Genomic DNA, 56833 nt, shown 5'->3' on the forward strand with positions numbered 1-56833 from the left:
TCGCGAAGGAGGTCGCTGGCCTGCCGATCGCGGTCGAACGGATCGCCGGCCGCGACGGGCTCGGCGACATGGTGATGCTGCGGGCGGGGCTCGACAACGGCCAGCCGGCCGTCGCGGTGATGTCGCATCTCGATACGGTGCATCCGGTCGGGACGAGCAGCAAGGACCTGCCGGTTCGCATCGAGGGCGACAGACTCTACGGGCCGGGCGTCTACGACATGAAGGGTGGGGCCTGGCTCGCCCTGCAAGCCTTCAAGGACGTGGCGAGGGCCGGTTCCGCGAAGCGGCCGATGATGTTCCTGTTCACGCCGGACGAGGAGATAGGCTCTCCGACGAGCCGGGGGCTGATCGAGGAGATCGGCCGGGGATCGACTGCCGTGCTGGTCACGGAGCCAGCGCGGCAGGGCGGTAGGATCGTGACGGCGCGCAAGGGCGTCGGCCGCTTCGAGGTCCGCTTGGAGGGCCGGCCGGCCCATTCCGGCTCGCGCCACGCCGACGGGCGCAGCGCCATCCGCGAGGCGGCGCACCAGATCCTCGCCATCGAGGCCATGACCGACTATGCGCGCGGCATCACCACCAGCGTCGCGCTGATCGGCGGCGGCACGGCGGCGAACGTCATTCCGCAGCATGCCTGGTTCAGCGTCGACTGCCGCGTCACGACGCTTGCCGACGGGGCGATGATGGAGCAACGCATCCTCGGCCTGAAGGCTCATGATCCGGAGGTGACGATCCGCATCACCGGCGGCATGAACCGCCCGCCTTACGAGAAATCCGCCGCCGTTGCGGAGCTGTTCGAGACGGCGCGCGGCGTCGCGGCCGGGATCGGGCTCGACCTGCAGGATTGCCCGATGACGGGCGGCGGTTCCGACGGCAACTTCACCGCCGCGCTCGGCGTGCCGACGCTCGACGGCCTCGGCATCGACGGCGACGGTGCTCACACGCTGCAGGAATACGCGCTGATCTCCTCGATCGCGCCGCGCCGCGCGCTGATGAAGGGCCTGCTGGAGACGATCTGAGGTCTGCCCGTCTGACGAAAGGCCCTTTGAGGAACCATCGGTGTCATCCCGGCACCGGCATGGATCCCGGGTCTGCGCTTCGCTCCGCCCGGGATGACGGGCGAAGCGAGGTCGCAGTCACCGGAAAACAAAAAGCCCCTCGCATCGCGAGGGGCTTTTCCGTTTCCGGTGACCGGAACTCTCAGGCCTCGGGCTCACCCATGCCGCCGGCCGCGAGGAATTTCTCCAGCCAGTGGATGTTGTAGTCGCCGTTGAGAATGTCCGGGTTGCGCACCAGCGTGCGGAACAGGGGCAGCGTCGTATCGATGCCGTCGACGACGAATTCGTCGAGCGAGCGGCGCAGCCGCATCAGGCATTCGTCGCGGTTGCGGCCATGCACGATGAGCTTGCCGACCAGCGAATCGTAATGCGGCGGGATCGTATAGCCTTGGTAAGCCGCCGAATCGACGCGCACGCCGAGGCCACCCGGCGTATGGAACGAGGCGAGCTTGCCGGGCGAGGGGCGGAAGGTTGCCGGGTGCTCGGCATTGACCCGGCATTCGATGGCATGGCCCTCGAGGACGATGTCCGACTGCTTGAGCGAGAGCGGTGCGCCGGCCGCGATCCGGATCTGCTCGTTGACGAGGTCGATCCCGGTGATCATCTCGGTCACGGGATGCTCGACCTGGATGCGGGTGTTCATCTCGATGAAGTAGAACTCGCCGTCCTCGTAGAGGAATTCGATCGTGCCGGCGCCGCGGTACTGGAGCTCGCGCATCGCCTTGGCGCAGATCTCGCCGATGCGGTCGCGCTCGCCGGCGTTGAGGGCGGGCGAGGGGCCTTCCTCCCAGACCTTCTGGTGCCGGCGCTGAAGCGAGCAGTCGCGCTCGCCGAGATGGATGGCGTGGCCGCGACCGTCGCCGAGCACCTGGATCTCGATATGGCGCGGCTTCTCGAGATATTTCTCGATATAGACGGCATCGTCGCCGAAATTCGCCTTCGCCTCGCTGCGGGCGGTCGAGAGCAGGACGGAGAGTTCGTCCTCGTTGCGCACGACCTTCATGCCCTTGCCGCCGCCGCCGGACGCCGCCTTGATGATCACGGGCAGGCCGATCTCGCGGATGATGCGCAGCGCCTCGGCATCGTCGGAGACGCCGCCCTCTGAGCCTGGCACGCAGGGGATGCCGAGGCGCTTGGCCGTGCGCTTGGCCTCGATCTTGTCGCCCATGCTGCGGATATGCTCCGCCTTCGGGCCGATGAAGGTGATGTTGTGACGATCCAGGATCTCGGCGAAGCGGGCGTTCTCGGACAGGAAGCCGTAGCCGGGATGGACGGCGTCGGCGCCGGTGATCTCGCAGGCGGCGATCAGCGCCGGGATGTTGAGATAGCTCTCGCGGGCCGGCGGCGGACCGATGCAGACGCTCTCGTCGGCGAGGCGCACATGCATGGCGTTCGCGTCGGCCGTGGAATGCACCGCGACGGTGGCGATGCCGAGCTCCTTCGCCGCGCGCAGCACGCGCAGCGCGATCTCTCCGCGATTGGCGATCAGGATCTTGTCGAACATCTTGATCTCGTCGTCGTTGCGCTTGGGCGTCACTCGATCACCAGCAACGGCTCACCGTATTCGACCGGCTGGCCGTCCTCGACCAGGATCGCGGTAACCTTGCCGGCGCGCGGCGCGACGATGTCGTTGAAGGTCTTCATCGCCTCGACGAGCAGGATGCGCTCGCCCTGCTTCACGATGCTGCCGACCTCGACGAAGGGCTTGGCCTCGGGCGAGGGGCGGCAATAGGCGGTGCCCACCATCGGGGAGGTGACGGCACCGGGATGGCCCGCGCCGGGCTTGACCTCGACGGCGGCGGGCGCCGCCGGGGCAGGGGCGGCCGGAGCGGGAGCGACCGGATACGGAGCTGCCGGTACATGCACCGTAGTCGCCAGGCTGCGGGCGACGCGCACGCGCAGATCGCCCTTCTCGACCTCGATCTCGGTGAGATCGGTCTGGTTCAATAGCTCGGCAAGCTCGCGGACGAGGTCTGGATCGATCGGGCTCTTGGTCGCCATGGCGGATATCACCGTCTTCTCGGATAATCGGTTGGGACGGCGGCGGCGCCGCCATCCCGCTCGTTTTGGTTCAAGCGGCGAGAGCCGCAGGCTTCATCCCGGAGGTCGCGCCGACCTTTCGATCTGCCGGGCCGGACATGGCAGGGGATGTCCCGCTGCTGGATCGAGCCGACAGAGCGAAGGAGGAGCCTTTCGGCGTGGGCGTGGCGACCATGAAGGATGCGGATTCCAGGGACCGCGCGAGGCGGCGGACGCCGTCCTCATAAACGCTGCGGGCCGGCAGGGGAAGCCTCAAGGCTCCCTTGCCGGCCCACGGAAGGCGGTCATCCAGGCGGCGGATCAGCCGGCGCAGTCGGTCTTGCCGCAACGACGGACCGAGTCGAGCTTCTGCTTGAGGGCATCCTGGCCGACGGCGCCAAAGACGATCTCGTCGCCGATCACGAAGGCAGGCGTGCCCGTCAGGCCCAAACGATCGCCCAGCGCGACGGTGTCCTCGATCGAGGCCTTGGTGGCGGCCGCGTCCATGTCCTTGCGGGCGCGATCGATATCGACGCCGAAGTCCTTGGCGATCTCGAGCGCCTTGGCGCCGTTCACGCGGCCCTTCACGCCCATCAGCTTGTTGTGGAAATCGAAGTATTTCGGCCCCTGAAGCTGGTTCTTGACCGCGATCGCCACGCGGCTCGCCTCGACCGAATCGGGGCCGAGGATCGGAAAGTCCTTGAGCACCACCTTGAGCTTCGGGTCGGCCTTGGACAGGGCGGTCACGTCCTGCATCGCCCTTTTGCAGAAGCTGCAATTGTAATCCATGAACTCGACGAGCGTGATGTCGCCTTCCGGATTGCCGATGACGATGGAGGTGGCGGGGTCGGTAAGTTTGGCCTTCTCTCCCGCGACCGCGTTGCGCTGGGCCTCGGCCTGCGCAACGGTATTGCGCCGCTCCAGCTCGACGAGCGCGTCCTGAATGATTTCCGGATTCTTGACGATGGTCTCGCGGATGAGATCGACGATCGCCTTGCGCTGCTCGGGCGTGAGCGGGGCCTGGCCCTGCGCCATGGCGGGCGCGGCGACCGTCGCGAGCCAGAGGCCGAGCGCGAGGCCGGCAGGGCGCAGGCAGGCGCGCGCCAGGCTGGTGAGGGTCGGGAAAGCCATCTCGTCGTCCTTTCGCTTGCGGCACCCGCAGGATGGGCGCCGGCACGGAAGCGTTTCAGCCCGTGCTTGTGGTTGCTCGGCGTGCCGGCGTCAAATCACAGCTTAGAGTGCCCAGCCTGACCCGGATGCTCCGATCGGCTCCCTTGCCGCAGGTTGCAGGCGGCGGCGGCCTCGGCTACGCCCGCGGCCAGATCGCCGCAAACGGACATGACGATGCCGCAACCCAGCTTTCCAGCTTCCGGCCTGCCCGCCCTTGCGGAACGAGCCCAGCGCGTCGCCCCATTCATCGTCATGGACGTGATGAACCAGGCGGCGGCCATCGAGCGCAAGGGCGGCTCGGTCGTGCATATGGAAGTCGGCCAGCCCTCCGCGCCGACGCCACGCTCGATCCGCACCGCCGTCTCGCATGCGCTGGAGGATGGCCGGATCGGGTACACCCAGGCGCTGGGCACGGATTCGCTGAGGGCTCGCATCGCCCGCCATTATCGCGAGGCTTATGGCGCGGACGTGGCGGCGGAGCGGGTCGTGGTGACGACGGGCTCCTCGGGCGGCTTCATCCTGGCCTTCCTCGCCTGCTTCCAGCCGGGCGCACGGATCGCGATCACGGCGCCGGGCTATCCGGCCTATCGCAACATCCTGATCGCGCTCGGGCTGGAACCGGTCGCGATCGAGGTCGGGCCAGAGACCCGTTTTGCGCTGACACCCGAACTGATCGAGCGCGCCCATCGCGAAAAGCCGCTCGCCGGCGTGCTGACGATGAGCCCCGCCAACCCGACCGGCGTGGTGATGACACCTGAGGCCATCGCGGAGGTCGCCGCCTGCTGCCGTCGGCTCGGGCTCTGGTACATTTCCGACGAGATCTATCACGGCCTGACCTATGAGGCGCCGGCGACCACGGCGCTCGCCGCCGATCCCGACGCGATCATCGTCAACTCCTTCTCCAAATATTACTGCATGACCGGCTGGCGAGTCGGCTGGCTGGTGGTACCGCCGCGTCTCGTCAGGACGATCGAGCGGCTGCAGCAGAATTTCTCGATCTCGGTGCCCTATCTCAGCCAGGTCGCCGGCGAGGCTGCCTTCGACGCGACGGAAGAATGTGAAGCCATCAAGGCCGGCTACGCCGCGAACCGCGCCTTCCTGCTGAAGGCCCTCCCGCAGATCGGGCTGGGGGATTTCCTGCCGGTCGACGGCGCCTTCTACATCTATCTCGACGTCGGCCGATATTCGAACGATTCCATGAGCTTCTGCCGCGACGCTCTCGAAAGGGCGGGGGTCGCGATCACGCCCGGGCTCGATTTCGACGAGGGGCGTGGGGCGCGCACCGTCAGGCTCTCCTTCGCGGGCTCTCTCACTGAATGCGAGGAGGCCGTTTCGCGCCTCGGAACCTGGCTCAAGACGCGCTGACGACGAGCTTTGAGCGCGAGCCCCTTGCCAGGCTCCGCCAAAGCTCAGCATTGTCAGTGGCGAGCGCGAAGCGGAGATCTGCCATGAATCGTGGCGCGGCCGGCCCGGCTGTCATGAGATGGGGCGTTTCTCTGGTCCTGGCCTGTCTGGCCATGCTCGTTGCCGGCCATGCCGCGCGCGCCCAGACGCCGGCCCAGCCCCCGGTCGTCCTGACATTGCGCGGCGACGAGACGCCCGAGACGATCGCCAATACGGTGAACGCGCTGTCGGCCGGCGGCCGGCAGGTCGAGATCAGGCTGGCCGGAACGGCTCCGCCGCCTGCGCCCGACGCGACCGACAAGAAGCCAAAATCGGCATCGAAGCCGGCCGCGCCCGCGAAGGCCACGCCGGTCGGAATGCCATCGACCGGGGACGACATGCTCTCCGGCCAGATCGACGCGCTGCTCGACCGGGTCGTCGACGGCATCGACTATGGCAACAGGGCGATACCGAGCATTGCCGGGCTGCCGGCGGATTGGCAGGCTGCCTGGCAGCGCAATGCCAATGGGCAAACCGGCTTGCCGGCCGGCTGGCGCATCCTGTCGATCGTGGCGCTCGCGCTGGCCGTGGCCTTCCTGGTGCGGGCCGCCTGTGCGGGCTGGTTCGCCCGCAAGCGCGTGCCGGCCGGGCCGGAATTCACGCCGCGCCTGATCGCCTCCGCCTACGGCCTCGCCGAGGACATGCTGACGATCCTGCTGGCGCTGCTGGTCGTGCGGATCGCCCGCAACGCCTGGCTGCCGGAGAGCGACATCGCCTCGATCAGCCTGACGACGGCGACCAACGGCGCTGCCATCGGAGCGATCTACATCGCCGTCGGCCGTTTCCTGCTGGCGCCCGGTGCGCCGGAGCGGCGCATCATGCCGCTGCCGCGGGCCGACCATCACTTCCGGCTGCTGGTCCTCTATGCGATCGCGACGCCGGTGATCGTCACCAGCATCCTGCTCACGCACCACGTCGCGCATGATCCCCTGCCGGCTGCCGGTCTCATCGCGCTGACCGGTTTCGCGGTGACGCTGTTCAAGCTCTGGTGGTTCTACGACATGCGCCATGACCTCGCGGCGCTGGTGCTGTCCGGGGCCTCGTCGCCGGGCGTGGTGCGGCGCATGGTGGCGGCCGGGGCTGCCTGGTTCTACATGGCGGCGAGCATCCTGCTCTGGCTCGTCGAGGCCGGGGCGGCGATGATGACGAATGGCGGGCGCTGGGCCGAGGCCGGTGCGCTGACGCAGACCGCCATCGTGATCCTGCCGATTCTCGTCGTGGGCATCTCCAGCCTGATGCATTGCCGGGCCATGCATCGCCAGACGACGCAGGGGGCGACGCCTCTGTCTCAGGCCGGCGGCGCGGCGCTGCGGGCCGCCGCGGTCGGTGTGATCTGGGCAGCCGGCCTCTTCGTGCTGGCGCGGCTCTGGGCCGCCTTGCTGCTCGGGATGAGCTCGGACCAGTTCGTGGTCTTTTCCCGCCAGGCGGCCGGCGTGGTCGTCTTCGCTTTCGCCGGCTGGGTGGCGCTGGTCTTCCTGCGCGCGTTCTTCGATGCCTATGCGCCGAAGCGCCTCGTCGTCGGTCCCGCCGATGAGGAGGCCGCCCATGACGATGCCGTTCCGACCCGTCTCGCCACGGTTCTGCCGGTCCTGCGCGGCGTCATTCTCGGCGCGGTGATCGGCCTGACCATCCTCGTCGTGCTCTCCCGCCTCGGCGTCGATATCGGCCCGCTGCTTGCCGGTTTCGGCATTCTCGGCCTCGCCTTTTCCTTCGGTTCGCAGACGCTCGTGCGCGACATCGTCTCGGGCATGTTCTTCATGATCGAGGACGCCTTCCGCGTCGGCGAATATGTCGATACCGGCCGGCTCAAGGGCACGGTGGAGAAGATCTCGCTGCGTTCGATCCAGTTGCGCCATCAGAGTGGCCAGATCCACACCGTGCCGTTCGGCCAGATTTCGTCGCTGACCAATGCGAGCCGCGACTGGGCGACGGTGAAGTTCAATGTCCGCCTCGACCATTCGGCCGATATCGAGCAGGCGCGCAAGGCGATCAAGAAGACCGGCCTCGCCTTGCTCGAGGATCCGGAATTCGGTCCGCATTTCATCGCCCCGCTCAAGATGCAGGGCGTCGCCGACATCACCGACAGCGCCATCGTGATCCGGCTGAAATTCACGGCCAAGCCGAACCAGGCCTCGGCGTTGCAGCGCGAGGCGCTGAAGCGGGTCTACCGGGTGCTGAACGAGGCCAGGATCCCCTTCGCCTCGAACGCGGTCACGGTGCGCGGCGGCGACCAGGGCACGCAGGCCGGGGCGGCCGCGGCGATCTCGACCGTGCCGCCGCCGACCCCGCTCGCGCCTGCGGCGGGCTGATGGCGCTCAAGCGTCAGAGCAACAGGAACAGCCCGAAGCCCGTCACCGCGAGCACGGCACCGAACAGGCGGGCGAGCCGGGCGGCGCCGATGACCGACAGGCGTTCCGCGCGGCGGCCAGCACGCGCAGCCGGCTCGGCCTCCGCCTCGCTGCGATACTGGTCGGCATAGAGGCCGGGCGTCATCTGCGGGCCCATCGGGCGATTGCCTTCGAGTTCGACCCTGACGGCGATGAACAGGACGAGCAGGCCGAGCACGCCGACGCCCAACCAGCCGACGGCGCGCCATGCGAGAATGGCGAGCGCGGCCAAGGCCGCCGCCGACAGGACGCTCAGGACGACATGCTCCGTGCTGCGCGGTGGCGGCATGCTTGCCCCTCGGATGGCTTGCGAGCCTGCCGATGATGCCCCGCTTCGCGGCTGCGGCCAATGGCTGGCGAGGTCGGATCATGAAAAAGGCCCGCTGCGGAGCAGCGGGCCTTTCGATCTTGCGATGTTCTCTCGGCTCAGGAACGGCCGGCGAGCTTGTTCCACCAACCACCGCGCTTCGGCCGTGTCGGATCCGGCTCGGTCAGGACGACCGCGACGGGCTCTTCGACGGGGCGCGGAGCGGGAGCCGGCTCGGGTTCCGGGGCAGGCGGCGCAGCGGCGGCGCTGGGCTCGGCCTCCGCAGCGGGCTCCACAGCAGCCTTGGCCGGCTTCTCGGCACGGGCAGGCGCCTCGGGCTCCACCGGCGCGGGCGCAGACCCGGCAGCACCTCCCTCGGTGATCGGAACGACCTTCTTCCGCGACCGGCTACGCTTCGGCTTTTCGGCTTCGACTGGCGCGGCTTCCGCGACGACGATATCGGCCGCGACCTCCTTGGCCGCCTCGGCCTCCTTCGTCGCCTTCGGCTTGCGGGCGCGGCTGCGCTTCGGCTTGGGCTCCTCGGCCGGAGACGCGGCTTCCTCGGCGGCTACCGCCTCGATTGCCGGAGCTTCGGTCGCGCTCTCGACGACGGTCTCGGCGCTTGCCGATTCCTCGCCCTCGTCATCATCGCCGCCTTCGCCGTCCTCGCTCGCGGTGCCTTCGCCCTGCATGTCCTGCTGGTCGCGCTCGCCACCCCGCCGACGACGCCGGCGCCGGCGGCGACGGCGGTTCTCTCGGCTCTCGGCCTCGCCTTCGCCGCGCTCCTCCTGCGCGTCGCCGGCGGCCGTCTCGCTGTCGCCGGTCTCGGCGTCGAGTGCGGCGGCCTCGGCGGCGGCGTCGAGTGCCTCGTCATCGACATCGGAGGCGACCGCCTCGGCCTTGAAGGGCGAAGGTACGACCCGGCCCTCATTACCGACGAACTCGCCGCGCTCCAGCTCGAAATAGCGGGTGCCGAGCAGGTTCACATCGGTCGAGATCGTGATCGCGATGGCGAAACGGTTTTCGAGATCGGCCAGATGCGCGCGCTTCTGGTTGAGGACGTAGAGCGCGACCTCCGGCCGGGTGCGGATGGTGAGGTTGTGCGAGGCGCTCTTGATCAGCGTCTCCTCCAGCGCGCGCAGAATCTGCAGCGCGACGGAGGGCGTCGAGCGGATCATGCCGGCGCCGGCGCAGTGCGGGCAGGGGATCGAGGAGCTCTCGAGCACGCCGGTGCGGATGCGCTGGCGCGACATCTCGAGCAGGCCGAAGGCCGAGATGCGCCCCAGCTGGATGCGGGCACGGTCGTCCTTGAGGCATTCCTTCAGCTTCTTCTCGACGGCCCGGTTGTTCCGGTTCTCCTCCATGTCGATGAAGTCGATCACGACGAGGCCGGCGAGGTCGCGCAGCCTGAGCTGGCGGGAGATTTCCTCGGCCGCTTCGAGATTGGTCTTGAGGGCGGTGTCCTCGATATTGTGCTCGCGGGTCGAACGGCCCGAGTTGATGTCGATCGCGACCAGCGCTTCGGTCTGGTTGATGACGAGGTAGCCGCCGGACTTCAGCGTCACCGTGTTCGAGAACATCGCGTCGAGCTGGCTCTCGACGCCGAAGGCGGCGAAGAGCGGGGTCTGGTCGCGATAGGGCTTCACGCTCTTGGCATGGCTCGGCATGAGCATGCGCATGAAGTCCTTGGCCTCGCGATAGGCCTCCTCGCCGGCGACGTGAACCTCGTCGATGTCCTTGTTGTAGAGGTCGCGGATCGAGCGCTTGACGAGGTTGCCCTCCTCATAGACCAGCGCCGGGGCGACGGAAGCCAGCGTCAGCTCGCGCACGCTCTCCCACATCCGCATCAGATATTCGTAGTCGCGCCGGATCTCGACCTTGGTGCGCGAGGCGCCGGCCGTGCGCAGGATCAGGCCCATGCCCTCCGGCACCTCCAGCTCCTGGGCGATCTCCTTGAGGCGCTTGCGGTCCTCGGCATTGGTGATCTTGCGCGAGATGCCGCCGCCCTTGCCGGTGTTCGGCATCAGCACCGAGTAGCGGCCGGCGAGCGAGAGATAGGTGGTCAGCGCCGCGCCCTTGTTGCCGCGCTCCTCCTTCACGACCTGGACCAGGATGATCTGGCGGCGCTTGATCACCTCCTGGATCTTGTACTGGCGGCGCGACTGGCGGTGCGGCCGCTCGGGCATGTCGTCGAGGGCGTCGCCGCCGCCGATCTGCTCGGGAGCCTCTTCGGCCTCGTCACCATGATCCTCGTCGTCGCCATCCTCGGGGTCGGAAGGCTTGCGAGCTTCCAACTGATTCTCGGACGAGGCGGCCTCGTCGGCCGATGCGACCGCTTCCGTCGTCTCGAAGGTCAGCGGCGCGGCGTTTTCGACGGCGTCCTCGGTCGCCGATTCGGCAATGGCCGGCGCGAAGGACTCGCCGAAAGCCGGCGCGCCCTCGTTGACCATGGCGGCCTGCTTGCCGTCGGTCTCGACATGTTCGCCAGCGCTCTCGCCAGCCGTCTCGATCTCGGCCGAGACGGTCTCGTCGGCAGCAGCCTTCTTGGCGCGGTGATCGCGGTCGCCACGGCGCCCGCGGTCGCGGCGGCCGCGCTTCTCGCGGCGCTCCTCGTCGCGCTCTTCGTCACGCTCGGCGCGCGCCTCGTCCTCGATGAGCGCCTGCCGGTCGGCGACAGGGATCTGGTAGTAGTCCGGGTGGATCTCGGAGAAGGCGAGGAAGCCGTGCCGGTTGCCGCCATATTCCACGAAGGCCGCCTGGAGCGACGGCTCCACGCGGGTCACCTTGGCGAGATAGATGTTGCCGCGGAGCGGCTTGCGGCTGGCGGATTCGAAATCAAACTCTTCGACGCGGGATCCGCGCACCACCACGACCCGGGTCTCTTCCGGGTGGGTGGCATCGATCAGCATTTTGTTGGCCATCAGAAATTTCCATGGGCGCGGCCGCTGGCAAGACCCGCGAGGCTGCGGACAAGAATCCGCTGCCGCGAGCCAGGGCGCCGCTGAAGGGCCGGCGCGAGCCGGCATGTTGCAGGAGGGAGAATTCGGTCGAGACAGGAAGGCGGCTGGGGAAGGCAGAGCGAACGAAACGCCCAGCGCAATCCCGCAGGTTTGAATGCTTCACCGATGATACGTGCGGCGTCGCTTGCCCCGTCATCTGCCCTGACCTGCGGCGCGCCCGTCTCTCGACAGGACGCTCCGCGTTTGCACGCTCGCGAGACAGGGCAGGGCGCTGAACTCGCGATCCCGGCCCGCCCTCTGCGGACGATCCATTACGGTCGACCTGCTGCCACCACCCGGATGGGCGGAGGCCCAACCTGCTCCGGACGCCGACGGATGGTTCGATCCGGATGTGTCCTATGGGCAGGTTGGCGGGCAACCATGTTCCATTACAGATAGGTCACAGTGATTTGCAAGTCACATCGCAACCGGATCGCGCGGAACGCATGGCGGCGCGGTTCATCGCGCGATGATGTCGTGGTAACGGCCTGTTAGGAATTCGGGTCGCTATGGTTAAGTCTTGGTGACGACAAGCGGGATTTTTGAGCTGTTTTCACGCATCCGCCAGGTCGAATCGGGCTTTTTCCGGGCTGTGGGGCGCTGGAGAGCGGTTTCGCGCGCGTGGTCCCGTGTCTGGCCGATGGTGGGGCTTTGCATCCTTCTTGGCGCCGTTCCGGCGTTCGGCGAGCCAGGCAGGTCGCAGAGCGAATTTCCCGTCGCGACTGATGCGCGGCTCGAGCAGCAAGGCGACATCGTCAAGCTGACCATGGCGCTTTCGACCGTCATCGACGTCGAGGCCTGGGTGCAGGCAGCGCCCGACCGCGTCATTGTCGAGATGCCATCGACGAATTTCCAGATTCAGCCCGGCGCCCGCAAGACCGCCGGCTTCATCGGCGCCTATCGCTACGGGCTGTTCACGGCCGACAAGGCCCGAATCATCATCGACCTTTCGCAGCCGGCGGCGATCGCGAAGGCCGAGGTTCGTGCCCTTCGGGGCGGGCTCGGCGAACTGGTGATCGAGCTCCGGAAGACTGGTCGCACCGAATTCCTGGCCGAGGCCGCCAAGGCGAGGAAGCCGAACGTCACGGCCGCGCTGCCGACGCCGGCGAAGCCCACGGGAGAGGCGCGCCGCACGATCGTCATCGATCCCGGTCATGGCGGCATCGACCCCGGTACGCTCGTCGCCTCGATTGCCGAGAAATCGGTGGTGCTGAATTTCGGCCTTGCGCTGAAGCAGCAGCTCGAAGCCTCCGGCCGCTATCGCGTGGTGATGACCCGTGACGACGACCGCTTCGTGTCGCTCGGCGACCGGGTGAAGATCGGGCAGGACGAAAAGGCGGACCTGTTCATCTCGATCCATGCCGATTCGCTGACGCAGGCCCAGGATGTCCGGGGTGCCACCGTCTATACGCGCTCCGAACGGGCGACCGACGCCGAGGCTGCCAGGCTCGCCGCCAAAGAGAACCAGGCCGATGCCGTGGCGGGGCTGGAAACCAGCGAGGAGGTGCAGGACGTCGCCGGCATCCTGATCGATCTGGCACGGCGCGAGACCCGCACCTTCTCGGGTGTCTTCGCCCGCAATCTGGTCGAAAAGATGGGGGCCTCGGTCCGGATGCACAAGATCCCGCTGCGCTCCGCGCGGTTCTGGGTGCTGAGCGCGCCGGACGTGCCTTCGGTGCTGATCGAGCTCGGCTACATGTCGAGCCCGAAGGATGCCGAGCTGTTGACTTCCGCCGAATGGCGCGGAAAAGCGGTTGGTGCCGTCGGTGCGGCGGTGGACGAGTACTTTGCCCGGGAGCGTGCCTCTGTCGGGCAGGCAGCCGAGAACCGGCACGCGCCTTAAGTTCGCGAGATGGTGTCAAGTTGACACGAATTGTGGTCGCGAAGCCACGGTTCCGCCATCACGGTCATGTTATAGCTTGCCGTTGCAAAGCGCCCCGTTTCGGCGCGTGCCGGGTGGCAGAGATGGGGTCCGGGACCTGAGATGCGGTTTATCCTGCGAATCTTCGGATGGTTGTTCGCTGCCGGCACGATCGCTTTCGTGATCGGCGCGGCCGTGCTCGGCGGCCTGATCTGGCATTATTCCAGGGATCTGCCGGATTACGCCCAGCTTCGGAACTACGAGCCGCCGGTGATGACCCGCGTCCATGCGGGCGACGGCAGCCTGATCGCCGAATATGCCCGCGAGCGCCGGCTCTACATCCCGATCCAGGCGGTGCCGAAGCTCGTCGTCGATGCCTATATCTCGGCCGAGGACAAGAATTTCTACAAGCATATGGGCGTCGATCCCGAGGGCCTCGCCCGCGCCGCGATCTATAACTTCCGCAACCGCGGCGCCAATCGCAGGCCGCAGGGCGCCTCGACCATCACCCAGCAGGTGGCGAAGAACTTCCTCGTCGGCTCGGAGCAGTCGCTCGAGCGCAAGATCCGCGAGGCGCTCGTCGCGCTGAAGCTCGAATCGACCTACTCGAAGGACAAGATCCTCGAGCTCTATCTCAACGAGATCTATCTCGGCGCGCCGGCGCCGGGGCTCGGCAGCTACGGCATCGCCGCGGCGGCGCTGAACTATTTCGGCAAGTCGGTGCATGAGCTGAACCTGCAGGAGGCCGCCTATCTCGCGGCGCTGCCGAAGGCGCCGAGCGATCTGCAGCCCTTCCGCAATACCGATCGGGCGATCGAACGCCGCAACTACGTGATCGACCGCATGGTCGAGAACGGTTACGTCAAGCGCGACGTCGCCGAAGCCGCCAAGAAGCAGCCGCTCGGCGTCAATCCGCGCCAGGTCTCGCCGAACAACATCGCCGCCGGCTATTTCGCCGAGGAAATCCGCCGCGAATTGCAGGATCGCTATGGCGAGAAGAAGCTGCTCGAAGGCGGCCTGTCGGTCCGTGCCACGGTCGATCCCAAGATCCAGCTGACGGCGCGCAAGGCGCTGGTCGACGGTCTCGTGCGGTTCGACGAGGCGCGCGGCTGGCGTGGCGCCATCCAGAAGCTCGATATCGCCGGGCAGGACTGGGGCAAGGCGCTCGGCGAATTGCCGGTGCTGGGCGATGTGGCGCCCTGGCGGCTCGCCGTGGTGCTCGACGCCAACGGCGACAGCGCCAGGCTCGGCCTGCATCCGTTGCGCGACAATGCCGGCAACCTCAACACCCGCCGCGAAACGGTCACGCTAGCTGCGGACGGGATCAAATGGACCCGCCGTGGCCGTGTCTCGCAGGTGGTTTCGGCCGGCGATGTCGTCTATGTCGAACCGATCGAGAACCGGCCGGGCTATGCCCGCCTGCGTCAGCTGCCGGAGGTCAATGGCGCCATTGTCGTGATGGACCCGTTCTCCGGCCGCGTGCTCGGCATGGTCGGCGGCTTCTCGCACGACCAGTCGGAGTTCAACCGCGCCACCCAGGCGATGCGCCAGCCGGGCTCGTCCTTCAAGCCCTTCGTCTATTCGACGGCGCTGGACAATGGCTACACCCCGTCCAGCATCATCCTCGACGCGCCGATCGAGATCGACCAGGGGCCGGGGTTGGGCATGTGGCGGCCCGAGAACTTCGACGGCAAGTCGGTGGGGCCGCGCACGCTGCGCTACGGCATCCAGTTCTCGAAGAACCTGATGACGGTGCGCCTGGCCAAGGATGTCGGCATGCCGCTGATCGCGGAATATGCCCGCCGCTTCGGCATCTATGACGATCTCCAGCCCGTGCTCTCGATGGCGCTCGGCGCCGGCGAGACGACGGTGATGCGGATGACGGCGGCCTATTCGATGCTGGTCAATGGCGGCAAGCGCATCCGGCCGACGCTGATCGACCGCATCCAGGACCGCACCGGCTCCACCATCTTCCGGCACGACCAGCGCGTCTGCGAGGGCTGCAATGCCGATAAATGGGCGAACCAGACCGAGCCGCGCCTCATCGACAACCGCGAGCAGGTCATCGACCCGCTGACGGCCTACCAGATGGTCTCGATCCTGGAAGGCGTGGTCAATGCCGGTACGGCGACCGTGGTGAAGTCCGTCGGCAAGCCGCTCGCCGGCAAGACGGGCACGACCAACGATGCCAAGGACGTCTGGTTCGTCGGCTTCTCGCCGGACCTCGCCGTCGGCGTCTATATGGGCTTCGACAAGCCGAAGTCGCTCGGCACCTCCGCGACGGCGGGCCAGTATGCCGCGCCGATCTTCCGCGATTTCATGACGGTGGCGCTCAAGGACAAGCCCGCGACGCCGTTCCGCGTGCCGGCCGGCATCAAGCTGATCCGCGTCGATCCACGCACCGGCATGCGTGCCGGCGGCGAGGGCGGCATCCTCGAGGCCTTCAAGCCCGGCACTGCGCCGCCCGACAGCTATTCCGTCGTCGGCTCGGGCGACGGCAGCGCCCCGTTCGCCGCGCCGGCGGGTGGCGGGCGCGCGGTCGGCTCGGGCACCGGCGGCCTCTACTGACCAGCGCTTTTCACGATGCAGCAAGGCCCGGATACGCATCCGGGCCTTGTCTTTGCCGGTGAGGGTGAACGCCCCCCGGGACCCGCAAGATGAGGCGGGCGTTTACAGCGCGGTCTTTCGCCCCTATCTCAGCGCTACGAATCCAAGACTGACAACGGAAGATCTGACGACGATCATGCGCCCCGAAATCCAGACGCAACTCGATAACGCCAAGCAGTCGATCGGACTGCTGAGGAGGCATCTTTGACTGGGATGAAGCCCAGCGCCGCCTAGCGGAACTCAACGCCCTCTCGGAGGGGCCCGATTTCTGGAACGATGCCGAAGCCGCGCAGAAGCTGATGCGCGAGCGCACCGGGCTCGAGACCCAGATCGAGGGCATCGGGAAGCTCGAGCGCGAGCTCGACGACGCTCTGACGCTGATCGAACTCGGCGAGATGGAGGGCGACGACGCCACCGTCACCGAGGGCGAGCAGGCGATCAAGGCCGTTCAGGACGAAGCGGCGCGGCTGCAGGTCGAGACCTTGCTCTCGGGCGAAGCCGACATGCTCGATACCTATGTCGAAATCCATCCCGGCGCGGGCGGCACCGAAAGCCAGGACTGGGCCGAGATGCTGTTGCGCATGTATCGGCGCTGGGGCGAGCGGCGAAAGTTCAAGGTCGAGACGCTCGAATACCAGGACGGCGACACGGCCGGCATCAAATCGGCGACGCTGCAGTTCAAGGGCCACAACGCCTATGGCTGGCTGAAGACCGAATCGGGTGTGCACCGCCTCGTGCGCATCTCGCCCTTCGATTCGAATGCCCGGCGGCAGACCTCGTTCGCGTCGATCTGGGTTTATCCCGTCGTCGACGACCGCATCGTCATCGACATCAACGAATCGGACTGCCGCATCGACACCTATCGTGCCCAGGGCGCCGGCGGCCAGCACATCAACACCACGGATTCGGCGGTGCGCATCACGCATATCCCGACCGGCATCGCGGTGTCCTGCCAGCAGGAGCGCTCGCAGCACAAGAACCGGGCCAAGGCCTGGGACATGCTGCGCGCGCGCCTCTACGAGGTCGAGCTTAAGAAGCGCGAGGAAAAGGCCAATGCCGAGCAGGCCTCCAAGACCGATATCGGCTGGGGCCACCAGATCCGCTCTTATGTGCTGCAGCCCTATCAGCTCGTGAAGGATCTGCGCACTGGCGTGAGCTCGACAGCGCCTGCCGACGTGCTCGACGGCGATCTGGACGCGTTCATGGAGGCGTCGCTGGCCCAGCGCGTTTACGGCACCCAGGTCGAGGTCGAGGATATCGACTAGGCCCGACATCGCCATTCCGGCGCGCAACGGCACGGTTCGGAGCCCATGAGCGCGGAAACTGAAAAAGGGCGGCAATCATGCCGCCTTTTTGCTGCGCCGTGTTCATGGGCTCCGGACTCATTGCTGCGCAATGCCCGGGAATGACAAAGGGGCTCTGCGCATCAGAGAATGTTCGCCAGCTTGCTGCCGGCATTGAGGAAGCGGGTCGGATCGACCGGCTCCTCGTTGATCCGGGTTTCGTAATGCAGATGCGGGCCGGTCGAGCGGCCGGTCGTGCCGACCTTGCCGACCACCGTGCCGGCCTTCACCATCTGGCCGACCGAGACGGAGATCGCCGACATATGAGCATAGCGCGTGCTCAGCCCGTTGGCGTGCTCGACCTCGACCATGTTGCCGTAGCCGCCGTTATATTCGGCCGCCACGACTTTTCCGGGCGCGGTGGCGAGGATCGGGGAGCCCGGCGCGGCGCGGAAATCGACGCCGGTATGCATTGCCAGCCCCCGCGTGAAGGGATCGGTGCGGTAGCCGAAATTCGAGGTGAAGTCGTGATCGCCTGTCATCGGCCGGCCGAGCGGCATCTGCTCGGCGAGGCCGCGCAGGCGAATGAGAGAGGTCAGACGCGGCTGCAGCGCGGTCAGGGTCGCCTCGAAGGGGCCGGCCGAGGGATCGAGCTTCACCGGTACCAGCGGGCCGCCGACGCCGCCATCGACGATGGCCGGGGCAGCCATGCGGTCGGTGTCGAGCCCGGTTTCCGCGAGCGCGCTGCGCAGCTTCTTCTGCGCCTCCGCGACCTTCTGGTCCATCTCCTTGAGGGCGTCGAGCTGCGCGTCGGAGGTTCGGGCCATGGCCTTGTCGAGCTTCTCCAGGCTCGCCTCGACCCGCTTGGCGGGGGGCTCGGGCGGGGCGACCTCGCCCGACTGCCAGCCATTCTGGGCGTTGGCCTCGGCGCCGCGCAGCGCTGGCGTCTCGGGGGCAGGGGTCGGCTTGCTCGGCATGATCGGCGCGAAGCTCGTCACGCCCGAGGCCCGAATCGCTTCCTCGGGCTTGGCCACGCGTGGGCGCAGGGGAAGCCTGTTGGCCGGCAGGACGCCGTTGGATTGCAATGCATCGGTCATCGCCGTCACGAGCGACTGTCGCGATTCGAGCTCGGCCTGGCGGGTTGCCAGCTCGTCGACGCGTGACTCGACACCGTCCTGGTCGAGCAAGGCGCGGCTGGCATAACGGTCGACATCCGCACGCAGGGCGGCGATGCGGTCCTCATAGGCGTATTGCCGCGTCGTCTCGCGGGCGATCATGCGGGCGGCGAGGTCGTCCTTGCTGAGGATGTACCAGCCGGCGGTGCCGCTGCACGCCGTCATCAGCGCGAGCCAGCCCAAACCCATGAGCATCGTCGAACGGCGGATGGTGTAGGTCTTGTGGACGACGAGCCCGCTGACCGGGAGGGACGGGGCTGTGTGAGGCTGTGCATGCATACGCGGTACCGGGGGAAACGCTGCCGATACCGTCATTAGGGATTGTTAGGGTTAATCTTTCGCAAAGACCGCGCCGATGTCGAGGCTCTACAAGGCTCGCGCCGCGGCCAGAACCGCCTCGGCATGGCCGGCGACCTTCACTTTGCGCCAGATCCGCGCGATCCGTCCGTCGGCGTCGATCAGGAACGTGGCCCGCTCGATGCCCATGAACTTTCGGCCATACATGCTCTTCTCGACCCAGATGCCATAGGCGTTGGCGAGAGCCTGGCCCTCATCGGCCAGGAGCGTCAGGTCGAGCTCGTATTTCTGCTTGAAGCGATCGTGCCGCGTAGCCGGGTCAGGCGAGACGCCGACGATCTCGGTGCCGCAGGCGGCGAAATCAGGACGGAGCCGGTTGAAGTCGATCGCCTCTCGCGTGCAGCCGGTCGTGTCGTCCTTGGGGTAGGCGTAGAGCACCAGTTTGCGCCCCCGAAAGCCGGCCAGCGTGACCTCGCCACCGCCATCGCGCGGCAGACGGAAATCCGGGGCCGCATCACCTTCCTGCAAAACCATCGTTTCCGCCTTCCTTTTGTCGCCTTCGGGGGGCATGGACCGCCGCAGCCGCTAGATTTGAGTAGGATCGGTTCTCCGATCGGGTTCGTGTGCCCGACGAAACCCGTCCCTCACTGGCCGGGGAGCGGCGCGATCTGGCGAAAGACGAGGCAGCCGCCGGTTACGGGTTGCCGAATCGCATCGTCAGGTCACATCGACATCCATGCCGTCTCCCGAGATTGCGGCAAGGGGCGCTTTTGCTGCACCTTGTCGGAAGCGGCACCGACGCCCGAGAGGACCACGCGCATTTTGGCGGAGCAGAAAGCAAAGGTTGCGCTTGCCGGGCAGGGCGAGCCGGCGCCGCAGGGCGCGGCCTGCGATGCGGAGGTCGTGAAGAAGCGCGCCAGGGCCGGCTTGATCACAATCTGTGTCGCGATCGTGGTCGCTGCCGTGGTGCTGGCCGGCGCGGCCGTGACGCTGCTCGTCACCGGGATCATTCCGCTCTCCGGTCTCGAAGGGCGAATCTCGTCCGCGATCGAGGAGCGGCTGGGGCCCGACTGGAAGGTGGAGGCCGCCTCGGCCGAGCTCGGCCGCATCGACGGGCATTCTCAGCTCAGGGTCAGGCAAGTCTCGTTCCGTCACTCGAGCGGCGCCGTCATCCGGGCGCCGGAGGCGATCCTCGGCTATGAGCCGATGGCGCTGCTCAAGGGCGATATCCGCCTGGTCTCGATCGACCTGCGCGGCGTCAACGTCCGGCTCGGCGTCGACAAAAACGGCGCGCTCGTCGTGAACGCCGATTCGGCTCCCGCAGAGACACCGCCACCCGCGACGGTTCCCGATGCCGCGCAGTGGAATGCCTTCACCGGCATCATGAGCGCGATCTCGACGCTGGCGCGCGGCGACGGGCTGCTCGGCGCACTGGAGAACGCCGGCATCAACGGCGCCCGCCTTTCGCTGGTCGATCCCGAGGGGCGCCAGAAGGCCGGCTTCGAGGATGTCGAGATCCGGCTGTCGCGGATCGGCGAGCGCGGCACGCGCCTGACGATGAAGGGCCGCACGGGGCAACGCTGGAAGGAGATGGCGGTCGATCTCACCACCGAAGCCGACGGAACCCAGCGCGCCGATATCGATATCCAGCGCTTCGAGCCGGCCGAGGCCGTCGCGCTGGCCTTCGGGACGGGCGGGATGGAGCTGGAGGGCCTCCCCCTTCAGGGCAAGGCGACGCTGCGGCAGACGCCCGACGGCAAGCAGTCGATCACGGCCAAGATCGACGTCCAATCCGGTTCGATCCGCTTCCCGGAGAGCCCGATGCCGACCGTCAAGCTCGCTTCGGCCCATTTGGAGGTGGCCAGCGGCCCCGATCTGACCCAGCTCAACATCGTGCGGGCCGAGATCGATGCCGGCGCGACGCATTTCGTCTCCTCCGGTTCGCTGCGCGAGGATAGTGGCGGCTGGCGTCTCGAACTCGACGCCAAGGGACAGCTCGCCGGGCTCGATGGCGACCCGGCGGTGCAGATGGACGGCCTGAAGGCCAATCTCAAAATCGATCCCGCCAATGGCGCGGTCGGAGTGGATGAGCTCAGCATCCGCGGTCCCAAGGCCAAGGTCGACATGACCGCCTTCGTCCAGCGCGTCGGCAGTTCCCCGCTGCAGCGCTTCCATGTCAAGGCGATTGATTCCGATCCGAGGGCACTTCTGGCGATCTGGCCGAAGTTCACCTCCCCGGACGTGCACAACACGCTGGAGCGGCAACTCGCGGCCGGGCACATGAAGTCGTTGACCGTCGATCTCGACCTGCCGGCGGAGGATCACGCCAAGCTCATCCATGGCGGCGGCATGCCCGACGGCGCCTTGCTCGTCGTCATCGACGCTGATCAGGTGCGATATCTGCCCGACCCCGGCCTGCCGCCCCTTACGGATGCGGTGGTTGCGGGCAAGGTCACGGGGCGCGCGGTGCAACTTGCGATCGGCCAGGCGATGGCCGATCTCGGCAATGGCCGCGGCATGCGGCTGAGCGAAGCCAGCTTCGCGATGCCGGACTACTGGATACATCGCGCCCCGGCGAATATCGCGTTTCGGATCGCCGGCTCGATGGATTCGCTGACCGCTCTGCTGGGCTTTCCGGCGCTGAAGGACTTCACCCCGGGCCAGATCGACCCCGCTGCGATCAAGGGCGCGAGCGACCTCAAGGTCGCGCTCACCCTGCCGCTGGCGAACGACCTGAAGACGGAGGAGGTGTCGATCAGCGGCAACGGCATCCTGTCCAATGTCGCATCCGACACGATGCTGGGAACCGAGAAGCTCGACGCCGGCTCCTTCACGATGAATTTCGATCGCAACGGCCTGGCGCTGCGTGGCGACGCGAAGGTCGGCGGCGACAAGACGCAAATCGAGATCAAGCAGAATGCGAAGGGGCAGGGCGATGCGACACTGCTGCTCTCCCTCGATGCGGCGGCACGGCAAAGACGAGGCATCGGACCGGATTCCGGTATTTCCGGCGCGCTGCCGGTCAAGGTGGTGAAAAGCTTCAGCAAGGGCCAACTGAACACGCCACCGCGGGTCGAGATCGACCTGACCAAGGTCGGGCTCGACGGAACGATACCGGGCCTGAGCAAGCCGGCCGGACGGCCGGGCAAGGTCAGCTTCAACTACATCCTCGATACCGACGGGCCCGATCTCGACGATTTCTCGTTCGATGCAGGCAGTGCGCAGATCAGGGGGCGCGTCGAGCTCAACAAGCAGAACGGGCTGGAGAGTGCGAGCCTGACGCAGTTCCGTCTCTCGCCGGGTGACAACCTCAAGCTCGACATCAAGCGGGACGGCGGCGTCACCAAAGTCATTGTCCGCGGCGCGGTGGCCGATCTGCGGCCCTTCATCAAGGACGTTCAGAGCCCGGCCCAGGCGCCGCGTGGCGATCGCTCGGCGCAGCAGAAGGGCGGCGACTATGACGTCGATCTCGACGTGCCGATCCTGACCGGCTTCAACAACGAGGCGATCACCAACGGCACGCTGAAATTCTCCAAACGCGGCGGCGATCTGCGCATGGTCAATTTCCAGGGGCGCATCGGCAAGGCCGACGTGACTGTCAGGCAGCGCCAGAGCGAGGGCGGCAAGCTCGTCGTGCAGACGGAGAATGGCGGCTCGCTGCTGCGCTTCCTCGATCTCTACAACAAGGCCTATGGCGGCGACCTCATCCTGACCATGGGGACAGGCGAGAACCAGAGCGGCGACCTGCTGTTCCGCAACTTCCTCGTGCGCAACGAGCCGGCGCTGCGACGCGTCGTCGGCACCTCGTCGAGCAGCGCCTTCACGGGCGAGCGTACCGGAGGCGACCCACCGGACGTCCGCATCGACGTCAGCGAAGTCGCCTTCACCAAGCTGCGCGCCGAGTTCACCCGCTCCGCCAGCCGGCTCGACGTCTCGGACATGGTGATCTGGGGCCAGCAGGTCGGCTTCACCCTTCAGGGCCATGTCGATTATGGCCGCGACCGCGTCGACATCGGCGGCACCTTCGTGCCCGGCTATGCCTTCAACAACGCCTTCGCGCAGGTGCCGGTGGTGGGGGCGCTGCTCGGCGGCGGCAGCCAGTATGGCGGGCTCTTCGCGGTGAATTTCCGCATTTCCGGCCCGGCCAGCGCGCCGAACATGACGATCAACCCGCTCTCCGCGCTTGCGCCGGGCATCCTGCGCCGCTTCGTCGATCCGCTCGGCGGGGCGCCCGAGCAGCGGCCGGTCCAGCCGGGGCAGGCGCCGCCACGGCCCTGAGCGATACTGGCGAGGCGAGATTTGCCGTCACGCTTGGGCCTGCCCCGAGCGTCTCGTGGAGGAACGGCGCTTCTCACGGCGAGACATTCCCGGACTGCGCCTCACTTAGCCCGGGAATGACGGCGCGACCGATGAGGTTGCTGTTCTTGCCGAAGCTGTTTTTGCCGGATCGGGCCTGTGCCTATTCCGGCCGCAGCAGGACGTGCTTCTTCTTGCCGAAGGAGAGCTTGACCGCCCCATCCGAGGTCAGATCGGCGAGGCCGAGCGTGGCGCGCTCGTCCGTGACGACGACATCGTTGACGCGCAAGCCTCCGGCCTTGACCTGCCGACGCGCCTCACCGGTCGAGGGCACGAGCCCCGCTTTGACGAAGGCGCTGAGCACGCCAAGGCCCGGCTCGATCTCGCCGCGGGGGATCGTGACGCTCGGCAGGTCGGTCGCGAGGGCGCCTTCCTCGAAGGTCTTGCGCGCCGTCTCGGCAGCGGCTTCGGCGGCCTCGCGGCCGTGGACGATCGCCGTGATCTCGGTCGCGAGGATCTTTTTCGCCTCGTTGACCTCGGCACCGCCGAGCGCAGCGAGCCGGGCGATCTCGTCCATCGGCAGGCGCGTGAATACCTTGAGGAAGCGGCCGACATCGGCATCCTCGGTGTTGCGGAAATACTGCCAGAAATCATAGGGGCTGAAGACGTCGGCATTGAGCCAGACCGCGCCATTGGCGGTCTTGCCCATCTTGGCGCCGGACGAGGTCGTCAGCAGCGGCGTCGTCACGCAGTAGAGCTGCGGGCCGCCCATCCGGTGCGAAAGATCGACGCCGTTGATGATGTTGCCCCACTGATCGGACCCGCCCATCTGCAGCCGGCAGCCATAGCGGCGGTTGAGCTCGACGAAGTCGTAGCCCTGCATGATCATGTAGTTGAATTCGAGGAAGGATAGCGACTGCTCGCGGTCCAGCCTAAGCTTCACCGAATCGAAGGACAGCATGCGGTTGACCGAGAAATGCCGGCCGACATCGCGCAGGAACTCGACATAGTTCAGCTTCAGCAGCCAGTCGGCATTGTTGGCCATCATCGCGTCGGTCGGGCCGTCGCCATAGCGTAGGATGCGGCCGAAGACGCGCTTGATGCTCTCGATATTGGTGGCGATCTCCTCGACGGTCAGCAGCTTGCGCTGGTCGTCGCGGAAGGAGGGGTCGCCCACCATGGAGGTGCCGCCGCCCATCAGCGTGATCGGGCGATGGCCGGTCTCCTGGAACCAGTAGAGCATCGTCAGCGAGATCAGGTTGCCGATATGGATCGAGGTCGCGGTCGCGTCATAGCCGACATAGGCCGTCTGGGTTCCCTGCCGGCACAGAGCATCGAGGCCGGCCGGGTCGGAGACCTGGTGGATGAGGCCGCGCTCGTCGAGTACGCGCAGGAAATCGGATTTGTAGGTGGTCATGGCGGCTTGCGATCTGGCGTTTGTGGGTCCGCCGTCGTCTAGAGCATGTTCCGCCAAAGTGGAAACCGCTTTTGCGGCGAAGGCGCCGGCGGCCTTCATCCGGGAATGCGGTTGAGCCATAATCCGGCAGCGTCGCTAGGATGCGGCGGGTCCACGACATCGCGCGAGAGCCCGAGGTCGCAAAGCGCGCGGTCGTCCAGCATGGCGAGGCGGCGCTGCGTGCGGGCAACAGCCGCATGACGCTGCCAGGACGCCAGCAGGCCGAGCAGGAAGGAGGCGCCGGCCCGGGGGGCGAGCGGTGCCGTTTGCGATAGGCAGGTCATGATCCGATCCTCGGAGGGGGCAGGCGATGCGCCTGGTGGTGTGAGGTGAATCTGAGCCGGATGGCGCGGGACGACAAAGCGGAAGATTGTCACCTGCCATAAAGAGGGCTTATGGTTCGGCATGCCCGCGCATCCGCCGCCGCCACCAAAGCTTCCTCCGCTCGCCGCGGTCCGCGTTTTCGAGGCTGCGGCGCGCCACCAGAACTTCACCCGCGCGGCCGAGGAACTCGGCATGACGCAGGCGGCGGTGAGCTACCAGATCCGCTTGCTGGAGGACCGAGTGGGCGCCGCGCTGTTCGTGCGCCAGCCCCGCCAGGTCGTGCTGACGGCGATCGGGCAACGCCTCGCCGGGCCGGTGGCGAAGGCGCTCGCCGATATCGGCACGGTGTTTCGCGATCTCTGCGAGGAAAACCAGACGGTCCTGACGATCTCGGCGTTGCAGACGATGGCGATCACCTGGCTTTCACCGCGCCTCGCCCAGTTCCAGATCGAGAACCCGCAATTCGAGGTGCGGGTCGGGACCTCGGAGCATCTCGTCAACTTCGCGACGGAGTCGGTCGACCTGGCCTTGCGCTTCGGGATGGGCGAATGGCCCGGGCTGGTCGCGGAGAAGCTCTTCGCCTGCCACTACGCACCGCTCTGCACGCCGGAACTGCGCGAGCGGCTGCAATTGCGCGAGCCGCAGGACCTGCTGCGGGCCCCGCTGCTCAGCCCGACGGATGATTGGTGGGCAAACTGGTTCGCCGATGTCGGTATCGCGGCGCCGAAGCCCGGCGGACGGGCCACGATGGCGTTATCGATGCAGGCGATGAACATCCAGGCGGCGCTGCGCGGGCATGGCGTCGCGATGGCGGCGCCGGAACTCTTCGCCTATGACATCGCGGCCGGGCGGCTGGTCTTCGCCATTGAACACGCAGTGCGGGGCGACCGCTCCTATTGGATCGTCTATCCACCGGAGCGCCAGCGCGAGCGCAAGATCAGGTTGTTCCGCGACTGGATTCTGGCGGAGGCCCGGGCAGCTTCCATGAAGCTGCCCGTACTCGAGGGAAGCCGGAGCGCGACCGCCCCGGCTGCCTGATCGTCCGGATCAGGCCTGTTCCTGCTCCGACTTGATGATCTCCGGCCCGACCTTGCCGTCGAGATAGACGCCGACCTGTTCCATGAGCTGCTCGACGCGACCGTCGAAGAAGTGGTTCGCGCCCTCGACCACGGCATGCTCGATCTGGATGCCCTTCTGGGTCTTCACCTTCTCGATCACCGCCATCACCTCCTTGACCGGGGCGACGCGATCCTCCGAGCCATGGACGAACAGGCCGGAAGACGGGCAGGGCGCCAGGAAGGAGAAATCGTAGCGGTTCGCCATCGCCGCGATCGAGAGAAAGCCCTCGATCTCGGGGCGGCGCATCAGCAATTGCATGCCGATCCAGGCGCCGAAGGAAACGCCCGCGATCCAGCAGTTCTTGGCCTCGGGGTTGAGCGCCTGCATCCAGTCGAGCGCGGCAGCCGCGTCCGAGAGCTCGCCGGCGCCGTGGTCGAAATGGCCCTGGCTGCGGCCGACGCCACGGAAATTGAAGCGCAGCGCCGAGAAACCCCGGTTCACGAAGGTGTAGAACAGGTTGTAGACGATCTGGTTGTTCATCGTCCCGCCGAATTGCGGGTGCGGATGCAGGATGATCGCCAGCGGCGCGCCCCGCTTCTTGGCGGGCTGGTAGCGCCCCTCGATCCGGCCTGCCGGACCGTTGAAAATCACCTCTGGCATCGTCTTACCGCCTTTTGTTGACGATGCCGGCAGGGGCGGAGCCTGGGGCGGCCGAATGCCGCTCCTAAAGCCCGCCGCCCTTGACGGCACCACCTCGTGCGCCCTAGATAAAGAGCGCTTAGAATGGTTCTAACAGCCGTGAACGAACGAAGAACAAAACGGTATGCCGCTCTCGGAAACCGGTTCGACCTCGTTCTGGCCGGTTCGGACGGGCGGCTATAGCACGGCGCACAGGTGCGATTTCAAGCATTTCGTGTCGAGCCCGTGAGATCGCGGCCCGCGATGAAGAAGATGGAGCAGGCAGGACGGTGATGGCGGCAAGGCGCGCCTATCTCGACCACAATGCCACGACCCCGGTGCGGCCGGAGGCGGTGGAGGCGGTCGCGCATGCGTTGGCCCTGCCCGGCAACCCGTCCTCCGTCCATGGCGAAGGGCGCGCGGCCCGCGGCGCGATGGAACAGGCGCGCGAGCAGGTCGCCGCGCTCGTCGGTGCGAAGGCCGCGAATATCGTCTTCACCAGCGGCGGCACCGAGGCGAATGTCACCGTGCTCTCGCCCGGACTGATGGATTGCGATGGCGGCCGCGATTGTGTGCGGGTCCCGGCGTCGCTCCTGCTTCGCAGCGCGAGCGAACATGCCTGCGTGCGCGATGGACATCGCTTCGCCGCCGGTTCCGCCGAGGAAATCCCTGTCGATGGCGACGGGCTCGTCGATCTCGTCTGGCTGGAGGCGCGGCTTGCCCGCTTCGCCGCCGAGATGCCTGGCGCGCGGGCGCTGGTCTCGATCCATCTCGCCAATAACGAGACCGGAGTGATCCAGCCGGTCGCCGAGGCCGCTGTCATCGTTCACCGTCATGGCGGGCTTTTGCACAGCGATGCCGTGCAGGCTGCCGGCAAGATACCGGTCGATATCGTGGCGCTCGGTGCCGATGCGCTGACGCTGTCGGCCCATAAGATCGGCGGGCCGAAGGGGATCGGCGCTATCGTCTTCCGCACCGGCGCGCTCGAACTCGCGGACAAGCCGATGCGTGGCGGTGGTCAGGAGCGTGGCTGGCGGGCTGGAACCGAAAACTTGCCGGGAATCATTGGCTTCGGCGCCGCGGCTGAAGTTGCGCGCAAGGTTCTGGGCGAGGAGGCGGCCCGGCTTGCCGTGTTGCGCGACAGGCTCGAAGCCGGCTTGTTGGCGCTTGCGCCGGAGACCGCGATCTTCGGCCGCCCGGTGGAACGCCTGCCCAATACCAGCGCCTTCGCGACGCCCGGCCTGAAGGCCGAGACGCTTCTGATCAAGCTCGACCTGATGGGCGCTGCGCTGTCCTCCGGTTCGGCCTGCTCCTCGGGGAAGGTCAAGCGTTCGCATGTGCTCGATGCGATGAAAATCGACCCTGCCATGAGCGCAGGGGCCTTGCGGGCCTCGCTCGGATGGACCACCTGCGAGGCGGACATCGATCTTTTCCTCGCGGCCTACGAAAAGCTCGTGGCTGCGCAAGCCGATCGGGGCGCCCGGGCTGCCGCCTGACGCGTTCCGCAACACGAAGAAATTGAACCGGCGGGCCTTGAACCCGCACTGGAGACTGAGAAATGGCAGCGGTCCAGGAGACCATCGATCAGGTCAAGTCGATCGACGTGACCGAATACAAATACGGCTTCGTCACGGAGCTCGAGGTCGACAAGCCGGCCAAGGGCCTGACCGAAGACACCGTGCGCTACATCTCTGCGCGCAAGAACGAGCCCGAATGGATGCTCGAATGGCGGCTCGACGCCTTCCGTCGCTGGAAGACCATGACCGAACCGACCTGGTCGCGCGTGAACTATCCGCCGATCGACTACCAGGACCTCTACTACTATGCCGCGCCGAAGAAGGGCGCTTCGCCGAAGTCCCTCGACGAGGTCGATCCGGCGATCCTTGAGACCTACAAGAAGCTCGGCATCCCGCTGCGCGAGCAGGAAATCCTCGCCGGCGTCGCGCCGGAGAACCGCGTCGCCGTCGATGCGGTGTTCGATTCCGTTTCAGTGGTCACGACCTTCAAGAAGGAGCTGGCGCAGGCCGGCGTGATCTTCTGCTCGATCTCGGAAGCGATCCAGGAACACCCCGAGCTGGTGAAGAAGTATCTCGCCACCGTGGTGCCGGTGACGGACAATTATTTCGCCACGCTCAACAGCGCGGTCTTCACCGACGGCTCCTTCGTCTATGTGCCGAAGGGCGTGCGCTGCCCGATGGAGCTGTCGACCTATTTCCGCATCAACGAGCAGAACACCGGCCAGTTCGAGCGCACGCTGATCATCGCCGACGAGGGCGCTTATGTCAGCTATCTTGAAGGCTGCACGGCTCCCAAGCGCGACGAGAACCAGCTCCACGCGGCGGTGGTCGAGCTGATCGCGCTCGACGATGCCGAGATCAAGTACTCGACCGTGCAGAACTGGTATCCGGGCGATGCCGAGGGCAAGGGCGGCATCTACAACTTCGTGACCAAGCGCGGCGATTGCCGCGGCAAGAACTCGAAGATCTCGTGGACGCAGGTCGAAACAGGATCGGCGATCACCTGGAAATACCCGTCCTGCATCCTGCGCGGCGACGGCTCGCGCGGCGAGTTCTACTCGATCGCGGTGTCGAACGGGGCGCAGCAGGTCGATAGCGGCACCAAGATGCTGCATCTCGGCAAGAACACGACCTCGAAGATCATCGCCAAGGGCATCGCGGCCGGCAAGTCCGACTCGACCTATCGCGGCATGGTTTCGGCCCATCGCAAGGCGACGGGCGCGCGCAACTTCACCAACTGCGACTCGCTGCTGATCGGCGACCAGTGCGGCGCGCACACCATCCCCTATATCGAGGCCAAGACCGCGACCGCGATCTTCGAGCATGAGGCGACGACCTCGAAGATTGGCGAGGACCAGCTCTTCTACTGCCAGCAGCGCGGCCTCTCCGAGGAGGAGGCGGTGGCGCTGATCGTCAACGGCTTCGTCAAGGAGGTGCTGCAGCAGCTCCCGATGGAATTCGCCGTCGAGGCGCAGAAGCTGATCACCATTTCCCTTGAAGGCTCCGTGGGCTGACGCCCGATCGTTTCCGAGATGCCCGGGGCAAGCCCGGGCATGACGCCGAGACCAAGCGCGTCATGGTCGGGCCCGACCCGACCATCTCCTGCAAGATGGAACTCTGAACAATGCTCGAAATTCGCAATCTGGTCGTCAAGATCGCCGACGAGGACAAGCAGATCCTCAACGGCCTCAACCTCACCGTGAACGATGGCGAGGTCGCCGCGATCATGGGGCCGAACGGCTCCGGCAAGTCGACCCTGTCCTATGTCATCGCCGGCAAGGAGGACTATGAGGTCCTCGACGGCGAGATCCTGCTCAACGGCGAGAACGTGCTGGAGATGGAGGCCGACCAGCGCGCTGCGGCCGGCATCTTCCTCGCCTTCCAGTACCCGCTGGAGATCCCCGGCGTCGCCACCATGACCTTCCTGAAGGCCGCGATGAACGCGCAGCGCAAGGCGCGCGGGCAGGACGAGCTTCTGACGCCGGACTTCATCAAGCAGGTCAACGCCGCCGCCGACAAGCTCGGCATCGCCAAGGACATGCTGCGCCGTCCGCTCAATGTCGGCTTCTCCGGCGGTGAGAAGAAGCGCATGGAAATCCTTCAGATGGCTCTGCTTTCGCCGTCCATGTGCATCCTCGACGAGACCGATTCCGGCCTCGACATCGACGCGCTGCGCATCGTCGCCGAGGGCGTCAACGCGCTCCGCGACAAGAACCGCGGCTTCCTCGTCATCACCCACTATCAGCGCCTGCTCGACCATATCGTGCCGGACACCGTCCACGTCATGTCGAAGGGCAGGATCGTGAAGACCGGCGGCAAGGAGCTGGCGCTCGAGCTCGAGAAGTCGGGTTACGCGTCCTATGGGGAGGCCGCCTGATGGCCATCGTCACCCCGCTGAAGACGGCGGCCGAGCAGACGCTGATCCAGCAGTTCGCTGACAGCAAGGCCGAGCTGCCGGGCGGCCCGGCTGTACGCAAGCTGCGCGAGGACGCCTTCGCCGGCTTCGAGGCCAAGGGCCTGCCGCATCGCCGGCTCGAATCCTGGCGCTATACCGACCTGCGCGCGTTGCTGCGCGAGGCCCGTCCGCTCGCCGACGGCGCCGCCGTCACCGAGGCGGTCAAGGCTCGCCTGGCCGCGCTGAAGCTCGACGGCCTGCGCCTCGTCCTGGTCGACGGCGTCTTCGCGCCCGACCTCTCGACGCTCGACGACATTCCGGAAGGCGTTTCGGTGCAGTCGCTGTCCGAGGCACTGGTCTCTCAGCGCGAGGGCCTGTCCCGCGTGCTGTCCGGCCCCTCGGTCGGCGCCGACGATACCGGGCTGATGCTCAACACCGCACTGATGCGCGACGGCGTCTTCGTCGAGATCGCCGAGGGCCGGAATCTGGAGCAGCCGATCGTCATCGTCTCCCTCGCTTCCGGCCATGAGGAGCGGGCGGTGTTCCACCGTTCGGTCGTGCTGGCGGCGCAGGGCAGCCGGGCGACCATCGTCGAGGTCAGCGAGGCGGCCGGCGAGGCGGCCCAGCAGATCAACGGCGCCATCGTCTTCGAGACCGGCGACGAGAGCGAGATCCAGCATGTCCGCATCGTGACGCGGCAGGCCGCGGCGAGCGTGCAGGTGCAGAGCCTGCTCGCGACCGTCGGCGCCCAGGCCAAGTTCGACTCCTTCGCCTTCGTCGCCAGGGCCGGCACGCTGCGCCAGCAGCATTTCGTCCGCTTTGCCGGCGAGCACAGCGAAATCGGCCTGCGCGGCGTCAATCTGCTGCGCGGCTCGGAGCATTCCGACGTCACGCTGATCGTCGACCATGAGGTGCCGCACGGCACCAGCCGCGAATTGTTCAAGACGATCGCCGGCGGCGAGTCGACTGGCGTCTTCCAGGGCAAGGTCGTCGTACGCCCGCATGCGCAGAAGACCGATGGCAGCATGAAGAGCAACGCGCTGCTGCTGAATGACGGCGCGACGATGTTCAACAAGCCGGAGCTCGAGATCTTCGCCGACGACGTGGTCTGCGGCCATGGCGCGACCGTCGCGCAGATCGACGGCGACCAACTCTTCTACCTGATGGCGCGCGGCCTGCCGCGGCCCCAGGCGGAGGCGCTGGTGCTGCAGGCCTTCGCCGGCGAGGCGGCCGAGTTCATCGGCGACGAGAATGTGCGCGAGCTCGTCATGCACGAGGTCGAGTCCTGGCTCCAGGCCCGCGAGGCCGCCTCCGAGGTGAGCACCGTCTGATGCCCTACATTAATCTCCAGATCACGAAGGGCGCGACGCGCGAACAGAAGGCGCAGATCGTCAAGGAGTTCACCGAGACCCTGGTGAAGGTGCTCGGCAAGAACCCGCAGAACACCCATATCGTGATCCAGGAGATCGAGCGGGAGGATTGGGGGCATGCCGGCGCGCTCGTCGCCGACCGGCAGCCCGGTACCGGAAAGGCGTGAGCATATGAACGCGGTGACCGGCCAGCCCGTACTGAAGCCCTATGACGTCGCGACGATCCGGCGGGATTTCCCGATCCTGTCGCGCGAGGTTTATGGCAAGCCGCTCGTCTATCTCGACAATGCCGCCTCGGCCCAGAAGCCGAACGTGGTGATCGATACGATGTCGAAGCTGATGCGCGAGGATTATTCCAACGTCCATCGCGGGCTGCATTACCTCGCCAATGCCTCGACCGAAGCCTATGAGGCGGCGCGCGAAAGCGCGCGGCGCTTCCTCAACGCCAAACATCTCGAGGAGATCGTCTTCACGCGCTCCTCGACCGGCGCGCTCAACACCGTCGCGTCCTCGCTCGGGCGCCACCTGAACCTCGGCGAGGGCGACGAGATCATCGTCTCGATCCTCGAGCACCACTCCAACATCGTGCCCTGGCATTACTGGCGCGAGCGGCATGGCGCCGTGCTGAAATGGGCACCGATCGACGAGGACGGCAATTTCCTCATCGAGGAATTCGAGAAGCTGATCACTCCGCGTACCAAGGTCGTGGCGCTGACGCATATGTCGAACGCGACCGGCACCATCGTGCCGATCGCCGAGGTGGCGAAGATCTGCCGCGCGCATGGCATTCCGCTCGTCGTCGACGGCAGCCAGGGCGCGGTGCATCTGCCGGTCGACGTGCAGGCGCTGGGCTGCGACTTCTATGCTTTCACCGGCCACAAGACCTATGGACCGACCGGTTCCGGCGTGCTCTGGGGCCGCAAGGAATGGCTCGACAAGCTGCCGCCCTATGAAGGCGGCGGCGAGATGATCGTGACCGTCACGGAAGACACCGTGACCTATAACGACCCGCCGCACCGTTTCGAGGCCGGCACGCCGGCGATCGTCGAGGCTGTGGGGCTGGGCGTCGCGCTGGACTACATGATGGCGCTCGGCCGCGAGAACATCGCCGCCCATGAGGCGAAGCTCGGCGCCTACGCGATGGAACGTCTCGGCGAGATGAATTCGATCCGCATCTTCGGCAAGGCACGGGAGAAGGGTGCGATCGTCGCCTTCGAGATGAAGGGGGCCCATGCCCATGACGTCGCGACTGTGATCGACCGCGCCGGTGTCGCAGTTCGCGCGGGTACCCATTGCGCGATGCCGCTTTTGGCACGATATGGGGTGACATCGACCTGCCGCGCCTCCTTCGGCCTCTACAATACGCTGGAAGAGGTCGACAAGCTGGTGGAAGCCCTGCGGAAGGCCGAAAACCTGTTCGCATGATATCGAGGATACGAGCCTTGGCCACGTCCGAACCCATCGCGCTGAAGGAAGACGGCTTTAAGCCGAACGAGCCGCAGGTCGGCTCCGCCGCGTCGCTTCCGCCTGAGGAGATCGACCGGCTGACGGACGATATCGTCGCGGCGCTGAAGACGGTCTACGATCCCGAGATCCCAGCCGACATCTACGAACTCGGCCTGATCTACCGTGTCGACATCGCCGATGACCGGCAGGTCACCATCGATATGACGCTGACCGCGCCGGGTTGCCCGGTCGCGGGAGAGATGCCGGGCTGGGTCGAGAATGCGGTCAGCACCGTCAACGGCATCGCGGGTGTCACGGTCAACATGACCTTCGATCCGCCCTGGGATCAGTCGCGCATGTCCGACGAGGCCCGCGTCGCGCTCGACATGTGGTGAGCGCGACACCGGTCGCGTTGATGGATCGCATCTCATCGCTTCATTGGTGCTGAGCCCGCCCCGCTGGCAGGAATAGGCGCGTCATCCGCTCCCGGAGCTTGCCATGCCCAGCTTTCCCTACGAGACCGTCGACGTCTTCACCGACCGCCCCTTCGGCGGCAACCAACTCGCCGTCTTCACCGATGCGCGCGGGCTCTCGGACGCGCAGATGCAGTCGCTTGCGGCCGAGATGAACTATAGCGAGACGACCTTCGTCCTGCCCCCGGATGATCCGGCCCACGATGCCAGGGTTCGGATCTTCACGCGCGCGCATGAAATGCCGTTCGCCGGCCACCCCAATGTCGGAACGGCCTTCGTGCTCGCGCGCCACGGTCGCGACCGTGGCGGCGTGCTGCGCTTCGAGGAAATTGCCGGGCTGGTCGAGGTGAAGGTCGCGCGCGATGCCGCAGGCACCGTCACCGGCGCGACGATTGCCGCCCCGCAGGCCCTGACGAAGAGCATCGAATTGCCGGCCGACGCGATCGCCGGCTGCGCCGGTCTTTCGCCTTCAGATATCGTCGTGACGAACCACCGGCCGGTGCGGGCCTCGGTCGGCGTCTTCTTCGTTCTCGCGGAGGTGACGCTGGAGGCGCTTTCGCGCGCCACGCCGGACCTCAGCCGGTTCCGGGCCGTCCGGGACAGCACGCCAGGCCTGGAGGGCCGCTTCTCGCTGTTCCTCTATGCGCGGGACGGCGCCAGCGATATCCGCGCCCGGATGTTCGCGCCGATCAGCGGCACATGGGAGGATCCGGCGACCGGTAGCGCCAGCGCCACGGTTGCCGCCCTGCTTCTCTCCCTCGGTAGCCAGGACGATGCGAGCTTCACGCTGACGCAGGGCGTCGAGATGGGCCGGCCCAGCCTTCTGCACCTGACCGCGCGCCGCGGCGAGGACGGCATCCGCGCCACTGTCGGCGGCTCCTGCGCGCAGATGTTCCGGGGCGAAGCGCTCCTATAGGCCCAGTTCGGCGCGCACCCGCTTCGTCAGCCCTGCGGCGGCGAGGCGGTGGCTTTCGCGCAGATAGTCCTGCAAGGCGTCGTCCGGCATGCTCTCGGGCGAAAGCCACTGGATCCATTTCATGCCGCGCGAGGCGAGGTAGGGCGCGGGCCTCAGGCCCGGCTGCTCCCTCAGAATGTCGAAAGCCAGCGGCGAGCATTTGAAGCTCACCGCCATCTCGCCGTCTTCCTGCGGCCGCGCGATGGCGAAGACCTTGCCGCCGACCTTCCAGACATCCGCGCCGCCCCATTGGACGACATGGCTGGTCGCCGGCAGGGCGGCGCAGAAGGCGTTGTAGGCCACTTGCAGCATGAGGGGCTCAGTAGCTGTCGGCGTCGATGCCGTAGCGGGCGGCGGCGGCCTTGATCTGCGACCAGGTCTCGTCGTCGAGCGGGATGCCGGCGGCGGCGCGCTCGATCCGGACCTTCCGCTCCTTGTCTCCCGGCGCCAGGACGGGGTTGGCCGGGTCCTGCGGCTTGGCGGCGCGCACGAAGGCGAGGTAGCTGTCGATGCGGCTCTTGCGCAGCCCGGCATCGGGCTCGAGCCGGGCAGGGTCGATCAGCACGCCGAAGAGCGAATTGATGGTCCAGCTCTTCTGCGGCTTCTGGTCGATGCGCGCCGCACCCATCAGCCCGGCCGAGAGCAATTCGGCGATCAGCGAAAGGCCGGCGCCCTTATGATCGCCGAAGGGCAGCAGCGCGCCGAGCGGCCGGTCCGGGCTGGCGAAGACATGGGAAGGGTCGGTCGTGGGGCGGCCCTCGCCGTCGATGATGTAGCCGGGCGGCACCTGCTCGCCCTTGTTGAGCGCGACGCGGGCCTTGCCATGCGCCATGCGGCTCGTCGCGAAATCGAGGATCAGCGGATCGCCGCCGGGGACGGGAATGCCGATCGCATGCGGGTTCGTGCCGAAGCGTGCTTCCTTGGCAGCGAAGGGTGCGACGATCGGCGGCCGGCCGGCGACATTGACCCAGAAGAAGGAGATCAGCCCGGCCGCCGCCGCAACCTCGGCATAGTGGCCGATGCGGCCGATATGGTGCGAATCGAGCAGGTTGACGATGGCGACGCCACCGGTCCTGGCGATCTCGACGGCGCGGTCGACGGCGTTGCGCGCGGTGGGTTGGCCGATGGCGATGTTGCCGTCGACGATCAGGAAGGGCGCCGCGTCGAGGCGGATCTCGCCCTTCGATTCGGGTTTGAGGTTTCCGTCGGCAAGGGACTGGAAATACAGCGGTATCATCCCGACGCCGTGGCTGTCATGGCCGCTCAGATTGGCGAGGACGAGGTGGTCGGCGGTCTCCTCGGCCTCCTGCGCGCTCCAGCCGGCCCTGGTGACCATGTCGCGGACAAGGGAGCGGAGGGCTTCGGGGCGGTGCAGGCGTTGAGGCATGGCTTCCCTGACGCTGGGATCGAAGGCGCTCCAGAGTGCATGCCGGAGAGCGAACCGCAATGCATGGCGCGCGAGGATGCCGGCGCATGAACGCATGGCGCGCCAGCTGTGTCGCGCCGCACCTCGACGGAAGCGCCTGCAATCCCTATGTTAGGTTCATCATCTTGCTTCACCGGGCCTTGAACCCGGTCGAGGAGGGACAACAATGTTTTCGATACCCGGGCTGAAGGTCATCTCCCTGACCGATGCAGCCGCTGCCCGCATCCGCGAGATCATGGCGCAGAGCGCGGGCGATGCCGCGCCGGCGCTCGGCCTCAGGGTCGGCGTGAAGAAGGGCGGCTGCGCCGGCATGGAGTACACCTTCGAGATCGCCCGCGAGATCAATAAGGGTGACGAGGTCGTTTCCGAGAAGGACGCGACCGTGATCGTCGATGCCAAGGCGGTGCTGTTCCTGCTCGGCACAGAGCTCGACTTCAGGACCGATCGCTTTTCCTCGACCTTCGTCTTCAACAACCCCAACCAGGTCTCGGCCTGCGGTTGCGGCGAATCGGTCGAGATCAAGCCGCGTGGCGAGAGCGCGCTCGCGGCGTCCTGAGCGGCGTCAGGCGACGCGGCTCGCGAGTTCCACAGCTTCCTCGGTGACGGTGCGGTTGCGGCCGTCGCGCTTGGCCCGCATCATCGCCTGATCGGCCCGGTCGACGAGGGAGCCGGCGGTGTCGCCGCGGCGATACATGGCGACGCCGAGCGAGATCGTGATGCGGCCAAGGTTCTCGTTGGTCGAGCGCTTGATCAACTCGCGGGTGAGCAGGGCCTGGCGCACCGTCTCGGCGCCGAACTTTCCGGCGATCAGGTCGGCCTCCGGCAGGATGATCGCGAACTCCTCGCCGCCGAAGCGGCTGATGACCGCCTTGTCCTTGAACTTGTCCTTCATCGTGCGTGCGACGAGGCGCAGCACCTGATCGCCCGTCAGGTGTCCATGGGCGTCGTTGAAGCGCTTGAAGAAGTCGATATCGGCCATCACCAGCGCGAAGGGCTCGCGCCGAAGCGTGGCCTGGTCGATCGACTTCTGCAGCATCTCCTCGAAATGGCGGCGATTGGCGAGGCCGGTCAACGGATCCGTCAGCGCTTCCGCGCGCGTCGATTCCAGCGCCTCGCGCAGGTTGCGGATCTCGTTGGAGCTGTTGCGCAGCTCCGCTTCGAGCTGGGTCTTGCGCGTCACTTCCTCGCGGGTCGACATCACCAGCGCCTCGACCCATTCGCGCAGCTTCTGCCGGTCAGTCATCGGTGGGACGTCTTCCGACATCGCCGCCAGCCTGCCGTGATAGAGCTCGCTGGAGCCGAGCGCCTTGTCGATCAGCGCCATCATGCTGTCGATCTCGCCCAGCACCTGCAGGCTGGTGCGCTCCGCCTGCCGCGAGAAGCGCTCGGTATTGATGAAGCGCTCATAGAGGCTGTCGATATCGGCGGCCGTGACCTTGCCGTCGCTGCCGGCGAGGATGGCGTTCAGCGCCAGGCTGACCGCGGGCATCTCGCCGCTCAGATGGGCATACCAGACCTCGAAGGCGCGCGGATAGCTCGGTGAATCATGCTGCCGCATGGCCGCGACGACGCGCTCGGCCAGGTCGTGATGGGCGGAAACCGGGGCTTCGTCCATATCATGCCATTCCCGTGCGAAGCGGGTCGCGGCTTTCGGCCACGTCGACTTCGATCATTCAATCGAAGCGGGACATCCTGTCCGCATATACGGCGGCATGCGCCCGTCCATCGCGAGACTTTCGCACCGCGACGACGGAGATATCAAGTAAAGGCCGTTAAAATCGGGTTTATGCCGCAGCGTCAACCGATGCGAACCGGCCGCAGCAGGAAGGCCGGCACATGATCGCCGAGGCCTTTCACCTGCGGGCCGTCATCGTCGTCGCGATTGCGCCGCCGCCCGTCGCGCTCCTTGCGCTCCGGGGTTCCGGGGCGGATGGGCTGCTCGGCTTCCACCTGCGGACGCGGGCGCCGCGCGGCGTCGCGCCGCTCTTCGACGGCCTCGACGACGGCGGGGACGGCTTCCGTTTCGCTATGGCCGCGCGGACGGCGTTCGCCGCGTCCACGGTCGCGCTCGCCCCGTCCGCGGTCGCGGGAAGACGAGCGCTTGTCGTCGCGCTTGCCGCGGCGTTCCTCGCGGGGGGCTCCCGGCGGCAAAGCGTCGAGACCCGCTCCTTCATAGGCGATGCTTTGGCCGGTGAGCTTCTCGATCGCGGCGACGAGCTTGTCGTCATGGCGGGTGACGATGGTGAAGGAGGCGCCTTCGCGACCGGCGCGGCCGGTGCGGCCGATGCGGTGGACATAGTCCTCGGCATGGGTCGGCACGTCGAAGTTGAAGACGTGGCTGACGGCCGGAATGTCGAGGCCGCGCGCGGCGACGTCGCTCGCGACCAGGATCGGGTTCTCGCCGGTGCGGAAGGATTCGAGCGCCGCCATGCGGGCGTACTGGTCCATGTCGCCATGCAGGGCGACGGCGGGGAAGCCGTGGCGCAACAGCGATTTGTGCAGCGTCGCGACATCGCGCTTGCGGTTGCAGAAGACGATGGCGTTCTGCAGATCGGTTGCGCCCTTGATGAGCTTGCGCAGCGTCTCGCGCTTCTCGAAATCCTGCGGGTTGGATGCAATCAGCCGCTGCGTGATGGTGGTGGCGGCGGTCGCGGGACGCGAGACCTCGACACGGACCGGGTTATGCAGGAACTGCTCGGAGATCCGGGTGATCTCGGGAGGCATGGTCGCCGTGAAGAACAACGTCTGCCGGGTGAAGGGCACGAGCTTGCAGACGCGCTCGATGTCCGGGATGAAGCCCATGTCGAGCATACGGTCGGCCTCGTCGATGACGAGAAGCTCGACGCCGGTGAGCAACAGCTTGCCGCGTTCGACATGGTCGAGCAGGCGGCCGGGCGTCGCGATCAGCACGTCGACGCCGCGGGTGATCTTGGCGTCCTGATCGCCGAAGGAGACGCCGCCGATCAGGAGCGCGACCGAAAGCTTCTGATTGACGCCGTAGCGGGTGAAGTTCTCCTCGACCTGCGCGGCAAGCTCGCGCGTCGGCTCCAGGATCAGCGTGCGTGGCATCCGGGCGCGGGCACGGCCCGTCTCCAGGATCGTCAGCATAGGCAAGGTGAAGGCCGCCGTCTTGCCCGTGCCGGTCTGGGCGATGCCCAGAACGTCCTTGCGGGCCAGCACATGCGGAATGGCCTGGGCCTGGATCGGAGTCGGTGTGCTATAGCCGGCGGCCGTGACAGCCGTCAGAACCTTTTCACTCAGGCCGAGTTCGGCAAATGACATGCGTATGGCGCTTCTTCAGAGTCGGTGACACGCGGCGGGATGGGTCCATCAACCGCCACGCTGGCGCGACAACAGTTCCTGCGCGCCTTCGGACCCGTGTGGAATGCAAAGAAAACGCGGCAAAGTCAATCACGTAGCCAGAAAAGGACGATTTTTGCCCGATGAAGGACCCGCTCGTTCTCGTCCCCGGCCTCAGTTGCACCGCCGCGCTCTATGCTCCGCAGTGGTCGCGGCTGGCCGATGGCCGCCTCGTTCTGGTCGCCGAACACAGCCGCGACGACAGCCTCGGTGCCATCGCTGAGCGTCTCCTGGCGGCTGCGCCGCCGCGTTTTGCACTCTGCGGGCTGTCGATGGGCGGCTATGTCGCCTTCGAGGTGCTGCGCCGGGCACCGGAGCGCGTCACGAGGCTGGCGCTGCTCGACACCAGCGCCAAGCCGGCGACCCCCGAAAGCAATGAGCCCCGCGCCCAGATGATCGATCTCGCGGAGAAGGGGGCCTATGACAACGTCACGACGCTGCTCTGGCAGCGCCTGGTGGCGCCCGCCCGGCTGACGGACGAGCCGTTGCGGCTGCTGGTGCGCCGGATGGCCGACGATATCGGAGCCGACGGTTTCGTGCGTCAGCAGAAGGCCATCATGCAGCGGCCGGATTCGCGGCCGGTCCTGACGGGCCTATCCCTCCCGACATTGGTGCTGGTCGGCGAGGAGGACGAGATCACCCCGGTGGCGGAAGCGCAGGAAATGGCCGGGCTTGCCGGCGCGAAGGCGAGGCTGGCGACGTTGCCGGGCTGCGGCCATCTCTCGACGCTGGAGGAGCCAGAACGGGTGGCGGCGGAACTGGCGCGCTGGCTGGCCTGAAATCAGCGGGGCAGGGCGCAGGGGTCGAGCTTCGTCGCGTTCGCGGTCTGGCCGATGGAGCCGGTGACCATCGGATCGACCGGCTGGCGCTTCGCGGCAGCAAGGCTCGCCTGCGCCAGCTTGTCCCTGTCGAGGCCGGCCGTCTGGTTCGAGACGAAATTGGCGGCGATGACCGACAGGAAGGCGATCGCCGCGGCGGCCTTGGCGATGTCGATAGCCGCCGTGCCGCGATTGTTCTTCCAGAACAGTTGGATCAGGCGCATTGCGCTCTCCATGTCCCGTGTCCGCACGGGTATGGCGCAAGCATGCACCGAGAGCGGTAAAAGCTTGGTTAGCCGGATCTTTCCGGAAAGCGCGGCATTTTCAGGATGAGGGGCCGGTCTCGGCCGATCGCCCTTCGAGGCGCGCCCGATGCTCGCGAAAGAGCTTGCGCAGCGCCGCCAGCACGGCGCCGACGCCGGCGCGCTGGCGCGAGACGTCATGCGAGAGCAGGTAGATGTCGTCGCCGGTCGCGTCCGGCGGCGGCGCGATGCGCCGGAGGCCGGGGTCGAGATCGGCCATGAAGCAGGGCGCCATCGACAGCGCGCCGGCCGAGCGGATGCTTTCATAGCGTGCTGCGGAATCGCCGACTCGGGCCGCAATCGGCCTGCCGGCCGCGAAACGCAGGATATGATCGTCGATGCGCGAGGAGGTTTCGCGGTTGACCGAGATGATCGGCGCCGTCGCCGGATCGACATCGTGGCGGCAGTAGAGCGCCTGCATCAGCCGGCCGATCTTCTGCGCGTAGTAGCCCGGTTCCGCTGGCGGGTTGCTCATCCTCAGCGCGATGTCGGCTTCCCCACGGGCGAGGCTAAGCCGGTCGCGCGTGCTGATGATGACGATTTCGACGCCGCCGGCATCCCTGGAGACCGTGGTGGCGTGCATGGTCAGGAACAGGCTGATCGAAGTCGTCGCGGTGACGCGCACCGGCGCATTGGCAAGCGGACGGGCGGCATCCGCCCGCGACAGGAAGCGCCGGGTGGCTGCCTCGACCTCACCGGCTTCCGCCGCGAGCTCGATGCCGATTGCCGTCGGAACGAGGCGGTTGGCCTCGCGGATGAAGAGCTGGAGGCCGAGGTCCTTCTCCAGCACCTTGAGCCTGCGCGTGACGGTGGCCTCGCTTAAGCCCAGCCGCGCCGCCGCCACGGCCATCGACCCGCCGCTGGCGATGGCGTTGAAGATCCGGATGTCGTCCCAGGAAGCGTTCCCGGCGGGCGCCGCCAGATCGCCGTCGCGTCGAGATGGAGGTGGAGCAGGCTCGGCCATATCGTCAGGGACGGCTCGCCGAGCGGGGCGCGGCTTCTGCGATCATGATCGTCCGGGAAGCGGAAGGGGTTCGACATGCGCGAACCCTGCCAATCCTTTCGCAAGCGGGCAGCCCGGCGGCGCTGAGGTGCAGCCTTGCAGAAATGCCGGGCTCGCCGCCGGCGATCACAGGTCGATCAGCTCGCCGGCGAAGGCCGCCCGTTCCTGGATGAAGATGAAGCGGGCCTCGGGCTTGTTGCCCATCAGCCGCTCGACCGTATCGGAGGTCTCTTCCCTCGCCTCATGGTCCACCATGACCTTGAGCAGCAAGCGCTTGGCCGGGTCCATGGTGGTTTCCTTGAGCTGCTGCGGCATCATTTCGCCCAGGCCCTTGAAGCGCGAGATCTCCGGCTTCTTGCCCTTGAAGACGGTCTCGATCAGCTCGTCCTTGTGGGCGTCGTTCCGGGCATAGACGCTTTTGCCGCCGTGCTGGAGCCGGTAGAGCGGCGGCACGGCAAGGTAGAGATGGCCCTTCTCGATCAGCTTCGGCGTCTGGCGCCAGAAGAAGGTGACGAGCAGGGAGGCGATATGGGCGCCGTCGACATCGGCGTCCGTCATCACGATGACCTTCTCGTAGCGCAGGTCGTCCTCGCGGAACTGCGTGCCGATGCCGCAGCCAAGCGCCAGGATCAGGTCGGCGAGCTGCTGGTTCTGGTTGAGCTTCTCTCGCGTGGCATTGGCGACGTTCAGGATTTTGCCGCGCAAGGGCAGGATCGCCTGGTTGGCGCGGTTGCGCGCCTGCTTGGCAGAGCCGCCGGCCGAGTCACCCTCGACGATGAAAAGCTCGGAGCCGGCCGCGCCGGCATTGGAGCAATCGGCGAGCTTGCCGGGCAGGCGGAGCTTCCGCGTCGCGGTCTTGCGCGAGACTTCCTTCTCGAGGCGGCGACGCAGCCGCTCCTCGGCGCGATCCACCGACCAGTCGAGCAGGCGCAGCGCCTGCTGAGGTGCGGCGGCAAGCCAGTGGTCGAAGGCGTCGCGCACGGCGTTCTCGACGATGCGGGAGGCTTCCAGCGTCGCGAGCTTGTCCTTGGTCTGGCCCTGGAATTCCGGCTCGCGGATGAAGACCGAGAGCATGGCGGCGCAGGTCGCCATCACGTCGTCGGAGGTGACCTGCGCCATGCGCTTCGACTGGCCGATGCGCTCGGCATGGTCGCGCAGGCCCCGCAGCAGGGCGATGCGCAGGCCCTGCTCATGGGTACCGCCTTCGGGGGTCGGGATCGTATTGCAATAGGAGGAGGAGAAGCCGTCCTCGCCGGTGGCGAGCCAGGCGATGGCCCATTCGAGTGAGCCGTGGCCGCCATCCTTCGTGATCTTGCCGGAGAAGATCGGCTCGGCGACGAGGTCCTTGCCCTCGATCTCGCGACCGAGATAGTCGCGCAAGCCGCCGGGGAAGCGGAACACGGCCTCTGCCGCGACATCGCCCTCCGGCTTCAGCAGCGCCGGCGCGCAGGTCCAGCGGATCTCGACGCCGCCGAAGAGATAGGCCTTGGAGCGCGCCATGCGGAACAGGCGTGCCGGGGAGAAATGCGCGCCTTCGCCGAAGATCTGCGCATCCGGGTGAAAGCGGACCCTGGTGCCGCGCCGGTTGGCGACGGCACCGACCGTCTCCAATGGTCCCTGGGGCAGGCCGCGCGAGAAGATCTGGCGATAGAGCGTCTTGCCACGCGCGACCTCGACTTCGAGCCGATCTGAGAGCGCGTTGACGACGGAAACGCCGACGCCGTGCAGGCCGCCCGAGGTCTCATAGGCCTTGGAGTCGAATTTGCCGCCGGCATGCAGCGTCGTCATGATGACTTCGAGCGCCGACTTGCCGGGGAATTTCGGATGCGGGTCGACCGGGATACCGCGGCCATTGTCCGTCACCGCGATCGAGCCGTCCTCGAACAGTTCGACGTCGATGAAGGTGGCGTGGCCGGCCACGGCCTCGTCCATGGCGTTGTCGATCACCTCGGCGAAGAGGTGGTGCAGCGCGCGCTCGTCGGTGCCGCCGATATACATGCCTGGCCGACGGCGGACGGGCTCGAGCCCCTCCAGTACCTCGATGGCGGAGGCGTCATAGCCGGTCTCGGACAGGGTTCCGTTGCGCGCAGCTCCTGCGCCGCCGCGCGGCGCTTTCGGAGCCTCGGCGGGTGCGCGCAGTTCCGGCTTCGGGCCAGCCTCAGCCGGCCGCTCCGCGTCCGAGCCGAAAAGATCGCCATTCTCCGCCATCGCGCCAAATGCTTCCTGATTCGCAACGCTAAACTCTAGCGCATTCCGACCCGTCCTGCGCTTCGCGGCCGCTTATAGACCGTGCCGGCCGCTATAAAAACCTCGCCTTCCACATCTGTCAGGAGCCATGCGCCGCCCGTCGTCATCGACAGGTCATGGATCGCCGTGAACCTCTACGTGGAACCCGGTCCATTCAGGCTGCGTTAAGCGGCAAGGATCAGGATGGTGAGCGTGATCGGGCCTATGCGGCGATTCGCAATGCGCTAAGATCAGCCTAGGGGGAGGTCGCCGTGGTGTCGCGTCAGTCGTTTCCTGTGACGAGAATGGCCGGGCTTCAGCGCGCTGCGCGTCTGGCCGGCGAGTCCTTCGGCTATGAGGATGCCCGCGTCGTGGCGGAAGCGCCACGCCTGGACTGGACGTCCTCGCGAGGGCTCTGGTGGCTCGCTGCCGTCGCGGCAGGCGCCGGATTCGCCGTCTTGCATTTCTCCTGATCCCTGACGGCCGGGGCGCGGCGCCCCTTCCGGATCGTGCCGGCGCCCCCGTCCGGGCGCTGGCATCCGGTTCGTGGTTCGGTCCGGTGCTCCCCGACGCGAAATATCAACCTTTCGGCCCTACGCCTGACGGTGGAGGGTTTCGCGCGTGAACGGTGCCATCATTGCCAGTGCCGGTCTGACAGGCCGCGTCGCCGCCACTGTCGCAGGCTGAGGCCGCGATGGCGAAGATCGCTGCGCTCGGAGCCTATATCTACCAGGCCGTTCTGGCGCTGGGGCTGTTGCTCGTTGTCGCGCACCGGCTGCCGGCGGCGGAGTTCACGGCCTATTCGCTGTTCATCTCAGTCGTGCAGTTCGGGGCGATCGCTTGCTTCGAGTGGATTCGCTTCGCCTGCAGCCGCTTCTATCCCGGCCCCGACGCGCAGAGCGAGGCGACCGGGCGCGGAACCATCACCTCGGAATTCCTGGCCTGTTGCGGCCTTTGCGTCGTCGGTGCGTTGATCGCGTGGTTCTGCGGCGTGCCGGCACCGGCCGCGGGGCTCGGCGCGGTCGCGGCGATCGTGCAGGGCGGCAGCGAGATCCATCTCACCATGCTGCGCTTCCGGCACGCCTTCCGGCTGTTCTCCTGGATGCAGGCCCTGCGCGCCTCGCTGATGGCCATCGGCACGCTGGCCGGCGCCTGGGCCGGGGCGGATTTCGCCCATGTCCTCGGCGGCGTCATGGCGGGCTATCTCGCCTATCTCGTCCTGGCGATCCTGGTCTCGCGGGGCGGTTTCGGCGAACCGGGGCGCTGGAGCCTCGAGGCGACGCGCCGGCATCTCGCCTATGGTGGGATCTCCGCGGGAGCCTCGGTCGCCGCGATGCTGGCACCGCTCGGGCTGAAGGCGATCTTCACCGCCACGTTGGGAGGGCAGGCGGCTGCCGCGCCGCTGCTGGCGCTCGATCTGTTGCAGCGCCCCTTCGTCCTGATCGTCTCGGCGATCTACGCCATCCGTTATCCTTCGCTCGTACAGCTCTTCGACCGCGATGGCGGCAGCGGCGAATTCCGCCGCGAGCTCGGGCGTTACTATGCCTTGCTCGCCGGCTTCTCGGCGATGGGCGCCGCGGCCGTGCTCAGCCTGCTGGCCGTCGCCACGACGCTGCTGATCGCGCCCGAGCTGCGCGAATCCTTCCTGCGTGTCGCGCCCCTCATCACGTTCACGGCGCTGATCCGGGCCATCGTGCAGACCCTGTTGCCGACGGCGGCCCATCTCCAGCGTCGGTTGGCGGCGATCGCCGGGCTCGCCGTATTCGATTCTGCGCTGATGTGCGCCGGCGCTCTGGCCGCCACGGCGTGGTTCGGCGGAACGGATTTCACGATCTCGGCCGGTGCGGCCGTCGGAGCGCTTGTCGCGCTCGCCGGCGGCCTGCTGCTGCTGCGCCTGCTGCCGTTCGAGATGCCGCGGCTGCCGCTCGCCTCCGCCCTGCTGGCCATCGTCGCGGCCTGGGCGATATCGACCTGGCTTGGCGGGAACGTGGTGTTGGCCGCCGCGGCCGGGCTCGGCGTGACGATGCTCGCGAGCCTGCCCGTCTTGCCCCGCATGCTGCGATGGCTGGCACATTGAGGGACGGATGCATGATCGGAACGCTCCAGCCATGAAGATCGTCGTCGGGATCGCGACCGCCGGGCGCCGGGAGGTGCTTTGCGACACGCTCGCCGAGCTTGCGCGGCAGGAGCGGCTGCCGGCGGAGATCCTGATCTGCCCGGCGCAGGAGGAGGATGTCGACTGGTCCTTCGCCGCGACGCTCGCCGTGCCGGTCAGGCGGGTCGCGCCGCGACAGGGGCTGTGCGTGCAACGCAATGCCATTCTCGACGCGATCGGCGATGCCGAGCTGCTGCTGTTCTTCGACGATGATTTCCTGCCGGCCCCGTCCTTCGTCACCGAGGCGGAGGCGTTGCTCGGCCGCGAAGGCGACATCGTTGTCGCGACCGGACAGGTGCTTGCCGACGGCATCCACGGGCCCGGCCTCGCTGCCGCGGAAGCCCGGGCGATCCTGGCACGGGACATCGCGCCGGCGGAGGCGCGGCTGACGCCGGTCGAGAATGCCTATGGCTGCAACATGGTATTCCGGGTCGCGGCGATCCGGGCGGCCGGGGCGCGTTTCGACGAGAACCTGCCGCTCTATGGCTGGCAGGAGGACACCGATTTCTGCCAGCAGCTCGCCGGGCAGGGGCGGATCGTACATTCGACCGCGCTGCGCGGTGTGCATCGCGGCAGCAAGCGCGGACGGACCTCCGGTCTGCGCTTCGGCTATTCGCAGATCGCCAACCCGGTCTATCTGGTGCGCAAGGGCACGCTCAGGCCGCGCCGCGCTCTGCGGCTTGCCGCTGGCAATGTCGCGGCGAATATCGGCGGCAGCCTCAAGCCGAACAACCCCGTCGATCGGATCGGCCGGCTGAAGGGCAATTGCCTCGCTTTCTGGGACCTGCTGCGCGGGCGGCTCGCGCCGCAGCGGATCCTGTCGTTCAAGTAGGTGCCGTCAATCTTTGACGGCCCGAATCCCGCCTGGAGACTTTCGTGCGCGCGGTGATCATCAGCGATTTCGGTTCGGTCAACGGCGGTGCCGCCAAGGTCGCCATCGAGAGCGCGCGTGGGCTGGCCGAGGCGGGTGTCGAGATTGTCTTCGCTTGTGCCATCGGCCCCATCTCCGAACGGCTCGACCATCCGCGGATCAGCGTGGAACACTTCGCCGGCAAGGAAATCTGGCAGGTCGGGAGCAAGCTCGCAGCCGCCAGGCAAGGTATCTGGAATGCCCGGGCCTACCGCTTTCTGAGCGATCTTCTCGCCCGCCAGCCGCGCGACGAGACGCTGGTGCACCTCCATCAATGGACCAAGGCCTTCAGCCCGGCTGCCATCGCTGCCGCCGGAGAAAGCGGGCTGCCTGTCGCCCTCACCGTTCACGACTATTTCTCATTCTGTCCGGTCGGCGGCTATTTCGACTTCAAGGCGAACGCGCTCTGTCAGCGCAGGCCGATGTCGATCGGCTGCGTGGCCTGCAATTGCGACCGCGCCTCCTATCCGCACAAGCTGATCCGCGTCGCCCGGCAGCTCGGCTCCGACAAGGCGATGCGCAAGCTCGACGCACCGCTCTTTATCCATGTCAGCGATTTCGCGCGCCGTTTCGCGGAACCTTTTCTGCCGCGGCAGGCCCGGCATGTCGTGGTCGAGAACATGGTGGAGGCGGAAAGGCGCACGCCGGTCAACGCCACCCGCAACCGGCACGCGCTGTTCCTTGGCCGCTTTACCCAGGAGAAGGCGGCGGATGTCCTGGCGAAGGCTGCGCGCGACGCCGATATGCCCGTACGTTTCGTTGGCGAAGGGCCGCTTGCCGGCGAGATTGCGCGGCTCAACCCGCAAGCCGAGATTCGTGGCTGGGTGCCGGCCGAGCGTGTCTTCGACGAGATCGCGCAGGCACGTTGCCTGGTGCAGCCATCGCTCTGGTACGAGCCTGGACCGCTGGTGATCGCCGAAGCACGCTCGCTCGGCGTGCCGGTGATCCTGGCGCGGACGACCGGTTCGGCGAGCTGGGTCGCCGACGGAGAGGATGGCATCCTCGTCGATCGCGGGGATGCCGCCGGCCTTTCGGCCGCGCTGACGCGCCTGAAGGACGATGCCTGCGCAAGCGCGATGGGCATAGCTGCCTATCGCGGCTATTGGGCCGACCCGCTGACGACGGAGCGGCATGTCGGGCGCACGATCGAGAGCTATCGGCTGCTCCTCGGCGCGAAGCCCTGAGACACGCGCCCGACGCCGAGCGCGCTGTCGTCGTTTCTGTGCAAACTCCGGCCTCAGGAGCCGACAGCTCCGTTTCGGCGTTGTGCCGAGGCACGCTCGCCGATCGCGTTCGCATCTCGCATCGCAGTCGAATCGATTGACAGGATTAATTTCCTCGTATAGGAATGTTCTTGTTTTGTTCCTATAGGAGAGAGCGCATGCCTTCTTTCGCGTTGTTCGATGACGCCGTGGTTGCACGCACGGCGGCGGCAACATCGGGCTGGACCAATTTCACAGGCCTGCAAACCGTCTTTGACTATGCCCGCAGCCAGGACAGGCCGCTTTTCTTTCAGGCTGGCGTGTATGATTCAGGCACGGTCACGGTTCTTCCCAGCAATGGTGGCGGTAAGCCGCTGCTGGCGCGCGCCATTCCGGGTTCGGTGGTGCTTCGCTTCAGTGGTGTGAATAATTTCCTTGTTGTCGATGGGCAGAGCCAGGTGCGTTTTGAGGGCCTCTCGTTCGACGGGCAGAACCGCGCGCTGTCCGATTACGTTGCCGGCAGGCCAGCCTTCATCGCGGTTGCGAACGGCGCCAAGGATGTCGTGTTCGAGGATTGCCGCATCCTCTATTCCCCCGGGATCGGCGTCTATGTAAGGGGGGCGGAAGCCACCTTCCGCGGCACTTATCTCCAGAGCCATTCCGTCGGCATCTGGAGCGAGAACGGCCGCATCAACGTGCTGTCCTGCTCGCTGGCGCTGATGAGCAACAACGGCATCGCGGTCTGGCGTGACACCATCACCGGCGACAGCTCCACAATCTCCGGCAATCTCATCAACGGCATCGACACGGTGGCCGGCGGCACAGGGCAGAATGGCAACGGCATCAGTGTCTTCCGGGCGGTCGGCGTCACAATTACCAACAACCAGATCTTCAATACGCAATACTCGGCCATCCGCTGCAATGGCGGCGGGCTGCACAATGTCAGCAACAACAACATCTTCGGCGCGCGGGAAATCGCGATCTTCATCGAGGCGCCGGGGGCCGGAATCGATCTCACCGGCTGCATCGTGTCCAACAACAGCATCGATACCGCCGGCGGCGGGATCAATGTCGCCAATTCCGGCCTGTACAATGACGGCATCTCGCGCAGCGTCGTCGTGGAGGGCAACCGGATTTCGAGCATGGCCGACAATGCCGTGACCGGCGGAACCACTGGCGGCAACGGCATCGTCGTCGAGCAGGATTGTGTGGTTTCGGGCAACCTGATCGAGAATGTCGCCGGCATCGGCGTTCAGGCCGGCATCAATGACGGCGCGCGCGATCTCGTCGTCACGGGGAATCTGGTTCGTGGTGCGAAGATGGGGATCGGTGTCTCGAACCACGCAGTGTCGTCAAGCGGACGTTCGGTGGTGATCTCCGGAAACATCGTGCGGAGCGCGAGCGTGGGCGGTGTCGTGCCGACGGTCTTCACCGGGGCTGGCCTGGACCGTGTGGGCACGGTCGAATACGGCAATGACCTCGCGACCGCCGCAGGGAGCGTGACGTTCGGCCATAATCGCTATCTCTGAGGGTTCGCGCCTGAAGCCAACAAAAAACCGGGGCGTCGCCGCCCCGGTGAAAGGTAGCCGCGGGATACGCGGCCGGGAGGAAGCCGTGGGCCGGCTCGAAAGAGCCGGCCCGAGCTCTCAGTAGGAGTAGTACATCGCGAACTCGACCGGGTGCGGCGTCATCTCGAAGCGCGCCACATCCTGCATCTTGAGCTCGATATAGCTCTCGATGAAGTCGTCGTTGAAGACGCCGCCGGCCTTGAGATAGGCGTTGTCCTTCTTGAGGCTTTCCAGGGCCTCGCGCAGCGAACCGCACACCGTCGGGATCTTCTTCAGCTCGCGCGGCGGCAGGTCGTAGAGGTCCTTGTCCATGGCCGGACCCGGATCGATCTTGTTGATGATGCCGTCGAGGCCGGCCATCAGCATGGCGGCGAAGGCGAGATAGGGGTTCGCCATCGGATCGGGGAAGCGGACCTCGACGCGCTTGGCCTTCGGCGAGGTCGTCCACGGAATACGGCAGGACGCCGAGCGGTTGCGCGCCGAATAGGCGAGCAGCACCGGAGCCTCATAGCCCGGGACGAGGCGCTTGTAGGAGTTCGTCGACGGGTTGGTGAAGGCGTTCAGGGACTTGGCGTGCTTGATGATGCCGCCGATGTACCACAGGCACTCCTGCGACAGGTCGGCATATTTGTTGCCGGCCATCGTCGGCTTGCCGTTCTTCCAGATCGACTGGTGGACGTGCATGCCCGAGCCGTTGTCGCCATAGATCGGCTTCGGCATGAAGGTCGCGGTCTTGCCGTAGCTCTGGGCGACGTTGTGGATCGCGTACTTATAGACCTGCATGGTGTCGGCCATGTGGGTCAGGGTGTCGAACTTCAGGCCGAGCTCGTGCTGGGCGGAAGCGACCTCGTGGTGGTGCTTCTCGACCTTGGCGCCCATGGCCGCCATGGCCGCCAGCATCTCGCCGCGCATGTCCTGCGCCGAATCCTGCGGCGGAACCGGGAAGTAGCCGCCCTTGGTGGCGATGCGGTGGCCGAGATTGCCGCCCTCGTACTCGGTCATGCCGTTGATCGGCAGCTCGACGTTGTCGAGCTTGAAGCCCGTGTTGTACGGATCCGCCGCGATCTTGACGTCGTCGAAGACGAAGAACTCGGCCTCGGGGCCGACATAGATGGTGTCACCGATGCCGGTCGACTTGAGATAGGCCTCGGCCTTCTTGGCGATGCCGCGCGGGTCACGGCCATAGGGCTCGCCGGTGGCGGGCTCGAGCACGTCGCAGGTGATGACCATGGTGGCGGCCGAGAAGAACGGATCCATCACGGCGGTGGTCGGATCCGGCATCAGCAGCATGTCGGACTCGTTGATGGCTTTCCAGCCAGCGATCGAGGAACCGTCGAACATCGTGCCTTCGGCGAAGATGTCCTCGTCGATCATCGTGACGTCGAAGGTCACATGCTGCCACTTGCCGCGCGGGTCGGTGAAGCGGAAATCGACATATTTGACGTCGTTGTCCTTGATCGCCTTGAGGACATCCTTGGCGCTTTTCATTTCAGCATTCCTCTTGCCAGCTAATTCTCAAACTCGCGCGCTGCGGATGGATCCAAATCACCCGGCAGCTCTCGACCCATGTGATGCGGGAAATCGTCAGATCGCGTCCGCGCCTGTCTCGCCCGTGCGGATGCGAATGGCACCCTCCACGCTCGATACAAAAATCTTGCCATCGCCGATGCGGCCGGTCTGGGCGGCCTTCATGATCGCCTCGATCGCGCGCTCGACCATGTCGTCGGCCAGAACGATCTCGATCTTCACCTTCGGCAGGAAGTCGACGACGTATTCGGCGCCACGATAGAGCTCGGTATGGCCCTTCTGGCGGCCGAAGCCCTTCGCCTCGAGAACGGTGATGCCCTGAAGCCCGACTTCCTGAAGCGCTTCCTTCACCTCGTCCAGCTTGAAGGGCTTGATGATCGCTTCGATCTTCTTCATGCGCCGACCGGCCTCCTTTGCGCCCCAGACCCCGGCCGGAGCCGGGCGGCACCCGCCGCGATCCGGGAGTTTGAACGATCCCCGGCCGCATGCGAAGCACCTTGTCTTGCTCATAGCATCGGCGCCCGCGCACCGCCACGTGGCAGCCCGGCTTCTTGCGCCTGATCGAGAGGCAAAAAACAGCATAAAAAAAAGTCAAACGCCTAATTGTAGTGCAAATGCTGCCTTGGCGCCTTGTTGTCGCGCCGTGCGACCTGCTCTCATGATGGGCCATGCCCGGCACAACGATCCCAGCCATGCGAACGACCGACCTCGCCTTGCTCACAGTGGCGCAGATGGGGGAGGCGGATCGCATCGCGATCGCGGGTGGGACGCCGGGCGTCATGCTGATGGAGCGGGCCGGGGCGGCGGTGGCCGATGCGGTCTCCCGCCATGCGGCTTCCGGCGCAAGCGTGAGCGTATTCTGTGGCCCAGGAAACAATGGTGGCGACGGCTTCGTTGCTGCGAGGCTCCTGCGCGAAAGAGGGTTTCAGGTGACGGTCGCTCTGCTGGGCGACGTGCATGCGCTGCGGGGCGATGCCGCCATCGCCGCGGAACGCTGGGGCGGCTCGATCCTGCCGTCGGGCGTGGCCGTGCCGAACGACGCGGACATCCTCGTCGATGCGCTGTTCGGAGCGGGTTTGAGCCGGCCGCTTGCCGGCGAGGCCGCGCAGCTGGTCGCGGCGATGAACGCCTCTGGCCGGCCGCTGGTCGCGGTCGATGTTCCCAGCGGGCTTTCGGGCGATACCGGGCAGGCCGAGGGGCCGGTCGTTCGTGCCGCGGAAACGGTGACCTTCTTCCGGCTCAAGCCCGGTCACCTCCTCCAGCCCGGCCGCGATCTCTGCGGACAGGTGACGCTGGCGGATATCGGCATTCCGGCCGAAGCGGCCCTCGAGGCGATCGCTCCTACGGCCTTCGCCAACGGTCCCGCTCTCTGGAGCTGCCATCTGCCGCGCCATGGCAGCTTCACGCATAAATTCGAGCGCGGCGCCGTTGCCGTGCTCGCGGGAGGGATCGCCGGCGTCGGGGCGCCGCGGCTCGGCGCGCGGGCGGCCCTACGGATCGGCGCCGGGCTCGCGACCATCCTCTGCGCTCCCGCGGCCCTGGCGGCGCATGCGACGCGGGGGCCGGACGCGCTGATGCAGCGCTCCCTCGCGGACGAAACGGGTCTTGCGCCTCTCCTGGAGGATCGGCGCTTGTCCGTCGTGCTGGCAGGCCCGGCGCTTGGGCTCGATGCGCGAGCTCGCCAGCTGGTTGCGGCGCTTGTCCATAGCAGCAAGCCGCTGGTGCTCGATGCCGATGCGCTGACGATTCTGGCGGAGAATGCGGAAGCCCTGTCGAGGCTGGGACAGCGGAACGCCACTTGCGTGATGACACCGCATGAGGGCGAGTTCCGGCGGCTTTTCGGCCGGGAGCCGGCGATCGACCGGGACTCTTCCAAGCTGGAGCGCGCCCGCAAGGCTGCTGCCTTCAGCGGGGCGATCGTCGTCTACAAGGGAGCCGACACGGTGATCGCATGCCCGGACGGGCGTGCGGCGATCAATGCGACCGGCTCGCCGGCGCTGGCGACCGCCGGTTCCGGCGACGTCCTGGCCGGGATGGTCACGGGGCTGGTCGCGCAGGGCGTGCCGGCCTTTGAAGCGGCCTGCATGGCGGTCTGGCTGCACGGGAAGGCCGGCGAAGCGCTGGGCTTCGGGCTGATCGCGGACGAGCTGCCCGAAGCCGTTCCGCCCTTGCTCCGCACGCTCGCCGCAGGAGCGGGTCCGGATCCATGACGCTGGCACAAACGAAACCGCCCCGTTGCCGGGGCGGTTCGGATCGAACGTGTCAGCTGCCGGAATAGGTCACGGCCGGGGCTGCATTGAGCTGGTCCTTGGTCATGGTGATCTTGCCATGATCCGGATACATGGCTGGCGCCTTCGGAGCCGATGCTGCCGGCGGAGCCGCGCTCATGCCGCCGCCCGCGCTACCGGCAGCACCGCCCGCCGGGGCAGGGGCCGGAGCGGGTGGGGCGATCGGCTGATCGCTCCAGGTCACCTGCTCGAAGGGAATGGCGACGTCCTTCGCGCCGATGCCGAGGAAGCCGCCGACGCCGACCGTGACCATCTCGATCTTGCCGGTCTTGTCGACGATCACTTCGGTTACGTCACCGACCTTCTTGTCGTCGGGGCCGTAGATATCGACGCCGATCAGCTTGCTGGTACGCCATTTGCCCTGGCCGGCGAGATTGTTTGCCGGCGGCTTGGCAGGCTGAGCCGCGGGAGCCGGGCTCGTCGAGGACGAGGGTGGCGTCGGAGCGCTCGTCTGCGCGAGCGCCGTCGCGGTCAGCATGGCGAATCCGATAGAGGTCATGGCGAGCTTATGCGTGAGCATTTTTTCCTCCTTTATCAGCCCAAGTCGCAGGCCGTTCATGCAACCAACAGATGAAACAAGTTTTTGTTCGTCTTCTGTCGAGACAAACCGTGGCAGAGACGCGCAAATAACCGCGCCACCGAAAGCAGCTTGAAATTCCCTGCTCGTTCGGTTTGCCGACTTGCTTGCATCGCGATGTCGTGATCGGATGCCGCGCTTGCTACAACGTCTGGAAGCCGGTGCTGTTCCCGGAGACGTGGAGACAAATCATGCCGATTGCGTTGACTGTCCTGCTGGCCGAGGCCGAAACCGCAGCGCTCGACCGCCACATCGCGGCGCATCGGCCTGGGCATACGCGTGAAGAGATGGTGGCGGAGATCGTGGCGCGGTGGCTCGAGGCGCAGGAGCCCGCCACCAGAACTCATCCGGATGAAGGACTTCGCCCGGAGGAGCTCAACGCCAGCAACGATTCCTGAACGTTGCTGGGCTCGATGCCGCGGGGATCAGTCGTCGGCGTCGTCGCGACGGAGCTCGAAGGCGAGCATCGCTTCGGCGATCGCTTGCAGTTCCTTGTCCTTTTCGGGGCCGTCGGGCAGGGCGTTCAGTTCCTCGACGCGCTGCTGCGCCCGGTCATAGTCTTCCTCGGTATGGACCATGATCGGCGTTTTCACGGTATCTACCTCCTGTGTCGGCCCGGCTGGGCGGCATGGTCGGCATCCCAGCGTTCGACGGCATCGATGAGAGCCTGCAATTCTTGCTCCTCATCGTCGCCGCGTGTCGAGTCCTTGAGGCTTTCGATGCGATGCCTGGCCAGTCCGTAGTCCTCGACGGTCTCGATCCTGAAGACCGGACGGGTTGCCTCGCCAGTGCTGTCGCCGCGCCGAACCTTGGCTCGCATCGGAACCTCCTGCCTTGAGCCCTGCATAGGAGATACCCGCGACGGCGCGCCCTGTTCCCGCCCGGTTAAGCTTTCCGCAAGAGCCCCGCGGGCATTGATGGTCGATTGGTCGCAGTCACAGGGGCAGGGGAGCGCCGCGATGAACAGGCTTCTGGCCACGGTTCTGCTGGTCGGCCTCGCGCAGGCGCCGCAGCCAGCGACTGCCTTCTGGCAGCGCTCGCAATTCACGCGCTGCTCCGATGCAACCACGGAAGACGAGCGTCTGCGGCTGCGCTGCTGGGAACTCGACGCCTATGTCGATCCCGGCTGGCCGGCTCTCGGAATGGGCGGGGGCGCCTATCTCCTGCCCGAGGCTCCGCCACCGCCTCACAGTCGGAGGCCGATAAAGGGCGGCGTGACGCGCCGGCTCGGCTGAGCGGCTTTTCGCGTGTGACGCAGGGGCTCGCATCGGTCGCTGCGCTGTGAGAGCATGGCCGGGCCCGATCGGCCTTCTCGCGGCGACGCCATGGAAATCCTCTCAGGCTTCGGTTTTCTGACCTTGTTCGGCCTGAGCGCTCTGGCCGGCATCGCCCTGCGCATGTGGCTGCCGGAGGAGCATCTGTCGAAGGAGAACATGGAAGCGGTCCGGCTGGTGACCGGCCTGCTCGTGACCTTCGCCGCGCTGGTGCTGAGCCTGCAGCTCTCGACTGCGCGCTCCGCCTTCGATTCCGCCAACAGGAACCGCTCGCTCTACGCGGCCGAGCTGGCGCGGCTCGACCAATGCCTGCGCAATCTGGGGCCGAACCTTGCTCCGACCCGGCAGATCCTGAGCCGCTACGTCGCCGCCGTGATCGCCAGTACCTGGCCTGCGGAGCCCGCTCCTTCGGTTGCCGGCATGCCGGATACCCGCCGCATGTCGGTTCGCGGCGAAGATGCGGTTCTGGCCGGCATGCTCAACGAGGTCGGACTGGCCATCGACACGACCGCTCCGGCGCCTGATCTATCCCCGGTTTTGCAACGCTGCCGGGCCGACTACGCCAGAGTTCAGGAAAGCCGCTGGGCCGTGATCGAGGATACGAACGGCCCGCAAAGCGGGCTGTTCCTCGGTATCATCAGCTTCTGGCTTGCGTTGGTGTTCCTGAGCTTCGGGCTGCAGGTGCCGCGCCGTCGAGTCAGCGGCATCGTCCTCGCGATCGGGGTGGTCTCCGTCGCGAGCGTGATGTTCGTCATCGTCGATCTGGCCTTGCCTTACCAAGGCCTGTTCGGGATTCGCAGCCTCGCCATGCGAGAAGCGCTGGCGGATATGAGCCGCTAGATCGCCGAGCGTCCTGTCGGGCGCGATCATGGCGATCTATCTACCTGATCGTATCGAATCGGGCTTTCCGAAAGCCGCGTCCCGGCTTCGGGCCGCCGCGTTCAGTTTTGGCTTTTGGAAGCCGTCGCCTGTTCGAGAATGCGGACGGTTTCCTCGAGGCTCTCCCGCACGCCGAGCATGAAATCCTTGCCGAACCCGATGATGGTGTCCGCCGGCTCGCCCTTGTGGGTGTAGACCACGACGACCTGCTCGGGATTGACATAGACGGGCTTGCCGTCGCGCGGCGAGGTGAATTTGCACAGCTTGGGCACGGCATTCCTCCGGGGCGGGGCTTGGGTGCGCGCAGGCGCCGATGGGGGCGGAAGCGTCCGGTGACGGGGCCGGCTCAGGCCGTGGCCCGATTCCGGGTGGTGGTGAGCGGGGTGGGGATCGAACCCACGACCACATGATTAAAAGTCACGTGCTCTACCACTGAGCTACCCGCCCTCACAGGCCCGCTGACATACGGAGGTGAAGGGCGCGGGTCAACATGTCCAATGCACATCCATGCCGCCTGTCCCCTTCCTGGCGTAACCCTCCGGCCCCGTGCGTTAACCGCCCGGAAACCACGCCATCCTAGCCTCATCAGCCATGGTCATTCGTCGCGGTCTCAGATCTGTCTTCGTGACGCTCGCGCTCTATGCGGTGTCGGCGCTGACGGTCAGCTATTTCTTGTTCCACGCCCAGCACGGCGCGCGCGGCCTCGAGGCGCGCGGCGCCGTTCGGGAATCGCTGCGCGAACTGGA

At 66.7% G+C, this 56833-nt stretch carries 51 protein-coding genes and 1 tRNA gene (2 of these 52 only partly in view); 28 read left to right on the forward strand and 24 right to left on the reverse strand.

What is annotated here, in order from left to right; translation table 11 throughout:
* Positions 1-1016, forward strand: partial view of a M20 family metallopeptidase gene (locus tag GGC47_RS24970; protein WP_142021007.1) — the 3' portion only. It extends 97 nt beyond the left edge of the window; the window shows 1016 of its 1113 coding nt (coding positions 98-1113); its start codon lies beyond the left edge, outside the window; it ends in the stop codon at positions 1014-1016.
* A 181-nt stretch (positions 1017-1197) separates the two neighbouring features.
* Here the strand turns inward: GGC47_RS24970 and accC are convergent, their stop codons facing one another.
* The 3 genes from accC to GGC47_RS24985 form a co-directional block, all read right to left on the reverse strand.
* Positions 1198-2559: an acetyl-CoA carboxylase biotin carboxylase subunit gene (gene accC, locus GGC47_RS24975; RefSeq protein ID WP_038366029.1), complete on the reverse strand. Its 1362-nt coding sequence runs from the start codon at positions 2557-2559 to the stop codon at positions 1198-1200.
* Between the two features lie 29 nt (positions 2560-2588).
* Complete coding sequence (accB, locus tag GGC47_RS24980) at positions 2589-3056, reverse strand: acetyl-CoA carboxylase biotin carboxyl carrier protein (RefSeq protein WP_038365739.1); 468 nt, start codon at positions 3054-3056, stop codon at positions 2589-2591.
* A 339-nt stretch (positions 3057-3395) separates the two neighbouring features.
* Complete coding sequence (locus GGC47_RS24985; RefSeq protein WP_051988310.1) at positions 3396-4205, reverse strand: DsbA family protein; 810 nt, start codon at positions 4203-4205, stop codon at positions 3396-3398.
* Positions 4206-4418: 213 nt separating this feature from the next.
* On the opposite strand from GGC47_RS24985, the gene GGC47_RS24990 reads away from it, so the two are divergent.
* Both GGC47_RS24990 and GGC47_RS24995 read left to right on the forward strand, forming a co-directional pair.
* A complete protein-coding gene (locus GGC47_RS24990) occupies positions 4419-5609 on the forward strand; it encodes a pyridoxal phosphate-dependent aminotransferase (RefSeq protein ID WP_429069516.1) in 1191 nt (396 codons plus the stop codon).
* A gap of 83 nt (positions 5610-5692) precedes the next feature.
* The gene (locus GGC47_RS24995) at positions 5693-7996 is read left to right on the forward strand and encodes a mechanosensitive ion channel family protein (protein WP_429069517.1); all 2304 of its coding nucleotides are present in this window, start codon (positions 5693-5695) and stop codon (positions 7994-7996) included.
* A gap of 13 nt (positions 7997-8009) precedes the next feature.
* Here GGC47_RS24995 and GGC47_RS25000 read toward each other — a convergent pair whose 3' ends face one another.
* Positions 8010-8363, reverse strand: a complete 354-nt coding sequence (locus GGC47_RS25000; protein WP_142021004.1) for a hypothetical protein — start codon at positions 8361-8363, stop codon at positions 8010-8012.
* 137 nt (positions 8364-8500) lie between these two features.
* Entirely contained in the window at positions 8501-11302 is a 2802-nt protein-coding gene (locus GGC47_RS25005) for an Rne/Rng family ribonuclease (RefSeq protein ID WP_142021003.1), read from the reverse strand.
* A gap of 844 nt (positions 11303-12146) precedes the next feature.
* On the opposite strand from GGC47_RS25005, the gene GGC47_RS25010 reads away from it, so the two are divergent.
* The 3 genes from GGC47_RS25010 to prfB all read left to right on the forward strand — a co-directional run bounded on the left by GGC47_RS25010 (position 12147) and on the right by prfB (position 17113).
* Positions 12147-13223 carry an N-acetylmuramoyl-L-alanine amidase gene (locus tag GGC47_RS25010; RefSeq protein WP_185747845.1) on the forward strand — a complete coding sequence of 359 codons (1077 nt, stop codon included), beginning with the start codon at positions 12147-12149 and terminating at the stop codon, positions 13221-13223.
* Positions 13224-13364: 141 nt separating this feature from the next.
* Positions 13365-15809, forward strand: a complete 2445-nt coding sequence (locus GGC47_RS25015; RefSeq protein ID WP_038365742.1) for a penicillin-binding protein 1A — start codon at positions 13365-13367, stop codon at positions 15807-15809.
* A 175-nt stretch (positions 15810-15984) separates the two neighbouring features.
* Positions 15985-17113 (forward strand): peptide chain release factor 2 gene (gene prfB / locus GGC47_RS25020; RefSeq protein ID WP_112762279.1). Its coding sequence is split into 2 segments (ribosomal slippage): positions 15985-16053 and positions 16055-17113, totalling 1128 coding nucleotides; the frame shifts between segments, so codons are not numbered across the junction.
* A gap of 161 nt (positions 17114-17274) precedes the next feature.
* Here the strand turns inward: prfB and GGC47_RS25025 are convergent.
* Positions 17275-18585, reverse strand: a complete 1311-nt coding sequence (locus GGC47_RS25025; protein ID WP_142021002.1) for a M23 family metallopeptidase — start codon at positions 18583-18585, stop codon at positions 17275-17277.
* Positions 18586-18672: 87 nt separating this feature from the next.
* On the reverse strand, positions 18673-19137 hold the full coding sequence (locus GGC47_RS25030; protein ID WP_038365745.1) for a peroxiredoxin: 465 nt from the start codon (positions 19135-19137) through the stop codon (positions 18673-18675).
* A 288-nt stretch (positions 19138-19425) separates the two neighbouring features.
* On the opposite strand from GGC47_RS25030, the gene GGC47_RS25035 reads away from it, so the two are divergent.
* A complete protein-coding gene (locus GGC47_RS25035; protein ID WP_370955717.1) occupies positions 19426-22881 on the forward strand; it encodes a YhdP family protein in 3456 nt (1151 codons plus the stop codon).
* Positions 22882-23062: 181 nt separating this feature from the next.
* On the opposite strand, the gene tyrS is transcribed toward GGC47_RS25035, so the two are convergent.
* Positions 23063-24316, reverse strand: coding sequence for a tyrosine--tRNA ligase (gene tyrS / locus GGC47_RS25040; RefSeq protein WP_142021000.1), 1254 nt, complete (start codon positions 24314-24316; stop codon positions 23063-23065).
* Between the two features lie 95 nt (positions 24317-24411).
* A complete protein-coding gene (locus tag GGC47_RS25045; protein WP_142020999.1) occupies positions 24412-24639 on the reverse strand; it encodes a DUF1127 domain-containing protein in 228 nt (75 codons plus the stop codon).
* A gap of 121 nt (positions 24640-24760) precedes the next feature.
* Between GGC47_RS25045 and gcvA the strand changes: the two genes are divergently transcribed.
* A complete protein-coding gene (gene gcvA, locus GGC47_RS25050) occupies positions 24761-25717 on the forward strand; it encodes a transcriptional regulator GcvA (protein WP_142020998.1) in 957 nt (318 codons plus the stop codon).
* A 9-nt stretch (positions 25718-25726) separates the two neighbouring features.
* On the opposite strand, the gene GGC47_RS25055 is transcribed toward gcvA, so the two are convergent.
* On the reverse strand, positions 25727-26398 hold the full coding sequence (locus tag GGC47_RS25055) for an alpha/beta hydrolase (protein ID WP_038365751.1): 672 nt from the start codon (positions 26396-26398) through the stop codon (positions 25727-25729).
* Positions 26399-26709: 311 nt separating this feature from the next.
* Between GGC47_RS25055 and GGC47_RS25060 the strand changes: the two genes are divergently transcribed.
* The 8 genes from GGC47_RS25060 to GGC47_RS25095 all read left to right on the forward strand — a co-directional run bounded on the left by GGC47_RS25060 (position 26710) and on the right by GGC47_RS25095 (position 34533).
* Complete coding sequence (locus GGC47_RS25060) at positions 26710-27912, forward strand: cysteine desulfurase family protein (RefSeq protein ID WP_185747844.1); 1203 nt, start codon at positions 26710-26712, stop codon at positions 27910-27912.
* 62 nt (positions 27913-27974) lie between these two features.
* A complete protein-coding gene (sufB, locus tag GGC47_RS25065) occupies positions 27975-29447 on the forward strand; it encodes a Fe-S cluster assembly protein SufB (RefSeq protein ID WP_038365754.1) in 1473 nt (490 codons plus the stop codon).
* 110 nt (positions 29448-29557) lie between these two features.
* Positions 29558-30310, forward strand: coding sequence for a Fe-S cluster assembly ATPase SufC (sufC, locus tag GGC47_RS25070; protein WP_142020996.1), 753 nt, complete (start codon positions 29558-29560; stop codon positions 30308-30310).
* Positions 30310-31659 (forward strand): Fe-S cluster assembly protein SufD, encoded by a 1350-nt coding sequence (gene sufD / locus GGC47_RS25075; RefSeq protein ID WP_038365757.1) that lies wholly within the window; start codon positions 30310-30312, stop codon positions 31657-31659. The genes sufC and sufD overlap by 1 nt, the downstream gene beginning before the upstream one ends.
* Positions 31659-31865 carry a tautomerase family protein gene (locus GGC47_RS25080; RefSeq protein WP_038365758.1) on the forward strand — a complete coding sequence of 69 codons (207 nt, stop codon included), beginning with the start codon at positions 31659-31661 and terminating at the stop codon, positions 31863-31865. Before sufD ends, GGC47_RS25080 begins: the two co-directional genes overlap by 1 nt.
* Positions 31866-31869: 4 nt before the next feature.
* Positions 31870-33123 carry a cysteine desulfurase gene (locus tag GGC47_RS25085; RefSeq protein ID WP_133564319.1) on the forward strand — a complete coding sequence of 418 codons (1254 nt, stop codon included), beginning with the start codon at positions 31870-31872 and terminating at the stop codon, positions 33121-33123.
* Positions 33124-33233: 110 nt separating this feature from the next.
* The gene (locus tag GGC47_RS25090) at positions 33234-33539 is read left to right on the forward strand and encodes an SUF system Fe-S cluster assembly protein (protein ID WP_370955734.1); all 306 of its coding nucleotides are present in this window, start codon (positions 33234-33236) and stop codon (positions 33537-33539) included.
* A gap of 103 nt (positions 33540-33642) precedes the next feature.
* The gene (locus GGC47_RS25095; protein ID WP_038365762.1) at positions 33643-34533 is read left to right on the forward strand and encodes a PhzF family phenazine biosynthesis protein; all 891 of its coding nucleotides are present in this window, start codon (positions 33643-33645) and stop codon (positions 34531-34533) included.
* Here the strand turns inward: GGC47_RS25095 and GGC47_RS25100 are convergent.
* Positions 34528-34884, reverse strand: a complete 357-nt coding sequence (locus tag GGC47_RS25100) for an MmcQ/YjbR family DNA-binding protein (RefSeq protein WP_133564315.1) — start codon at positions 34882-34884, stop codon at positions 34528-34530. The genes GGC47_RS25095 and GGC47_RS25100 overlap by 6 nt on opposite strands.
* Before the next feature lie 7 nt (positions 34885-34891).
* Complete coding sequence (locus GGC47_RS25105) at positions 34892-35959, reverse strand: malate/lactate/ureidoglycolate dehydrogenase (protein WP_429069523.1); 1068 nt, start codon at positions 35957-35959, stop codon at positions 34892-34894.
* A 205-nt stretch (positions 35960-36164) separates the two neighbouring features.
* On the opposite strand from GGC47_RS25105, the gene GGC47_RS25110 reads away from it, so the two are divergent.
* Positions 36165-36554 (forward strand): HesB/IscA family protein, encoded by a 390-nt coding sequence (locus tag GGC47_RS25110; protein ID WP_113252285.1) that lies wholly within the window; start codon positions 36165-36167, stop codon positions 36552-36554.
* 6 nt (positions 36555-36560) lie between these two features.
* On the opposite strand, the gene GGC47_RS25115 is transcribed toward GGC47_RS25110, so the two are convergent.
* Together GGC47_RS25115 and GGC47_RS25120 are read right to left on the reverse strand one after the other, a co-directional pair.
* The gene (locus tag GGC47_RS25115) at positions 36561-37613 is read right to left on the reverse strand and encodes a GGDEF domain-containing protein (protein ID WP_038365768.1); all 1053 of its coding nucleotides are present in this window, start codon (positions 37611-37613) and stop codon (positions 36561-36563) included.
* A gap of 182 nt (positions 37614-37795) precedes the next feature.
* Entirely contained in the window at positions 37796-39280 is a 1485-nt protein-coding gene (locus GGC47_RS25120; RefSeq protein WP_370955662.1) for a DEAD/DEAH box helicase, read from the reverse strand.
* A 161-nt stretch (positions 39281-39441) separates the two neighbouring features.
* On the opposite strand from GGC47_RS25120, the gene GGC47_RS25125 reads away from it, so the two are divergent.
* On the forward strand, positions 39442-40137 hold the full coding sequence (locus GGC47_RS25125) for an alpha/beta fold hydrolase (protein ID WP_191124389.1): 696 nt from the start codon (positions 39442-39444) through the stop codon (positions 40135-40137).
* A gap of 2 nt (positions 40138-40139) precedes the next feature.
* Here GGC47_RS25125 and GGC47_RS25130 read toward each other — a convergent pair whose 3' ends face one another.
* From GGC47_RS25130 to parE, 3 genes are all read right to left on the reverse strand, one after another.
* On the reverse strand, positions 40140-40400 hold the full coding sequence (locus GGC47_RS25130; RefSeq protein WP_112762267.1) for a hypothetical protein: 261 nt from the start codon (positions 40398-40400) through the stop codon (positions 40140-40142).
* Between the two features lie 100 nt (positions 40401-40500).
* Entirely contained in the window at positions 40501-41442 is a 942-nt protein-coding gene (locus tag GGC47_RS25135) for a LysR family transcriptional regulator (RefSeq protein WP_370955661.1), read from the reverse strand.
* A 165-nt stretch (positions 41443-41607) separates the two neighbouring features.
* Positions 41608-43689 (reverse strand): DNA topoisomerase IV subunit B, encoded by a 2082-nt coding sequence (gene parE, locus GGC47_RS25140; RefSeq protein ID WP_370955660.1) that lies wholly within the window; start codon positions 43687-43689, stop codon positions 41608-41610.
* A 323-nt stretch (positions 43690-44012) separates the two neighbouring features.
* On the opposite strand from parE, the gene GGC47_RS25145 reads away from it, so the two are divergent.
* The 5 genes from GGC47_RS25145 to GGC47_RS25165 all read left to right on the forward strand — a co-directional run bounded on the left by GGC47_RS25145 (position 44013) and on the right by GGC47_RS25165 (position 49503).
* A complete protein-coding gene (locus GGC47_RS25145) occupies positions 44013-44180 on the forward strand; it encodes a hypothetical protein (protein WP_156116009.1) in 168 nt (55 codons plus the stop codon).
* 221 nt (positions 44181-44401) lie between these two features.
* Positions 44402-45784 (forward strand): hypothetical protein, encoded by a 1383-nt coding sequence (locus GGC47_RS25150; RefSeq protein WP_142020989.1) that lies wholly within the window; start codon positions 44402-44404, stop codon positions 45782-45784.
* Between the two features lie 31 nt (positions 45785-45815).
* Positions 45816-46694 (forward strand): glycosyltransferase family 2 protein, encoded by an 879-nt coding sequence (locus tag GGC47_RS25155; RefSeq protein WP_112762263.1) that lies wholly within the window; start codon positions 45816-45818, stop codon positions 46692-46694.
* 44 nt (positions 46695-46738) lie between these two features.
* Positions 46739-47956 carry a glycosyltransferase gene (locus GGC47_RS25160; protein ID WP_185747842.1) on the forward strand — a complete coding sequence of 406 codons (1218 nt, stop codon included), beginning with the start codon at positions 46739-46741 and terminating at the stop codon, positions 47954-47956.
* A 197-nt stretch (positions 47957-48153) separates the two neighbouring features.
* On the forward strand, positions 48154-49503 hold the full coding sequence (locus GGC47_RS25165) for a TIGR03808 family TAT-translocated repetitive protein (protein WP_162719984.1): 1350 nt from the start codon (positions 48154-48156) through the stop codon (positions 49501-49503).
* Positions 49504-49620: 117 nt separating this feature from the next.
* Here the strand turns inward: GGC47_RS25165 and glnA are convergent, their stop codons facing one another.
* Both glnA and GGC47_RS25175 read right to left on the reverse strand, forming a co-directional pair.
* Positions 49621-51030 carry a type I glutamate--ammonia ligase gene (glnA, locus tag GGC47_RS25170; protein ID WP_038365793.1) on the reverse strand — a complete coding sequence of 470 codons (1410 nt, stop codon included), beginning with the start codon at positions 51028-51030 and terminating at the stop codon, positions 49621-49623.
* A gap of 96 nt (positions 51031-51126) precedes the next feature.
* Positions 51127-51465 (reverse strand): P-II family nitrogen regulator, encoded by a 339-nt coding sequence (locus tag GGC47_RS25175; RefSeq protein WP_038365795.1) that lies wholly within the window; start codon positions 51463-51465, stop codon positions 51127-51129.
* A 296-nt stretch (positions 51466-51761) separates the two neighbouring features.
* Between GGC47_RS25175 and GGC47_RS25180 the strand changes: the two genes are divergently transcribed.
* Complete coding sequence (locus tag GGC47_RS25180; protein ID WP_142020987.1) at positions 51762-53279, forward strand: NAD(P)H-hydrate dehydratase; 1518 nt, start codon at positions 51762-51764, stop codon at positions 53277-53279.
* 52 nt (positions 53280-53331) lie between these two features.
* Here GGC47_RS25180 and GGC47_RS25185 read toward each other — a convergent pair whose 3' ends face one another.
* Complete coding sequence (locus GGC47_RS25185) at positions 53332-53877, reverse strand: PRC-barrel domain-containing protein (RefSeq protein ID WP_185747841.1); 546 nt, start codon at positions 53875-53877, stop codon at positions 53332-53334.
* 248 nt (positions 53878-54125) lie between these two features.
* Between GGC47_RS25185 and GGC47_RS25190 the strand changes: the two genes are divergently transcribed.
* Complete coding sequence (locus tag GGC47_RS25190; protein WP_142020985.1) at positions 54126-54332, forward strand: hypothetical protein; 207 nt, start codon at positions 54126-54128, stop codon at positions 54330-54332.
* A 27-nt stretch (positions 54333-54359) separates the two neighbouring features.
* Here GGC47_RS25190 and GGC47_RS25195 read toward each other — a convergent pair whose 3' ends face one another.
* Positions 54360-54527, reverse strand: a complete 168-nt coding sequence (locus tag GGC47_RS25195; RefSeq protein WP_156116011.1) for a hypothetical protein — start codon at positions 54525-54527, stop codon at positions 54360-54362.
* A gap of 5 nt (positions 54528-54532) precedes the next feature.
* Positions 54533-54754 carry a hypothetical protein gene (locus tag GGC47_RS25200; protein ID WP_112762257.1) on the reverse strand — a complete coding sequence of 74 codons (222 nt, stop codon included), beginning with the start codon at positions 54752-54754 and terminating at the stop codon, positions 54533-54535.
* 139 nt (positions 54755-54893) lie between these two features.
* On the opposite strand from GGC47_RS25200, the gene GGC47_RS25205 reads away from it, so the two are divergent.
* Entirely contained in the window at positions 54894-55169 is a 276-nt protein-coding gene (locus GGC47_RS25205; RefSeq protein WP_142020984.1) for a hypothetical protein, read from the forward strand.
* 90 nt (positions 55170-55259) lie between these two features.
* Positions 55260-56048: a bestrophin-like domain gene (locus GGC47_RS25210; protein WP_038365811.1), complete on the forward strand. Its 789-nt coding sequence runs from the start codon at positions 55260-55262 to the stop codon at positions 56046-56048.
* Between the two features lie 101 nt (positions 56049-56149).
* Here the strand turns inward: GGC47_RS25210 and GGC47_RS25215 are convergent, their stop codons facing one another.
* Together GGC47_RS25215 and GGC47_RS25220 are read right to left on the reverse strand one after the other, a co-directional pair.
* Positions 56150-56359, reverse strand: coding sequence for a hypothetical protein (locus GGC47_RS25215; protein WP_038365813.1), 210 nt, complete (start codon positions 56357-56359; stop codon positions 56150-56152).
* A 100-nt stretch (positions 56360-56459) separates the two neighbouring features.
* Positions 56460-56534, reverse strand: a tRNA-Lys gene (locus GGC47_RS25220).
* A 177-nt stretch (positions 56535-56711) separates the two neighbouring features.
* Between GGC47_RS25220 and GGC47_RS25225 the strand changes: the two genes are divergently transcribed.
* Positions 56712-56833: the 5' end (the start) of an FtsB family cell division protein gene (locus GGC47_RS25225; protein WP_248311225.1), read on the forward strand. 157 nt of this gene lie beyond the right edge of the window; only the first 122 of its 279 coding nucleotides appear in the window; it begins with the start codon at positions 56712-56714; its stop codon lies off the right edge, out of view.

This window comes from Allobosea sp. OAE752, assembly GCF_050433265.1.
Lineage (GTDB): Bacteria > Pseudomonadota > Alphaproteobacteria > Rhizobiales > Beijerinckiaceae > Allobosea > Allobosea spartocytisi.

Excerpts from the sequence above, each read along its gene's own strand:
- GGC47_RS24995 (WP_429069517.1), top strand. The coding sequence starts at position 5,693 with ATGAATCGTGGCGCGGCCGGCCCGGCTGTCATGAGATGGGGCGTTTCT.
- accB (WP_038365739.1), bottom strand. The coding sequence starts at position 3,056 with ATGGCGACCAAGAGCCCGATCGATCCAGACCTCGTCCGCGAGCTTGCC.
- GGC47_RS25200 (WP_112762257.1), bottom strand. The coding sequence starts at position 54,754 with ATGCGAGCCAAGGTTCGGCGCGGCGACAGCACTGGCGAGGCAACCCGT.
- GGC47_RS25145 (WP_156116009.1), top strand. The coding sequence starts at position 44,013 with ATGGCCGGGCTTCAGCGCGCTGCGCGTCTGGCCGGCGAGTCCTTCGGC.
- GGC47_RS25175 (WP_038365795.1), bottom strand. The coding sequence starts at position 51,465 with ATGAAGAAGATCGAAGCGATCATCAAGCCCTTCAAGCTGGACGAGGTG.
- GGC47_RS25135 (WP_370955661.1), bottom strand. The coding sequence starts at position 41,442 with ATGGCCGAGCCTGCTCCACCTCCATCTCGACGCGACGGCGATCTGGCG.
- GGC47_RS25100 (WP_133564315.1), bottom strand. The coding sequence starts at position 34,884 with ATGCTGCAAGTGGCCTACAACGCCTTCTGCGCCGCCCTGCCGGCGACC.
- GGC47_RS24990 (WP_429069516.1), top strand. The coding sequence starts at position 4,419 with ATGCCGCAACCCAGCTTTCCAGCTTCCGGCCTGCCCGCCCTTGCGGAA.
- GGC47_RS25030 (WP_038365745.1), bottom strand. The coding sequence starts at position 19,137 with ATGGTTTTGCAGGAAGGTGATGCGGCCCCGGATTTCCGTCTGCCGCGC.
- GGC47_RS25015 (WP_038365742.1), top strand. The coding sequence starts at position 13,365 with ATGCGGTTTATCCTGCGAATCTTCGGATGGTTGTTCGCTGCCGGCACG.
- GGC47_RS25080 (WP_038365758.1), top strand. The coding sequence starts at position 31,659 with ATGCCCTACATTAATCTCCAGATCACGAAGGGCGCGACGCGCGAACAG.
- GGC47_RS25150 (WP_142020989.1), top strand. The coding sequence starts at position 44,402 with ATGGCGAAGATCGCTGCGCTCGGAGCCTATATCTACCAGGCCGTTCTG.
- sufB (WP_038365754.1), top strand. The coding sequence starts at position 27,975 with ATGGCAGCGGTCCAGGAGACCATCGATCAGGTCAAGTCGATCGACGTG.
- GGC47_RS25105 (WP_429069523.1), bottom strand. The coding sequence starts at position 35,959 with ATGCCTCAACGCCTGCACCGCCCCGAAGCCCTCCGCTCCCTTGTCCGC.
- GGC47_RS25045 (WP_142020999.1), bottom strand. The coding sequence starts at position 24,639 with ATGACCTGCCTATCGCAAACGGCACCGCTCGCCCCCCGGGCCGGCGCC.
- sufD (WP_038365757.1), top strand. The coding sequence starts at position 30,310 with ATGGCCATCGTCACCCCGCTGAAGACGGCGGCCGAGCAGACGCTGATC.
- GGC47_RS25025 (WP_142021002.1), bottom strand. The coding sequence starts at position 18,585 with ATGCATGCACAGCCTCACACAGCCCCGTCCCTCCCGGTCAGCGGGCTC.
- GGC47_RS25085 (WP_133564319.1), top strand. The coding sequence starts at position 31,870 with ATGAACGCGGTGACCGGCCAGCCCGTACTGAAGCCCTATGACGTCGCG.
- glnA (WP_038365793.1), bottom strand. The coding sequence starts at position 51,030 with ATGAAAAGCGCCAAGGATGTCCTCAAGGCGATCAAGGACAACGACGTC.
- GGC47_RS24985 (WP_051988310.1), bottom strand. The coding sequence starts at position 4,205 with ATGGCTTTCCCGACCCTCACCAGCCTGGCGCGCGCCTGCCTGCGCCCT.
- GGC47_RS25110 (WP_113252285.1), top strand. The coding sequence starts at position 36,165 with ATGTTTTCGATACCCGGGCTGAAGGTCATCTCCCTGACCGATGCAGCC.
- GGC47_RS25120 (WP_370955662.1), bottom strand. The coding sequence starts at position 39,280 with ATGTCATTTGCCGAACTCGGCCTGAGTGAAAAGGTTCTGACGGCTGTC.
- GGC47_RS25115 (WP_038365768.1), bottom strand. The coding sequence starts at position 37,613 with ATGGACGAAGCCCCGGTTTCCGCCCATCACGACCTGGCCGAGCGCGTC.
- GGC47_RS25165 (WP_162719984.1), top strand. The coding sequence starts at position 48,154 with ATGCCTTCTTTCGCGTTGTTCGATGACGCCGTGGTTGCACGCACGGCG.
- GGC47_RS25205 (WP_142020984.1), top strand. The coding sequence starts at position 54,894 with ATGAACAGGCTTCTGGCCACGGTTCTGCTGGTCGGCCTCGCGCAGGCG.
- GGC47_RS25060 (WP_185747844.1), top strand. The coding sequence starts at position 26,710 with ATGGCGGCAAGGCGCGCCTATCTCGACCACAATGCCACGACCCCGGTG.
- GGC47_RS25010 (WP_185747845.1), top strand. The coding sequence starts at position 12,147 with ATGGCGCTTTCGACCGTCATCGACGTCGAGGCCTGGGTGCAGGCAGCG.
- GGC47_RS25005 (WP_142021003.1), bottom strand. The coding sequence starts at position 11,302 with ATGGCCAACAAAATGCTGATCGATGCCACCCACCCGGAAGAGACCCGG.
- accC (WP_038366029.1), bottom strand. The coding sequence starts at position 2,559 with ATGTTCGACAAGATCCTGATCGCCAATCGCGGAGAGATCGCGCTGCGC.
- GGC47_RS25095 (WP_038365762.1), top strand. The coding sequence starts at position 33,643 with ATGCCCAGCTTTCCCTACGAGACCGTCGACGTCTTCACCGACCGCCCC.
- GGC47_RS25055 (WP_038365751.1), bottom strand. The coding sequence starts at position 26,398 with ATGCCAGAGGTGATTTTCAACGGTCCGGCAGGCCGGATCGAGGGGCGC.
- GGC47_RS25000 (WP_142021004.1), bottom strand. The coding sequence starts at position 8,363 with ATGCCGCCACCGCGCAGCACGGAGCATGTCGTCCTGAGCGTCCTGTCG.
- GGC47_RS25210 (WP_038365811.1), top strand. The coding sequence starts at position 55,260 with ATGGAAATCCTCTCAGGCTTCGGTTTTCTGACCTTGTTCGGCCTGAGC.
- GGC47_RS25125 (WP_191124389.1), top strand. The coding sequence starts at position 39,442 with ATGAAGGACCCGCTCGTTCTCGTCCCCGGCCTCAGTTGCACCGCCGCG.
- gcvA (WP_142020998.1), top strand. The coding sequence starts at position 24,761 with ATGCCCGCGCATCCGCCGCCGCCACCAAAGCTTCCTCCGCTCGCCGCG.
- parE (WP_370955660.1), bottom strand. The coding sequence starts at position 43,689 with ATGGCGGAGAATGGCGATCTTTTCGGCTCGGACGCGGAGCGGCCGGCT.
- GGC47_RS25180 (WP_142020987.1), top strand. The coding sequence starts at position 51,762 with ATGCGAACGACCGACCTCGCCTTGCTCACAGTGGCGCAGATGGGGGAG.
- GGC47_RS25155 (WP_112762263.1), top strand. The coding sequence starts at position 45,816 with ATGAAGATCGTCGTCGGGATCGCGACCGCCGGGCGCCGGGAGGTGCTT.
- GGC47_RS25130 (WP_112762267.1), bottom strand. The coding sequence starts at position 40,400 with ATGCGCCTGATCCAACTGTTCTGGAAGAACAATCGCGGCACGGCGGCT.
- tyrS (WP_142021000.1), bottom strand. The coding sequence starts at position 24,316 with ATGACCACCTACAAATCCGATTTCCTGCGCGTACTCGACGAGCGCGGC.
- GGC47_RS25190 (WP_142020985.1), top strand. The coding sequence starts at position 54,126 with ATGCCGATTGCGTTGACTGTCCTGCTGGCCGAGGCCGAAACCGCAGCG.
- GGC47_RS25185 (WP_185747841.1), bottom strand. The coding sequence starts at position 53,877 with ATGCTCACGCATAAGCTCGCCATGACCTCTATCGGATTCGCCATGCTG.
- sufC (WP_142020996.1), top strand. The coding sequence starts at position 29,558 with ATGCTCGAAATTCGCAATCTGGTCGTCAAGATCGCCGACGAGGACAAG.